The 57,671-nt window shown below is 34.5% G+C and carries 51 protein-coding genes (2 of these 51 cut by a window edge); 25 read left to right on the top strand and 26 right to left on the bottom strand.

What is annotated here, in order from left to right; all coding sequences use genetic code 11:
* Positions 1-634 carry the 3' portion of a methylmalonyl Co-A mutase-associated GTPase MeaB gene (gene meaB / locus ACM55I_RS03445; protein WP_416845371.1) on the top strand. 455 nt of this gene lie to the left of the window's left edge, so only the last 634 of its 1,089 coding nucleotides appear in the window; the start codon falls outside the window, past its left edge; its stop codon occupies positions 632-634.
* Positions 635-636: 2 nt separating this feature from the next.
* Here meaB and ACM55I_RS03440 read toward each other — a convergent pair whose 3' ends face one another.
* The 3 genes from ACM55I_RS03440 to ACM55I_RS03430 all read right to left on the bottom strand — a co-directional run bounded on the left by ACM55I_RS03440 (position 637) and on the right by ACM55I_RS03430 (position 3,305).
* Positions 637-867: a hypothetical protein gene (locus ACM55I_RS03440; RefSeq protein WP_416844104.1), complete on the bottom strand. Its 231-nt coding sequence runs from the start codon at positions 865-867 to the stop codon at positions 637-639.
* A gap of 68 nt (positions 868-935) precedes the next feature.
* Positions 936-1,844: a prohibitin family protein gene (locus ACM55I_RS03435; RefSeq protein WP_416845370.1), complete on the bottom strand. Its 909-nt coding sequence runs from the start codon at positions 1,842-1,844 to the stop codon at positions 936-938.
* 81 nt (positions 1,845-1,925) lie between these two features.
* On the bottom strand, positions 1,926-3,305 hold the full coding sequence (locus ACM55I_RS03430; protein WP_416845369.1) for an MATE family efflux transporter: 1,380 nt from the start codon (positions 3,303-3,305) through the stop codon (positions 1,926-1,928).
* Positions 3,306-3,541: 236 nt separating this feature from the next.
* Here ACM55I_RS03430 and ACM55I_RS03425 point away from each other — a divergent pair, with 236 nt between their 5' ends.
* The gene (locus ACM55I_RS03425) at positions 3,542-4,093 is read left to right on the top strand and encodes a hypothetical protein (protein WP_416845368.1); all 552 of its coding nucleotides are present in this window, start codon (positions 3,542-3,544) and stop codon (positions 4,091-4,093) included.
* Between the two features lie 47 nt (positions 4,094-4,140).
* Here the strand turns inward: ACM55I_RS03425 and ACM55I_RS03420 are convergent, their stop codons facing one another.
* From ACM55I_RS03420 to ACM55I_RS03410, 3 genes are all read right to left on the bottom strand, one after another.
* Positions 4,141-5,913: a cytochrome-c peroxidase gene (locus ACM55I_RS03420; RefSeq protein ID WP_416845367.1), complete on the bottom strand. Its 1,773-nt coding sequence runs from the start codon at positions 5,911-5,913 to the stop codon at positions 4,141-4,143.
* An 87-nt stretch (positions 5,914-6,000) separates the two neighbouring features.
* Entirely contained in the window at positions 6,001-7,449 is a 1,449-nt protein-coding gene (locus ACM55I_RS03415) for a PhoX family protein (protein ID WP_416845366.1), read from the bottom strand.
* A gap of 186 nt (positions 7,450-7,635) precedes the next feature.
* Positions 7,636-8,517 carry a PPK2 family polyphosphate kinase gene (locus ACM55I_RS03410; RefSeq protein ID WP_416845365.1) on the bottom strand — a complete coding sequence of 294 codons (882 nt, stop codon included), beginning with the start codon at positions 8,515-8,517 and terminating at the stop codon, positions 7,636-7,638.
* A gap of 196 nt (positions 8,518-8,713) precedes the next feature.
* Here ACM55I_RS03410 and ACM55I_RS03405 point away from each other — a divergent pair, with 196 nt between their 5' ends.
* Positions 8,714-9,535 carry a DUF6929 family protein gene (locus ACM55I_RS03405; protein WP_416845364.1) on the top strand — a complete coding sequence of 274 codons (822 nt, stop codon included), beginning with the start codon at positions 8,714-8,716 and terminating at the stop codon, positions 9,533-9,535.
* A gap of 150 nt (positions 9,536-9,685) precedes the next feature.
* Positions 9,686-10,402: a 3-ketoacyl-ACP reductase gene (locus ACM55I_RS03400; protein WP_416845363.1), complete on the top strand. Its 717-nt coding sequence runs from the start codon at positions 9,686-9,688 to the stop codon at positions 10,400-10,402.
* A gap of 223 nt (positions 10,403-10,625) precedes the next feature.
* Here the strand turns inward: ACM55I_RS03400 and mtaB are convergent, their stop codons facing one another.
* Positions 10,626-11,954: a tRNA (N(6)-L-threonylcarbamoyladenosine(37)-C(2))-methylthiotransferase MtaB gene (gene mtaB / locus ACM55I_RS03395; RefSeq protein ID WP_416845362.1), complete on the bottom strand. Its 1,329-nt coding sequence runs from the start codon at positions 11,952-11,954 to the stop codon at positions 10,626-10,628.
* Between the two features lie 122 nt (positions 11,955-12,076).
* Between mtaB and ACM55I_RS03390 the strand changes: the two genes are divergently transcribed.
* Positions 12,077-12,328 (top strand): hypothetical protein, encoded by a 252-nt coding sequence (locus ACM55I_RS03390; RefSeq protein WP_416845361.1) that lies wholly within the window; start codon positions 12,077-12,079, stop codon positions 12,326-12,328.
* A complete protein-coding gene (locus tag ACM55I_RS03385; RefSeq protein ID WP_416845360.1) occupies positions 12,312-12,602 on the top strand; it encodes a type II toxin-antitoxin system RelE/ParE family toxin in 291 nt (96 codons plus the stop codon). The genes ACM55I_RS03390 and ACM55I_RS03385 overlap by 17 nt, the downstream gene beginning before the upstream one ends.
* 179 nt (positions 12,603-12,781) lie before the next feature.
* On the opposite strand, the gene ACM55I_RS03380 is transcribed toward ACM55I_RS03385, so the two are convergent.
* From ACM55I_RS03380 to hisS, 11 genes are all read right to left on the bottom strand, one after another.
* Complete coding sequence (locus ACM55I_RS03380; RefSeq protein WP_416845359.1) at positions 12,782-13,579, bottom strand: Cof-type HAD-IIB family hydrolase; 798 nt, start codon at positions 13,577-13,579, stop codon at positions 12,782-12,784.
* 39 nt (positions 13,580-13,618) lie between these two features.
* Positions 13,619-13,924 carry a type II toxin-antitoxin system RelE/ParE family toxin gene (locus tag ACM55I_RS03375; RefSeq protein WP_416845358.1) on the bottom strand — a complete coding sequence of 102 codons (306 nt, stop codon included), beginning with the start codon at positions 13,922-13,924 and terminating at the stop codon, positions 13,619-13,621.
* A 1-nt stretch (position 13,925) separates the two neighbouring features.
* Positions 13,926-14,171: a hypothetical protein gene (locus tag ACM55I_RS03370; protein ID WP_416845357.1), complete on the bottom strand. Its 246-nt coding sequence runs from the start codon at positions 14,169-14,171 to the stop codon at positions 13,926-13,928.
* A gap of 34 nt (positions 14,172-14,205) precedes the next feature.
* Positions 14,206-14,424: a DUF2007 domain-containing protein gene (locus tag ACM55I_RS03365; RefSeq protein ID WP_416845356.1), complete on the bottom strand. Its 219-nt coding sequence runs from the start codon at positions 14,422-14,424 to the stop codon at positions 14,206-14,208.
* 16 nt (positions 14,425-14,440) lie between these two features.
* The gene (locus ACM55I_RS03360; protein WP_416845355.1) at positions 14,441-15,148 is read right to left on the bottom strand and encodes a DEAD/DEAH box helicase; all 708 of its coding nucleotides are present in this window, start codon (positions 15,146-15,148) and stop codon (positions 14,441-14,443) included.
* Positions 15,149-15,207: 59 nt separating this feature from the next.
* Positions 15,208-16,371 (bottom strand): sigma-54-dependent transcriptional regulator, encoded by a 1,164-nt coding sequence (locus ACM55I_RS03355; RefSeq protein WP_416845354.1) that lies wholly within the window; start codon positions 16,369-16,371, stop codon positions 15,208-15,210.
* A 137-nt stretch (positions 16,372-16,508) separates the two neighbouring features.
* A complete protein-coding gene (locus tag ACM55I_RS03350; protein ID WP_416845353.1) occupies positions 16,509-17,825 on the bottom strand; it encodes an ABC transporter permease in 1,317 nt (438 codons plus the stop codon).
* An 85-nt stretch (positions 17,826-17,910) separates the two neighbouring features.
* Complete coding sequence (locus ACM55I_RS03345; protein WP_416845352.1) at positions 17,911-18,831, bottom strand: ABC transporter ATP-binding protein; 921 nt, start codon at positions 18,829-18,831, stop codon at positions 17,911-17,913.
* A 189-nt stretch (positions 18,832-19,020) separates the two neighbouring features.
* Complete coding sequence (gene dnaJ, locus ACM55I_RS03340) at positions 19,021-20,136, bottom strand: molecular chaperone DnaJ (RefSeq protein ID WP_416845351.1); 1,116 nt, start codon at positions 20,134-20,136, stop codon at positions 19,021-19,023.
* Between the two features lie 44 nt (positions 20,137-20,180).
* Positions 20,181-20,759, bottom strand: a complete 579-nt coding sequence (locus tag ACM55I_RS03335) for a nucleotide exchange factor GrpE (RefSeq protein WP_416837017.1) — start codon at positions 20,757-20,759, stop codon at positions 20,181-20,183.
* A 300-nt stretch (positions 20,760-21,059) separates the two neighbouring features.
* The gene (hisS, locus tag ACM55I_RS03330; protein ID WP_416845350.1) at positions 21,060-22,430 is read right to left on the bottom strand and encodes a histidine--tRNA ligase; all 1,371 of its coding nucleotides are present in this window, start codon (positions 22,428-22,430) and stop codon (positions 21,060-21,062) included.
* 342 nt (positions 22,431-22,772) lie between these two features.
* On the opposite strand from hisS, the gene ACM55I_RS03325 reads away from it, so the two are divergent.
* Positions 22,773-24,017, top strand: a complete 1,245-nt coding sequence (locus tag ACM55I_RS03325) for an ABC transporter permease (protein ID WP_416845349.1) — start codon at positions 22,773-22,775, stop codon at positions 24,015-24,017.
* Positions 24,018-24,114: 97 nt separating this feature from the next.
* Here the strand turns inward: ACM55I_RS03325 and prmC are convergent, their stop codons facing one another.
* Together prmC and ACM55I_RS03315 are read right to left on the bottom strand one after the other, a co-directional pair.
* Positions 24,115-24,972, bottom strand: coding sequence for a peptide chain release factor N(5)-glutamine methyltransferase (gene prmC, locus ACM55I_RS03320; protein ID WP_416845348.1), 858 nt, complete (start codon positions 24,970-24,972; stop codon positions 24,115-24,117).
* A gap of 47 nt (positions 24,973-25,019) precedes the next feature.
* Positions 25,020-25,505, bottom strand: a complete 486-nt coding sequence (locus ACM55I_RS03315; RefSeq protein ID WP_416845347.1) for a GNAT family N-acetyltransferase — start codon at positions 25,503-25,505, stop codon at positions 25,020-25,022.
* 104 nt (positions 25,506-25,609) lie between these two features.
* Here ACM55I_RS03315 and ribD point away from each other — a divergent pair, with 104 nt between their 5' ends.
* The 3 genes from ribD to ACM55I_RS03300 are packed head-to-tail and all read left to right on the top strand — an operon-like array spanning position 25,610 to position 27,889.
* Complete coding sequence (gene ribD / locus ACM55I_RS03310) at positions 25,610-26,653, top strand: bifunctional diaminohydroxyphosphoribosylaminopyrimidine deaminase/5-amino-6-(5-phosphoribosylamino)uracil reductase RibD (protein WP_416845346.1); 1,044 nt, start codon at positions 25,610-25,612, stop codon at positions 26,651-26,653.
* Positions 26,646-27,248 (top strand): HAD family hydrolase, encoded by a 603-nt coding sequence (locus ACM55I_RS03305; RefSeq protein WP_416845345.1) that lies wholly within the window; start codon positions 26,646-26,648, stop codon positions 27,246-27,248. The genes ribD and ACM55I_RS03305 overlap by 8 nt, the downstream gene beginning before the upstream one ends.
* 11 nt (positions 27,249-27,259) lie before the next feature.
* Entirely contained in the window at positions 27,260-27,889 is a 630-nt protein-coding gene (locus tag ACM55I_RS03300) for an IMPACT family protein (protein ID WP_416845344.1), read from the top strand.
* Between the two features lie 29 nt (positions 27,890-27,918).
* On the opposite strand, the gene ACM55I_RS03295 is transcribed toward ACM55I_RS03300, so the two are convergent.
* A complete protein-coding gene (locus tag ACM55I_RS03295; protein WP_416837024.1) occupies positions 27,919-28,323 on the bottom strand; it encodes an acyl-CoA thioesterase in 405 nt (134 codons plus the stop codon).
* A 183-nt stretch (positions 28,324-28,506) separates the two neighbouring features.
* Here ACM55I_RS03295 and dnaA point away from each other — a divergent pair, with 183 nt between their 5' ends.
* The 6 genes from dnaA (at position 28,507) to ACM55I_RS03265 (ending at position 34,419) form a co-directional block, all read left to right on the top strand.
* Positions 28,507-29,934: a chromosomal replication initiator protein DnaA gene (gene dnaA, locus ACM55I_RS03290; protein ID WP_035674283.1), complete on the top strand. Its 1,428-nt coding sequence runs from the start codon at positions 28,507-28,509 to the stop codon at positions 29,932-29,934.
* Between the two features lie 7 nt (positions 29,935-29,941).
* Positions 29,942-30,406 carry a low molecular weight protein-tyrosine-phosphatase gene (locus ACM55I_RS03285; protein ID WP_416845343.1) on the top strand — a complete coding sequence of 155 codons (465 nt, stop codon included), beginning with the start codon at positions 29,942-29,944 and terminating at the stop codon, positions 30,404-30,406.
* 90 nt (positions 30,407-30,496) lie between these two features.
* Entirely contained in the window at positions 30,497-31,219 is a 723-nt protein-coding gene (locus ACM55I_RS03280) for an SAM-dependent methyltransferase (protein ID WP_416845342.1), read from the top strand.
* Between the two features lie 441 nt (positions 31,220-31,660).
* Positions 31,661-32,179 (top strand): hypothetical protein, encoded by a 519-nt coding sequence (locus ACM55I_RS03275; RefSeq protein WP_416845341.1) that lies wholly within the window; start codon positions 31,661-31,663, stop codon positions 32,177-32,179.
* A gap of 151 nt (positions 32,180-32,330) precedes the next feature.
* The gene (locus ACM55I_RS03270) at positions 32,331-33,458 is read left to right on the top strand and encodes a methionine aminotransferase (RefSeq protein ID WP_416845340.1); all 1,128 of its coding nucleotides are present in this window, start codon (positions 32,331-32,333) and stop codon (positions 33,456-33,458) included.
* Between the two features lie 79 nt (positions 33,459-33,537).
* A complete protein-coding gene (locus ACM55I_RS03265; protein ID WP_416845339.1) occupies positions 33,538-34,419 on the top strand; it encodes an SDR family oxidoreductase in 882 nt (293 codons plus the stop codon).
* Positions 34,420-34,519: 100 nt separating this feature from the next.
* Here the strand turns inward: ACM55I_RS03265 and ACM55I_RS03260 are convergent, their stop codons facing one another.
* From ACM55I_RS03260 to ACM55I_RS03245, 4 genes are all read right to left on the bottom strand, one after another.
* Entirely contained in the window at positions 34,520-34,825 is a 306-nt protein-coding gene (locus ACM55I_RS03260) for a response regulator (protein ID WP_416845338.1), read from the bottom strand.
* A gap of 72 nt (positions 34,826-34,897) precedes the next feature.
* A complete protein-coding gene (locus ACM55I_RS03255) occupies positions 34,898-35,428 on the bottom strand; it encodes a YceI family protein (protein ID WP_416845337.1) in 531 nt (176 codons plus the stop codon).
* A 45-nt stretch (positions 35,429-35,473) separates the two neighbouring features.
* Positions 35,474-36,226, bottom strand: coding sequence for a pirin family protein (locus ACM55I_RS03250; RefSeq protein ID WP_416845336.1), 753 nt, complete (start codon positions 36,224-36,226; stop codon positions 35,474-35,476).
* A gap of 90 nt (positions 36,227-36,316) precedes the next feature.
* On the bottom strand, positions 36,317-36,898 hold the full coding sequence (locus tag ACM55I_RS03245; protein ID WP_416845335.1) for a Crp/Fnr family transcriptional regulator: 582 nt from the start codon (positions 36,896-36,898) through the stop codon (positions 36,317-36,319).
* A 153-nt stretch (positions 36,899-37,051) separates the two neighbouring features.
* On the opposite strand from ACM55I_RS03245, the gene udk reads away from it, so the two are divergent.
* From udk to ACM55I_RS03215, 6 genes are all read left to right on the top strand, one after another.
* Complete coding sequence (gene udk / locus ACM55I_RS03240; RefSeq protein ID WP_416837033.1) at positions 37,052-37,660, top strand: uridine kinase; 609 nt, start codon at positions 37,052-37,054, stop codon at positions 37,658-37,660.
* Between the two features lie 123 nt (positions 37,661-37,783).
* Positions 37,784-38,104, top strand: a complete 321-nt coding sequence (locus tag ACM55I_RS03235; RefSeq protein WP_416845334.1) for an FtsB family cell division protein — start codon at positions 37,784-37,786, stop codon at positions 38,102-38,104.
* 57 nt (positions 38,105-38,161) lie between these two features.
* The gene (locus ACM55I_RS03230) at positions 38,162-39,529 is read left to right on the top strand and encodes a methylmalonyl-CoA mutase subunit beta (RefSeq protein ID WP_416845333.1); all 1,368 of its coding nucleotides are present in this window, start codon (positions 38,162-38,164) and stop codon (positions 39,527-39,529) included.
* A 54-nt stretch (positions 39,530-39,583) separates the two neighbouring features.
* On the top strand, positions 39,584-41,722 hold the full coding sequence (scpA, locus tag ACM55I_RS03225) for a methylmalonyl-CoA mutase (RefSeq protein WP_416845332.1): 2,139 nt from the start codon (positions 39,584-39,586) through the stop codon (positions 41,720-41,722).
* 339 nt (positions 41,723-42,061) lie between these two features.
* Complete coding sequence (locus ACM55I_RS03220) at positions 42,062-42,556, top strand: hypothetical protein (RefSeq protein ID WP_416845331.1); 495 nt, start codon at positions 42,062-42,064, stop codon at positions 42,554-42,556.
* Between the two features lie 47 nt (positions 42,557-42,603).
* Positions 42,604-43,164: a DUF6642 family protein gene (locus tag ACM55I_RS03215; RefSeq protein ID WP_416845330.1), complete on the top strand. Its 561-nt coding sequence runs from the start codon at positions 42,604-42,606 to the stop codon at positions 43,162-43,164.
* Positions 43,165-43,417: 253 nt separating this feature from the next.
* Here ACM55I_RS03215 and ACM55I_RS03210 read toward each other — a convergent pair whose 3' ends face one another.
* Positions 43,418-44,092 carry a TonB-dependent receptor plug domain-containing protein gene (locus tag ACM55I_RS03210; protein ID WP_416845329.1) on the bottom strand — a complete coding sequence of 225 codons (675 nt, stop codon included), beginning with the start codon at positions 44,090-44,092 and terminating at the stop codon, positions 43,418-43,420.
* Positions 44,093-44,448: 356 nt separating this feature from the next.
* Between ACM55I_RS03210 and ACM55I_RS03205 the strand changes: the two genes are divergently transcribed.
* The 3 genes from ACM55I_RS03205 to ACM55I_RS03195 form a co-directional block, all read left to right on the top strand.
* Positions 44,449-48,540, top strand: coding sequence for a M14 family zinc carboxypeptidase (locus ACM55I_RS03205; protein WP_416845328.1), 4,092 nt, complete (start codon positions 44,449-44,451; stop codon positions 48,538-48,540).
* Between the two features lie 346 nt (positions 48,541-48,886).
* Entirely contained in the window at positions 48,887-55,447 is a 6,561-nt protein-coding gene (locus tag ACM55I_RS03200) for a DUF8202 domain-containing protein (protein ID WP_416845327.1), read from the top strand.
* A gap of 330 nt (positions 55,448-55,777) precedes the next feature.
* Positions 55,778-57,671, top strand: partial view of a LamG-like jellyroll fold domain-containing protein gene (locus tag ACM55I_RS03195; RefSeq protein WP_416845326.1) — the start only. 3,821 nt of this gene lie beyond the right edge of the window; 1,894 of the gene's 5,715 nt are visible here — the first part of the coding sequence; its start codon is at positions 55,778-55,780; its stop codon lies beyond the right edge, outside the window.

Here is a 57,671-nt window from a genome sequence, read left to right as displayed (position 1 = left end):
TATTCGTCCTTCGGCATCAGGAGAAACATTGGGTGGTGTTGCCCGAAAAACCAGGGAAACCATTACGCTTTGTGAAGCTTGTGGGTTTGACACTATTATTATTGAGACCGTAGGAGTTGGTCAAAGTGAGACCGCTGTCCACAGTATGGTAGATTTCTTTTTACTGTTAAAAATTTCAGGTGCCGGTGATGAATTGCAGGGTATCAAACGTGGTATTATGGAAATGGCTGATGCAATTGTAATCAATAAAGCCGATGGCGATAATATTAGAAAAGCCAACTTAGCAAAACTAGAATTCAATAGAGCATTACATCTTTTTCCGGCTAAAAAATCAGGTTGGACTCCTACCACTTCAACATGTAGTGCAATTACTCATGAAGGAATTAGTGCAGTTTGGAAAACTATTAAGCAATTTCTGGAACTGACAAAAGTGAACCATTATTTCTTTGAAAAACGAAAAGAACAAAACCAATATTGGATGTTAGAGACCATCAACGAGCAGTTGAAATTGAATTTTTATAATCATCCCGAAATTCACCAATTATTGGATTCAACTAAAAAAGCGGTTTCAACTGATGAAATTTCACCCTTTGCAGCCGCTCAATTATTATTGGAAACTTATTTTAAAAAGTAAACTTACTCTTTTTCGTAAAGCTCCATTTCCCTATCGTAAAATTCATTCGCAAGAACAATCAATCCTTCCATTTCGGCATTCAATTCGCCTTCATCAAGATCTTCTGCTTCTTCCATGAACTCTACCTCATCATCTTTTAGGTTGATAATAAATCTAGGATAGTCAAGGTGAATGATGAAAATATCTTCCGGAAAATCTGTATTGTCGCCTAGTAAAAATTTTGGTAATTCCATTTTAGTATGTTTAATCGTTAATTTTGGTTATTCGATTAAACAAATAACCGAATAAACTTTTTTAAAATCTATTTATCAGAAAGAATAACTGGTGTATTTCCTCTACCATTCATAAAAATGATTTTAGTATTAGGAGAAGCAGCCAGTTCTTTTTGTGCTTTTATTTGTTCGTATTGCAGTTGCTTATCTGATAAACCTATTGAAATAATTCTTTGATAATCCGCGATACCCTGTGCTTCCACTCTTTTTCGTTCGGCTTCCTGTTTTTCTTTTTGAAGGACAAAAGTCATTTTTTGAGCATCTTGTTCGGCATTTATTTTACTTTCAATAGATGCTTTTACTGATGTAGGAAGGTTAATATTTCTAATTAGCAATTGCTCTAAAACCAATCCTCTGGTTTTAAAATCAGCCTCTATCGTTTTGAAAATTCGTTGTTGAAATTCATTTCTTTTGGTAGAATATAAAGCGACTGCATCATAATAAACAGCATTGTCCCGAATACGGGTTCTGGTTACGGGACGAACAATTTTATCGGAATAATTTACGCCAATTTGTTTAAAAATTTTTGGTGCTGACTCTGGTGAAACACGGAATAAAACGGTTAAATCAATTACCACTTCCAAACCGTCATTTGACAAAACACGAATCGCATCGTCACCGGATTGAGATCCTTCTCCATGAACTGCTGACATCGTGTAGTTTTGAGTTTGAATATCAAATTCGGTTACATCCAACAATGGATTTATCAAATGCAATCCACTTTCCAGAACATCAGGTTGCACACTTCCGTACAGCGATTGAACGCCCACTTTTCCTGCATCAATTTGTTTGAACATCGAAGAAAAAAGCCCTAAAGCAATTACTAAAACGCCAATAATTTTTAGAGTATTTGCGAATTTTGAAAACGGATTTACATTGCTTTTTAATGAAAAACTTGCAATTAATAAAATTATTCCAAGAATAATAAATAGTATCATTTTTTTATTTGGTTGGTTAGGTTTTGTTTGTATGCTTATTATACGAGGAAAGAAATTAGAAGTTACATTATAAGAACAGTATTATTTATGATTCTTTAAAACTAATTTTCTTGTTAATCTCGCAAAGCGAATATACAAAAATAAAGCAGCAGCTGTTAATCCTGCCAAAAGTCCAATCCAGATTCCTACTGCTTGCAAAGAAGTATATTTTCCTAGATAATACGAAATAGGAAAACCGATAACCCAATACGCAACAAACGTAATATACATAGGGATTTTTACATCTTGCAACCCTCTTAAAGCACCCAAAACCACTACTTGGATACCATCTGAAATTTGAAAAATTGCGGCAATCAGAAGTAGTTTCGCAGTTATTGTAATTATTTCTTGATTGTCCAAAACCTGAGTAGAATCGGTCATATTCAAAAATAAGTGTGGCAAAAAATTATGGAAAACAACAAAAATAATCCCGAAAAGTGTTTCCAGCATAATTGCCAGCAAAAAAATGGAGCGGGCAACAATTATCAAATTTTTATAATCGTTCATTCCTTTGGTATGACTCACCCTAATCATTGCAGTAACACTCAAACCCATGGCTACCATAAATGTTGATGACGCAAGAGTCAGGGCTATTTGATTAGCAGCCTGACTATTTTTTCCCAAAGAACCGGAAAGCCAAATAGCCGCAGTAAACAACGTTACTTCAAAGAGCATTTGCATCGCTGAAGGCAAACCCAGATTGATAATTTTTTTCAAAACCGATTTTCGTATTTCCTTGAAACTGAAATTTTTAAAATAACGTTTCAACGCTTCATTTCTTTTCATTAGATGATGCATAAAAACCACCATCATAATTCTCGAAATCACCGTTCCTAAGGCTGCGCCAAGAATTCCTAATTTTGGAAAAATCCAAAACCCGTAAATCAAAACATAATTAAAAAAAACATGCACCACATTTGCCATCAAAATAGCATACATCGAATATTTTGTTTTTGCTAAACCGTCGGCAAATTGTTTATATCCTTGATACATAATAACCGGGATTAAAGAAAAAGCTACCCAATCAATATAAGGAGCAGCCATATCTGCTACTGCTTTAGGTTGGTGCATCAAGTACATTATTTGTTTCGATAAAACCGTCAAAATGAATAACGCTACGCCTAAAACCGTACACAAAAGCAATCCATGGTGAAAAGTAGTTCGGATTTTTTTATCGTCTTTTTCGGCATCAGCCTCGGCAGTCAATGGGGTAATAGCTGTAGAAAAACCTATTCCTAAAGATAAAGCGATGAAGATAAAACTATTACCAAGAGAAACAGCCGCTAACTCAGTAGAACCAAGATTACCCACCATGAAATTATCTACAATTCCTATTAATGTATGCCCTAACATTCCTAAAATTACAGGATAAGCTAATCTGATATTATAAGAAAACTCTTTGGTATATTGAGATAAATTCACTTTTTATTTTTTTGTTGGCAAAGGTAATTAGAAGGTTTCAATTGTATCGATACAATTACAAATATAAAGCCTCTAGATTAGTTATTATTTACACATAACAAGGAATTGTATAACAAAACCCATTAATTCTATAACATACCAAGCAATTCGGGGTTCTACATTTGTAATGTTGTTTTGAATCAAATAAAAATCAAAGCAATGAAAATAAAAAAAATATTAATAAAAAAATTACAATTATGAAAAGCACAGGAAAAATCAAAATGTTATTTGTATTCGCAATAGCAATGATGTTTGCTAGCAATGTACAAGCACAAGAAACAAAAGAAGCTACAAATTATGACCAAGGATTCCGTTTAGGATTTGGTGTAAATGCAGGATACTCCGTTAGTGATCCATACAAATTGGCATTAGGAGCTGACGCAAGAGTTCAATACGATTTGTCAAAAAGATACTCTTTAACTTTGACAACTGGTTACAGTAATTTATTTGTAAGTAAAGCAGACGGTAATGATTTAGGATTTATCCCAGCTAAAGCAGGTTTTAAAGCTTTTGTATGGAATGATCAATTTTATGTAATGGGAGAAGCTGGTGCGGCTTTTGCAGTAACTAATAATTACAACAAAACGTCTTTATTATTATCTCCTAGTATTGGTTATGCTTCAAAATACATTGATGTATCATTACATTACGAGCACTATTCTGATTTTGAAAAATTGAACAATAATGGTTCTATAGGAAAAGGTGTTGGACAAGTAGGAGTTCGTGTAGCGTATGGTTTCAAACTATAAAACATATATAATCTTTAAAAAAAATGCCCTGAAATTCAGGGCATTTTCTATTTATAAAACTTTTTATCCGTTAGAGTCTTCATAAAGGCAATGAGTTGTTTTTTTTCCAAGTCTGTTAAATTCAGTTTATCCTCAGGCAACGTTTGATTTAGTAAATTAAATCCCAATCCGTTCCCGCCACCTTCATTGTAAAAATCAATCACTTCTTCCAAAGTTTTAAAAACGCCATTGTGCATGTAAGGAACTGTTAACGCAATATTCCTTAAAGTAGGCGTCTTGAAAGAATTCCTGTTAATTTCAGCTTTCGTTAATTCGAATTTTCCTAAATCAGCATCCATTTTTTTAGTTGCATCAGGAACACCTAGTACTTCACTTTCGGATTTCACAAAACTGGGAGGTACGGTTCCGTTAGTTAATGGAATAAAATGACAGGTTGCACATTTTGCTTTTCCTGCAAATAAATTAAATCCAGCAATTTCATCCAAATCAAAATTTTCATTTCCCCGCATGTATGCATCAAATTTCGAATCATAATTACTCAAAGAGCGTATATAAGAGGCTAATGCATTTTTTATTGCAAATTCGTCTATTGCTTTTTTTGGAAATGCTTTTTGGAATTTAGCGCCATAACGCGCATCCTTTTTTAAAGCCAAAACTGACTTTTCCAAAGAACCATGCATTTCATTTTCATTAGTAATTACAGCGACAGCTTGATCTTCCAGATAATTGACTCTGGAATCAGAAAAGAAAACACGTTGAAAAGCAATATTAGACAGCGTTGGCGTATTTCTTTTAACCAATGAGTGTCCATCTAACGAAACTGCTTTTTCTAGACCGTCGGTAAAAGCTTTGTCAGCATGATGACAGGAAGCACAAGAGCGTGAATTATTTCCGGACAAAATAGGATCGTTGAACAATAATTTCCCTAACCCGATTTTTTCTGGAGTAGTTTCATAATCTGGAAAAGCTGAAAAAGCTTCGGCATCAAATGCGTTCTTGTCAAAAAGCGTTTGAGCAGTTGTTTTTAATCCTCTCGTTTCTTTAATCAAAGGAATTTTAAAATCCATTTGCGTTTTATACAACCCTTTACTTAACGGATTTAAAAATTTTCGAATAAAAACAGCTCGGTCAAATTCATTAAACTTGCTATTCTTTTTCAAATATGCTGTCCCTTCTTCAATCGTTTTTAAAACTGCTTTTGAAGTCGCGTCATTTGAATTATCCACATAAATTTGATAATACTTTTCGATACTTTCTAATGATGATACTACTTCCGGAAGCGAGTTTTGGGCAATTGGAGAATCAAATCCGGTGATTCCCAAAGTTATGATTCTAAAAACCTCTAAACGCATCGCATCAAAAACATGGGAATCTGTCAATTCATTGGTTTGTGAAACTTTGTCTAATCGTTTTAAATTGGCAGAAAGAATCCCAATTTCTTTTAGAAGCTCCCCTTTTGATCGATAATCATATCTTGGAAAAAGCAATTCTTCAATTACTTGAAACCCTTCGGGAGGAACTGTTTTTCCTTCGTCTTCTTCAAATTCATCCAGTGCTGGTCCATTAATCGCTTTAGAAACAACAGGAAAATAATATTCACTTATCATTTCTACTTTTTTATCGCTTTGATGCGCTTTCAGAAATTGTTTTTGAACTTGTGCCGAAATCGAATCTGACTTCACCAAGAGTTCCAATCGAGCAACATCTTGAATCAAGACCTGAATATCCGATTGAAACAAATCATTTATTTTTTCGTGCTTGGGTTGATTTTTACAAGAGAACAGTGAAATCAACAGTAAAAGAAAAAAGAAATTTTTCATAAGAAATTTTAAAAATGGAGAAAAGCAAAATCCACGATTCCTAATAGGAAACCGTGGATTTTTGTACCTATTTAATTTAGAACTTAATTATCTGGCAAGTCCTTTGATGATTACAATTTGGCTGGCTTGATCTTCATTTGGACGATTTGTTCCTCCATCAACTCCTTTGTATTTTGTTCCTCTCCAAGTATGTGGTTGAACACTCAATAAAAAAGTATCGTCAATTCCTACTTGTTCCGATACATCAATTAATGCTCCATATTCCCAATCTCCAAATTTACTTGTTCCCCCTACATTATATTTTGCAGCATCAGTAGCATCACGACGATGATCTAATTCCACAACTACTTTTAATTGTTTAGTTGCAATATTGTACTGATAAATGTAACCGTCATGCGTTTCATCTCCGTAACCATTAGCATCTTCCTGAACATAGACATAATTTTTTGTTACACAAATGTTATCTGGATTTTGAAATTTTCCGGCAATTCCTGTACGATCATCACCATCAAGAATCACTTGTAAAGTTCCTGCCAACGGATTTGCAGCGTCTAAATTTAACTTGTAAACTCTACCGTATTTCGTTCTTGAAGCATCCGCATTAGTTCCCGTAGTATTTTGTCCTGTAGCATTAAAGTAAATTTCACGATCAGCTGCATCGCCTCCTTTTCTATAATCTAAGTCTTCTACTCTACCAAATTTTATCGCTTTTAGCGTATTTACCGATGCGTTAATTTGGGCTCCGGTCATTGTCGTATGATTTTCGATTTTTACAAACGAAACAGGATACGTTTGTCCCGTAACCATGTCTTTTTCTCTTTGATTATCATCTGTTCTTTTCATCATGTATAAAGAACCATTTGCTAAATCACCAACGGTATTGGAAACATACATAAATACCTGACCTCCATAAGTACCGGAATCATCATCACCTATTACAACCACCGTTTTTCCTGCAAAAGCAGTCTTTTTTAAAGGCAAAGCATTCTCCGCGCTCAATCTTCCTAAACCTGATAATTCTTTAGAAACAGAGGCTGACCCAACATCTCCATAAGGATTTAGTGCATGGGTACGGGATTCTTCTCCAGATTCTCCACACGTTAAATAAAGTGGTCCAAAACCGTGTTCAGCAACTGTTGCCATAGTAGCACCGCACAATCTCCAAGTTCCTCCATTAGAATTCAACAAATATTCTCCTTTTGTAGGTTTGAATGTTTTGTCTAAAGTAATTCTGGAAACCGAAAAATTATCTTCTTGATTTACTAAAAAAGTAAAAGTCCCATCTGAATTTTTCAACAATCCTGATCCGTCAGCTGAACCACCAAAAACATAATTTGGACTACCTGCCAAAACATCATCTGAGGTGATAAGTGAAAAAAGTTCCAAGCTTTCAAAACCCGCTTGCTTTTTTAATAATACTGGAGTTACAGATTGATTTGCTAAAACCACATCGGTAGTTTCTTTCGAAGATTTAGCATCATTCTCACAAGAGATTAATGAAGCTAAAAATAACATTGGTAAAATAATTCTTTTCATCTTGGTCGATAGTTTTAAATTCAAGACAAAGAAATGCACTGAATTTTAACTTCAAATGAACTGAACATTAACAAAAAGCCAAGAGTTCAATAGGGTATCAAACTCTAAAAAACAATAAATTTACATACTAACAATACCGTAATACAATGATAAACTTGAAATAACTTTTACGAGAAAATCATTAAACTATTTCTCTTTCTTCAACATTTCTTTATATATTTCAATATTCTCCCTTATTTTTTCATCCATTTCAGGTTCTTTAATATCAGTATGTTTTTGCATTTCTTCCCAAATAATTTTGGCTACAATATAACGGGCCATTTCTTTATCATCAGCAGGAATGACATACCAAGGCGCATATTCCGTAGATGTTTTATTAATTGCTTCTTCGTAATAATGCATATAATCGTCCCAACTTTCTCTTTCTTTTAAATCACCCGTTGAGAATTTCCAGTTGTGTTTTTGTTCTTCCAGTCGGCGCAACAAGCGTTGTCGCTGCTCTTCTTTACTCATGTGCAAAAAGAATTTCAGCATAATAGTTCCGTTTTGAGTAATGTGTTTCTCAAAATTATTGATTTGTTGCATTCTATTTTCCCAAAATTGCGGCGTAATATCATCTACCGTTTCAATACCCGGTAAATTTTCATTCATAACATATTCCGGGTGCACTCTGGTGACCAAAACATTTTCATAATGCGATCTGTTAAAAACCGTAAACTTCCCTTTTTCTGGTAAAACCAAATAATGTCTCCACAAATAATCATGTTCTAACTCGCTTGAATTCGGCGTTTTAAAACTATGCACCACAACACCGCGAGAGTTAAATTCCTTAAAAACTTCCCGAATCATACTATCCTTCCCCGAAGTATCCATGCCTTGCAAACAAACCAAAACGCCATAGCGATTGTGCGCATACATCACATCTTGTATTTCACTCAATTTCACTTGCACCTTATCCAGTTTCTCTTCCTTATCATTATCACTATTTCCATTAAATAGGTTCGTAGGAATACTGGACAAATCAATTTTGTCAATCACTTTAAAATCATCGGGATTTATAGACTTCATAAGAAATATTTTATCTTTACATCTCAAATATAAGAAATATTAAGGATTTATCCTGATGAATTTCAGGAGCTATTTCCAGCTATCCGTTGCAATCTTTCTAGTCCTGAACTTGTTTCAGAATCCTGAAACAAGTTCAGGACTAGAAAGGATTTACACTACTATCTGGGCTAGGGCATCCGTTTTCAAAATAAACTTCATGGAAAAAATTACACTCGAATTACTATTTCAAATCAACGGTATTGGTTCCGCTTCAGGACTCATTTACAGAGACGACTCCTTGTTTATAATCTCTGACAACAGCTCTTTTCTGTATGAGTACAACATCCAAGAAAAAGAACTCCACAAAATAAAGCTCTTCGAAAAGAGTCAGGAAAACATTCCTAAAAAAGACAAATTCGATTTTGAATCCATAACCCAAAAAGGAAATAAATTTTATCTTTTTGGTTCTGGTTCCACGCCCAACAGAAACAAACGCATCAGTTACGATCTTACTTCTGCAGCAATAGAAGACAAAGATTTGTCGGCAATTTATGGAAAACTAAAACAAACGGCTTCTATTTCGGACGCAGATTTAAACATAGAAGGCTCTTTATTTCACAACGAAAAATGGCATTTGTTTCAACGAGGAAATGGAGCACAATCTAAAAATGGTCTCTTTGTTTTAGACAAAAAAGAAAATGACATTCGCTTTTTCCCAATCCCATTGCCAAAAATCCAAAACATCGAAGCTACCTTTACCGATGCCATTCTCGTGGAAGATAAAATCTATTTCTTGGCAGCAGCCGAAAATACGACCTCAACCTATGACGATGGAGAAGTATTGGGAAGTTTCATAGGAGCTTTATCATTCGATACTTTCGAAGTTGCATTTACCCAAAAAATTTCAGCAACCCACAAATTCGAAGGATTATCTTTGTATACTTCTTCAAAAGAAAATATCGAATTCCTGCTCTGTGAAGACAAAGACACCGAAGCTTTGGAAACGGATATTTACAAATTGACATTAAATTTAAAATGAAAGTCAATTAAATAAAAAAAAGTTTATTTCAACCAAAATAAAATAACGTTAAATTTAGATTAAATAGAAATCAAAAATAGAATTTCAAATTTAAAACAAAGTACTTTTACAGTAAACTAAGCCTTTTATTGGCATAAAATAATTGATAAAATGACAGACTTAAAAAATAAAAATGCCCTGATTACGGGAGCAGGAAAAGGAATTGGAAAAGCGATCGCTTTGGCCTTAGCCAAAGAAGGTGTAAATGTTATTTTGGTTGCCAGAACACAGGAGGAAATAGACAGTGTAGCTGCAAAAGTACGTTCTTTAAGAGTAAAAGCATTGGCCATAACCGCTGATGTTACCGATATCAATTCGGTAAACGCTGCCGTTGCCAAAGCATTGGCTGAATTTGGAACTATTGATATTTTAATCAACAATGCCGGAATTGCTGCTTTTGGAAAATTCTTAGAATTAGAACCGACCGATTGGGAACGCATTATTCAGGTAAACTTAATGGGAACCTATTATGTGACACGTGCTGTGTTGCCAAATATGATTGAAAGACAAACCGGTGATATCATCAATATTTCTTCAACAGCCGGATTAAGTGGAAATGCGCTAACGAGCGCTTATAGTGCTTCTAAATTTGCTGTTTTAGGATTAACGGAATCGTTGATGCAAGAAGTGCGCAAGCATAATATTCGTGTGACGGCATTAACGCCAAGTACCGTGGCTACTGACATGGCCAAAGAACTAAAACTAACCGACGGCAATCCTGAAACCGTTATGCAAGCGGAAGACATGGCCGAATTAATCATCGCGCAACTCAAATTAAACCGACGCGTTTTTATAAAAAACAGCAGTATTTGGTCTACGAATCCTTAAAAGTAGTCGAAAGTCAAAAGTCTAAAAGTCGGATGACAAATATCTAATAAAAAAACCATTAAGAAATTAAGTTTCATTAAGTCTTACGCTTAATTTTCTTAATCTCTTAATGGTTAAAAAACTTTCGAGTTATTATTTTAATATCCTCATTAGTTTCTTAATTTCTTTGTTAATTAAAGTCCTGATTAGTCCTAAAAACTTACATGACTTATATGTTTAATAATTAAACCAAAGCGGATATAAAATCCATACGTACGCTTCCGTCTTCATCAATTTTTGTCAAATTAATTTCATGTAATGTATTTACTAATTCTGGATTCCAAGGCGTTTTCACTTTTACATAGTTTTCGGTAAAACCGTGAATGTACCCTTCTTTATTTTCACTTTCAAACAAAACGGTTCTGTTTGTTCCCAATTGACTTTCATAAAAAGCACGGCGTTTTTTAACGGATAATCCACGCATCATTTTGCTGCGTTTTGCCCGAACATTTCCAGGAACAACCCCTTCCATTGCTGCCGCTTCGGTATTATCACGCTCTGAATACGTAAAAACATGTAAATACGAAATATCCATATCATTCAAGAAATGGTAGGTTTCTAAGAAATGTTCATCGGTTTCGCCAGGAAAACCAACAATCACGTCCACACCAATACAAGCATGTGGCATAACTTCCCGGATTTTGTTTACTCTTTCGGTATACACTTCGCGTTGGTAGCGACGTTTCATCAACTTTAGAATATCATTGCTTCCAGATTGTAACGGAATATGAAAATGCGGCACAAAAGTCCTGCTTTTTGATACAAATTCTATCGTTTCATTTTTCAATAAATTCGGCTCAATAGACGAAATTCGCAATCTTTCGATTCCTTCCACTTTATCTAACTCCTGAACTAATTCTAAGAAAGTATGTTCATGTTTTTTATTTCCAAATTCCCCTTTTCCGTAATCCCCAATATTTACTCCGGTAAGAACAATTTCCTTAATATTTTGTTTCGAAATTTCAGAAGCGTTTTTCAACACATTTTCCAGTTCATCACTTCTCGAAATTCCTCTCGCCAATGGAATCGTACAATACGTACATTTATAATCACAACCATCCTGAACCTTCAAGAAAGCGCGCGTTCTGTCGCCTATCGAATAACTTCCAACGTAAAAATCAGCTTCGGCAATTTCGCAGGAATGTACTTCTCCAAAATCATTTTTGGACAAATCATTAATATAATCGGCCAATTTAAATTTTTCAGTTGCACCAAGAACTAAATCCACGCCGTCTACACTGGCTAATTCTTCCGGTTTCAATTGGGCATAACAACCTACCGCCGCAACAAATGCTTTATCATTCAATTTCATTGCTTTTCGCACCACTTGCTTGAACTGCTTATCTGCATTTTCCGTCACTGAACACGTATTAATCACATACATATCAGCCACTTCTTCAAAATCTACCCGATCAAAACCTTCGTCTTGAAGATTACGGGCAATCGTAGAAGTTTCCGAAAAATTCAGTTTGCAACCCAGCGTATAAAAAGCAACTTTTTTTCTGTTTTCCATAAGATAACTCAATTAATGAAATCGTTGTCAAAAAATTGAGTGCGCAAATTTACGAACAAAAATTTATACTTTAAAGCTCATAATTATTTATATTTGTAGTACAAATAATTTATACTAATATCATGCAATCAATTAATTTACAAAAAGATAAACTAGAGTTAATTGAAAAAATTATTCATTTAGAAGACAAAAACACATTGGACTACATAAAAAGTATCTTGAATGACGAAACTTCTGAATATGAATTAACTAATGAACAGAAATTAGTTTTAGAAGAAGCGACCGAAAAATACTATTCTGGAGAAGAGCCTTCCTTCACTTGGGAAGAGATAAAAATCAATGCCAGAAAAAGCTATAATGAAAAGAAATCTTAAATTTACTTTTCGAGCTAATATTGATACAATCGTTACTTATGAATTTTATGAATCCAGACGCAAAAATCTAGGAGAACGATTTCTTGACGAATTAGAAAACTGCTACAAATCAATCATTTTAAATTACACAACATACAAAGTTGTTCATAAAATATATAGGCAAGCAGTCGTAAAAAAATTCCCTTTTGTTGTTTTATACAGTGTTGATGAGAAAGACATTATCATAACAGCCGTTTTCAGCACTAGCAAAAATCCAAGTAAAAAATTCAAATAGTTCCCTTTTTACTATACTATTTAGATTTCAGAAAACGAACTTTTTCTTTCTTCGTACCATACAACAAGCCAAGAACTGTTATTAAAATATCCGATAATTTACATAGCGCACCATGTAAATTATCGGATATTTTAATAATAGACAAATCGAATATTTGTCTTATGCTGCACTTAAAAAAATCAATTCAAAATAAACCTTCTCACCACTTCGGCAACTCCATGATTATTATTTGAAGCTACAATAACATCTCCTTTGTCTCTCAATTCTGGATCTACATTATCGACCCAAACCCCTAATCCGGCATATTGGATCATCGTTAAATCATTTCCTGCGTTTCCAACGGCTATGATTTCACTTTGATGAATATTCAATTTTTCAGCTAAAAATTTGATGCTGGCACCTTTATCAATTCCGTTTTGTGCTACTTCCAGAAAGAACGGTTTTGACATGCATACACTAAGATGTGGCATGGCTGCTCTCAAGTCTTTTTCAACTTCTTTTAGATAGGCTGGCTCTTCTAATAAAATACATTTTATGGCTGCCGATTTAACTTCATCTTTAAAACTAACGACTTTATTGTGTTCTAAACCGGTGATGTTTTTTTCAATTTCAATGTATTCAGAATCCGTTTCACTCACAATTTTCCCATCAAGGTATGTAATAATATGAGTCTTACTTTTTAAACTGTAATCATACAATTCATGGATTTGCTCTTGCGTTAACGTTTGCTCAAAAATGATTTTATCCTCTTTTAAATCTGTAATGACAGCGCCATTATACGATATCATATAGGAATTATCCATTTTCAATTCTTTGGCGTAAGCAATCATCGCTGGAGTTGGTCTGCCAGATGCCAAAATAACATAAACACCCAGTTCCTGTGCCTTAGCCAACATTTCTGCATTCTCGTTTGAAATGGTATGGTCATCGGTTAACAAAGTGTCATCCATGTCCAAAACTAACATTTTATATTTCATTTTTATTTTTTAAAAAGCAATATTTCAAATATCTAAAATTCACAAATTAGTTTTTAATTTACTTTGATTTTGTCTTGTGTCAAAAATTTGAAGAATACGAATTTCCGTTTTGGAATGAATTTTATAAATGATTTTATAATCTCGACTAATCATTCTTCTATAAGGTTCTCCTAAAAATTCATCCAGTTGATATTGCTCCACAAAATGAATATTTTTACTTTGAAACACAATATCTCGAATAACGGTTTTTGCTCCTTGAAGCAATTTTAATTTGATAAATTCAAAGATTAGCCTTAAATCTGCTTTGGCTTGATTATCCCAAACTATACTAATTGGTTTTTGCATATTACCAATTCTCTATTTCTCTTTCTAAATCTTCAATTGTTGTATAGTTGCCTGACGATATTCGTTCATCAGATTCTTTAACCATATTGATGTATTCTTCTTTATCCACTGAATATCCACTAATAGTATGAGCCACAGCTTCTTTCTCTAAGACTAATTTCAGCGCAATTATTTTTTTTAGTTTACTTTCATCAGTAATATGAAGCAACCAATCCATCAATTCTACTTTTTTTGCAGCTATATCCATGTTACAGAGTCATTTGAATAACAAATATACAAATTTAAATACTCATCCTAAATTCTTCGATAACTGGATTCACTTTCGAAAACTCGGTTTCCTGAACGAACAATTCCACTGCCAAATCTGAATTTCCAAAACCGCCTAACCGAGCTGATTGTATGTTATTTTTTAAAACGGTATCTACTCCTATTGCTTCGATTCTCTCTTGTAACGCTAAAGCTAAAATTTCACTTCCCGAAAACACCTTCATTAATCCCATCTTGTTCTTTATTTAATTATTTATTACCATTTTCTTCATCACCTTCTTGCTCTTCGAAGTCATCTCCAACTTCAGGTTCAAAATCTTCATCTCCTTCTTCGTCTTCATCCTCTCCATCAAAATCGAATTCAAAAGGCTCCACCAGCATTTTTTCAGCAAGGACTTCTATTCGTTCTGTGAATTGTTCCGAAAAAATAATACGTTGGGTTCTGACAATGCTATTTGAAATACGCATGATTTTAGTTTCATGACGCAATTTCAAAATTGGGTCTGCATCATCAAGGATAAACATTTTCAATCGGTTTACATTAAAACCAGCAGTGGTAAACATTTCACTTAACTTATTTGGGGTCCCAATCAACACATCAATTCCGCTAGAAATATAATTTTTATCGTATTCCATATCCCCTTTATCATGAACACCATAGACTTCTAAATTAGAATTCTTTCCGTATTTTTCAAAAAGCGATTCCATTTCCAATACTTTGGCTTTGTCTTCGACAATAATCAAAGCCCTTGGTGATTCTTCGGTTGCGCCTGCCAATCTCTGAATCACATTTAGCACAATTGTTGTTGATTTTCCGCTTCCTTTTGGTGCAATAATAATACAATCCGAACCACTTTTCATTGTCGAAAATGTTTCTTTTTGCATTGTATTGGCCTCTGTCAAACCGTTTTCAATTAAGGCTTGCTGTAACTCTTCATTTATTTTTTTTAGTTTCATTTCTTATGATTGAAAGATTGAAAGATTAAAACAGTTGCTAAATCTTTAAATCATTAATTTTATTTACTTGCGAATAACTTCACATCATTCTCGGAAATTTCGCTTCCGCCAAGGATAATCAAGCGCTCCACTACATTTCGCAATTCGCGGATATTTCCTGTCCAATCGTATTCTTGCAACAAATGAATCGCCGCCGCAGAGAACTTTTTTATAGCATTTCCTTGCTCTGAAGCAATTTTATCTGCAAAATGCGAAATCAACATCGGGATGTCCTCTCGTCTGTCATTCAACGATGGTACTTTTATCAAGATAACTGCCAAACGATGGTATAAATCCTCCCGGAAACGTCCTTCGGCAATTTCTTTTTTCAAATCTTTATTGGTTGCCGCAACAACACGAACATCGACTTTAATGTCCTTATCCGCTCCCACTCTGGTAATCATACTTTCTTGTAAAGCACGTAATACTTTGGCTTGCGCCGAAAGACTCATATCACCAATTTCATCCAAGAAAATGGTTCCTTTATCAGCAGCTTCAAATTTTCCTGCGCGGTCTTTCACAGCTGATGTAAACGCTCCTTTTACGTGACCGAATAATTCGCTTTCTATCAATTCAGATGGAATAGCAGCACAGTTTACTTCGATTAAAGGAAAATTAGCTCTTTCGCTTCTTTCATGTAATTGATGTGCAACCAATTCCTTTCCGGTTCCATTTGGTCCTGTAATTAAAACTCTGGCTTCGGTTTGAGCAACCTTCTCAATCATCACTTTAATGTGATTGATGGCATCGCTTTCGCCAATCATTTCGTAATTTTTACTGACTTTTTTCTTCAGGATTTTATTTTCTACTACGAGTTGTTTTTTGTCTAAAGCGTTGCGAACCGTATTCAATAATCGATTTAAATCTGGTGGTTTTGAGATGTAATCAAACGCACCCAAACGCATCGTATTGATTGCCGTTTCCATATCGCCATGACCGGAAATCATAACCATAGGAATTTCGGGTTTGATTTTTTTCACCGCTTCCAAAACCTCAACACCGTCCATTTTTGGCATTTTGATATCGCACAAAACCAAATCGTAATCGTTGTTTTTTATTTTTTCAAAACCTGCAGCACCATCTTCCGCTTCTTCTACCTGATAAGTATCGTTTTCTTCGGAGAGTATTTTTGTGAGCACTCTTCGAATAGCGGCCTCGTCTTCTATGATTAGTATTTTTGACATATTTTTATTTTTTTAGCCCCGATTGAAGTGGAAATCCTTTTTATTTTTTCTTTAAAAATAAAAAGATTGCAACGGAAAACGGGAAATAGCTCCATAAATTAATTAAATTTTAACGGAAGCGGAAACAAACCAAGTTATTAATATTTCAACCATCGGTATAATTCGTTCCATGTTGGTTTTTTGCCGTACATGAGTATTCCTACCCGGTATATTTTGGCAGCAAACCAAACTACCGAAAAGAAGGTTCCGAATAATAATGTTATTGATATTACGATTTGCCACCAAGGTACGCCAAACGGAATTCGCATGAGCATAACGATTGGAGAAGTAAGTGGAATCATTGAAAAAATAACTGCAATTGTTCCGTGCGGATCGTTTATAACCGTAAAAAATCCTATGTAAACGCTCAACATTAATGGCATAATAATAGGCAAAAGAAACTGTTGAGAGTCGGTTTGATTATCTACAGCGGCCCCAATTGCTGCGTAAAATGAACTGTACAGAAAATAGCCCCCAATGAAATAAATCACAAATCCAATCAGGATACTTGCAATGGGTAAATTCCATAATTCCTTGATATACATTTGGGCGGTTCCAGCAAATTCTTGCTGGGCAGTATGCATTAATTCGGGTGAAATTCTAGCGGTTGGTCCAACATTTACCCCAAAAAATAGTGAAGCAGCAAACATTAAAGATAGTCCAATAACGGCCCAAATAATGAATTGCAGTAATCCAGCTAATGCCGTTCCTACAATTTTCCCCATCATGAGTTGAAATGGTTTTACGGAGGAAATGATGATTTCAACAATTCGATTCGTTTTTTCTTCAATAACGCTTCGCATTACCATGTTACCGTAGATGATAATGAACATCATAATAAGATATCCAAAGGCACCACCAATACCGATTTTTATTTCGTTAAGTCCTTTTACACTCTCTTCTCCCGATGCTTTTGTCAAGCTAATACTGACTTTAGATTCTGCATTTTTTATTGCTAATGTATCGAGATGTGCTTTTTCCAAATTAGTTTTGGTTAACTTCTTTGCAATAACATCCTGAACACTTTCAATGAATGAAATACTCGGACTTTCGTTCGAAATAAATTGAATTTTATTTTCGAAATCTTTCGAATTGCTTTCGTTTGGGATGTATAACAATCCTTCGTAGTTTTCGTTTGTGATGCTGTCTTTCAGGAATTTTAAATCTATTTGAGACAAATCGAGGTATTTGTATTCCCCTTTCTTAACGTTTTGAGAAGTAAATTCCTTAGCAAACAAACCTGATTCATCATGAATGGCGATTCGTTTGGTATCGGCTTTCATGGAACTTAAATAACCCACAAACGCTGCTATTCCCACAAATAGTAACGGACTTAGAAAAGTCATAACAATAAAAGATTTATTACGCACTTTGGCAATAAATTCTCTTTTTATGATTAAGGATATTATAGACATTTTAGATTGTTAGATTGTTAGCATTTTAGATTACTCGAATTATAAACCTTTTGATTTTCTAAAAATCTAAAAAGTCTAAGGAGGTCTATTGTGTCACTGTTTGTATAAAAATATCATTTACACTTGGTATTTTTTCTACAAAGTGTGTTACTTGACCGCGTTGTGTGAGGATATTCAATAATTCGTTTGGCGTGGCGTTTCCGAGTTGAATCTCCAGTTTTAATTCGTTGTTCAGCGATTTAAAATTAGCCGGTCCCACGGTGAATTTTTGTGTAATAGCATACATCAAACCTTCTACATTATCTGATAAAATACCTACTTCAAAACTATTGGTTTTAAATTGTCTCTTGACATCATCCAGTTTTCCTTCAATCAGTTTATTGGATTTATGAATCAGGGCAATATGATCACATAATTCTTCTACACTTTCCATGCGGTGTGTCGAGAAAATTATGGTAGCTCCCTCTTCTCGCAACGCCAGAATTTCATCTTTGATAATATTGGCATTTACGGGATCAAAACCAGAAAACGGCTCGTCAAAAATCAACAGTTTTGGTTTGTGCAACACACACACCACAAACTGAATTTTCTGTGCCATTCCTTTAGAGAGTTCCTGAATTTTCTTGTTCCACCACCCTTGAATTTCTAATCTGTCAAACCAGTATTCGAGTTGTTTTTTGGCTTCAGCTTTAGAAAGTCCTTTCATTTGAGCCAAATACAAGCATTGTTCCCCCACTTTCATCGTGTTGTACAATCCTCTTTCTTCGGGCAAATACCCTATATATTGAACATGTTTGGGTTGTAATTTTTCACCGTCCAAAATAATTTCACCGCTATCTGGTAATGTAATTTGGTTTATTATTCGGATCAGAGACGTTTTTCCTGCGCCGTTTGGGCCTAAAAGTCCGTAGATACTTCCTTTTGGAACAGTTAATGAAACCTCGTTAAGCGCCACATAATCACCATATTGCTTGACGACTTTATTAACTTCAAGTATGTTACTCATGCTGAATTTTTAATTGTGGTAAAAGTAAATAATTAGTACCGAAATACTTAGAATTGTTTCATAAAAAACCCATCCTTATTTTAACAAGGATGGGGAATGTATTTTTCAGATGAGACGCGATAAGCGACATCTAAACACGTTTTATTATAAAAGCTTAGACGCGATAAATCGCGTCTCTACCGTTTTTTATTATGAAAACATATCTTTTACTTTTTCGAAAAATGATTTATCTGATTTTTCCGGATTTGGAATAAAATTTTCATCCGTGAGATTTTTTTCAAAAAATTGTTTTTGGTCTTTGTTCAGTGTCTTTGGCGTCCAAACATTTACATGTACCAGTAAATCTCCGTTACCATATCCGTTTAAACTCGGAATTCCTTTTCCTTTCAATCTCAAAATTTTCCCGGATTGAATTCCTTCTTCCAGTTTAATTCTCACTTTTCCGTTTATGGCTTCGATATCTTTAGAAATTCCTAATACTGCTTCAGCAAAACTGATGTATAAGTCATAATGTAGATTCTCTCCTTCGCGTTTCAAAAGTTCATGCTCGATTTCTTCGATAGCAACAATTAAATCCCCAGGAATACTATTCCCCGGAGCATCATTTCCTTTATTAGAAACTTTTAACTGCATTCCGTCTACTACACCTGCAGGTATTTTTATTGAAACCGTTTCATCTTCAAGAATCATTCCTTGAGAATCCGCATCTGCTGGTTTTCTATCTAAAATTTGACCCGAACCATTACAAGTAGGACACGTAGAAGCAGATTGCATTCTACCCAAAATTGTATTGGTAACTCGCATTACCTGTCCTTGACCGTTGCAGGTAGAACATGTTTTATAGCTAACGCCTGGTGCTTGAACCTTTCGTTTTACTTTTACTTTTTTCTCCACACCATTGGCAATTTCTTCCAATGTCAATTTTACTTTGATACGAAGGTTGCTTCCTTTTGCACGACGAACTCCGCCGCCTCCACCGCCTCCGAAACCACCAAAACCGCCTCCGAAAATATCACCAAACTGGCTAAAAATGTCATCCATATTCATTCCGCCATGACCACCTCCGCTAAAACCGCCTGAACCATCAAAAGCTTGATGACCGTATTGATCGTATTTGGCTTTTTTCTGAGGATCACTTAGTATTTCGTAAGCCTCGGCTGCTAATTTAAATTTTTCTTCTGCCGATTTGTCTCCAGGATTTTTGTCAGGATGATGTGCTATTGCTTGTTTTCTGTAGCCTTTTTTAATTTCGGCTGCATCAGCATTTTTTGAAATGCCTAATATTTCGTAAAAGTCTTTTTTCATTTTTGATTTTTTATGTCGTACAGATACGATTTATCGCGTCTCTACTACTGCCCTATAACAACTTTTGGAAAACGAATGATCTTATCTCCCAATTTATATCCTTTTTCAAGAACATCGACAATTTTACCTTTCATTTTGTCAGATGGTGCAGGAATTTGAGTTATTGCTTCAGCAAAATCTGCATCAAAAGCATCTCCAGCTTTAACCTCAACTTGTTCTAATCCTTTAGAAACTAATGTGTTTTTTAATTTTTCATGAATAAGCTCTACTCCTTTTAATAGCAGTTCATCTTCAGATTTACTTATTTCCACAATAGCTCTGTCAAAATCATCTAAAACAGGTAACATAGCAAGTAAAACTTCTTGGTTTGCTGTTTTAAACAACTCGATACGCTCTTTAGTAGTTCTTCGTTTGTAATTTTCAAATTCAGCAAATAATCGCAAATACTTATCTTTCTCTTTGGCTAAGTCTTGCGTTAATTGTTCTTCAACACCTAATTCCTCAACAATAAGCTGCTCACCATTCGCATTCTGTTCTAATGTTAGGTCATCTATTTCTTGATCGATTTCTGTATTTTCAGTAGTCATATTACTTGTGTTTTTAAAAAAATTCTTAAACTTCATTTTTTATTCTTTTCTTTGGATTGCAAAAGTACTGCCAAATCTTATAAAATGTCAAATTGTCACCTTACTATTGAAGTACTCTTTGTTTTTAATTAGTTTTAGCACAATATTTTTAATAGATTGTACTGAAATTTTAATATAATTTTAAGACTATATCGATAAAGATTACATAAATTTGTTAATGTTTTTTTGAAGAAAACACAAAAGGTTGCCCACTAAAAAATTATTAATTCATATTACCCTATATTAAAAAAAGCTTCGTTTAATAAAACGAAGCTTTTTTTATACTTTAAATATCACTTATAAAAGCGCCTTTTTTAGACCTTCAAAATCTAGTAAAACCTGCTCTCCTGTCACTAAATTTTTAAGCGAAAAAGAATTAGATTCCATTTCTTGCGCTCCTACAATTACTGCAAAAGAAATACCTCGTTTATCCGCATGTTGAAACTGTTTGGCCACCTTGGCATTATCAGGATACAATTCTACTTTTATTCCGGAAGCCCGTAATTTTTGTATGGCTTGTAATCCATAAAACGCTTCTGTATCACCATAATTAATAAACAACGCTTTAGAAGTTGCCGTTACAGTTTCAGGAAATAAATTTAATTCTTCGATAACCAAATAAATTCGGTCCAATCCAAAAGAAATTCCAACGCCGCTCATGTTTTTGAGTCCGAAAATCCCAGTCAAATCATCGTATCTTCCGCCGCCGCCGATGGATCCCATCGCAACTGATTTTGGCGGAGCCACTTCAAAAATTGCTCCTGTATAATAATTCAAACCTCTTGCCAGCGTCACATCTAAATCTAAAATAGAAGTGTTCAACCCCAATTTCATCACGTTGTCACAAATAAAACGCAACTCCTCAACACCTTTCATTCCTTCACTGGATTCAGCAAGCAAAACTGAAAGCTGGTTTATTTTCTCTGAAATGGTCCCTGTGAAATTAAATAACGGTTGTACCTTTTCAATAGCTTCTTCCGAAATGCCTTTCTCCATCATTTCCTTTTTCACGCCGTCCTCCCCTATTTTATCGAGTTTGTCTAACGCAACTGTGAAATCTATTAATTTATCTGATGCGCCAATTACTTCAGCAATCCCTGATAAAATTTTCCTGTTATTAATTTTTATAGTTACTCCTTCTAAACCCAAAGTCGTAAAAACAGTATCATATAATTGAACTAATTCTACTTCTTGCCACAAGGATTTAGAACCTACCACATCAGCATCACATTGAAAAAATTCTCTAAAACGTCCTTTTTGTGGACGGTCAGCTCTCCATACGGGTTGGATTTGGTATCTTTTGAATGGAAATTCAATTTCGTTTTGATGTTGTACTACATAACGAGCAAACGGAACCGTTAAATCATACCGAAGTGCTTTCTCAGAAATACTTGCTGTTAATTTAGTACTATCTTTATTTTCTAAATGAGTGGCATTGGCTTTCGCTAAATAATCTCCGGAATTTAATATTTTGAAAATCAAACGATCGCCTTCTTCTCCGTATTTTCCCATTAGGGTTTCGGAGTTTTCGAATGAAGGTGTTTCTATAGGTTGGAAACCGAATTTCTCGAAATTACTTTTTATAATCTGAATGATATATTGACGTTTTGCCACCTCAGTTGGTGAGAAATCTCTAGTTCCTTTTGGAATGCTCGGTTTTGATGCCATTTTTTGATTATTGGATTTTTAGATTTTCAGATTTAGGAATTGTTGAAAAACTCCAAATTCTAATTCTTTGCAAATATCTTATTTTTAAAATAAATCTGTTTACAAATTTTCGCATTTTATTACCCGATGCCTAGCCCAGATTACAGCGGAAATAGGGAAGTGAAAAATAATATTGTTTTCTTGCCTGAAAGAGCGACCAAAGGAAGCTCCTTTTAGGCAATTGAAAACAAATTATTTTCAGTGACAGATTCTAGCGGAAAGCTGGAAATAGCTCCTTAAAATAAATTAGAATTTTTGAAAAGAAAATTTGTAACAAAAATTGTATTTTCGTGTCAAACTCGTATGATGCTAAAATTATTCAAAGAAAATATCCGAATTGCCTTTGGTTCTATCAGAACACAATTGTTGCGAACTATACTTACTGTACTGATTATTGCGATTGGAATAACTGCTTTGGTTGGGATTCTGACAGTAGTTTCTGCTCTAGAAAACACAATTTCGACTGATTTTGCTTCGATGGGAGCAAATACTTTTAATATTAACCAATATGAAAACGAAGTCCGAAACCGCGGCGGACAGGAGCGAGAAATTATAAATCCGATTATTTCTTATCCGGAAGCTGTCGCTTTCAAAAACAAATATAAATATCCTTTCACTGAAACTTCACTTTCCTTTACAGCTACATCAGCGGCGGAAGTTAAATTCGGAGCTATTAAAACGGATCCCGAAAATTCAATTGTTGGCGTTGATGAACATTTTATTACCAATTCCGGTTTAGAAACCAGTGCTGGACGAAATTTTACCGGTTTTGACATCGATAACAATGCGTATGTATGCATTGTAGGTTCTGATTTTGAGAAAGGGCTACTGAAAGACGTGAATCCAATTGATAAAGTAATTTCGATTCGTGGTGCCCGATTTAGAGTCATAGGAGTGTTGAAAGAAAAAGGATCAACGTTTGGAAATAGCCAAGATTTACGGGTTTTAATCCCAATTCAAGTCGCTCGTTCACTTTTTACCGCTCCAAATATCAATTATACGATGAGCATCATGGTTTCTAAAAAAGAATTATTGGACCAAGCCATTGATAATGCCACCAGCACGATGCGCAGGGTACGCAAATTAAGTCCTATAAAAGACAATAATTTTGGTGTCGTTCGTAGTGATGATCTTATCAATAGAATCCTTGGAATTACTAAATATCTGGGGCTGGCTTCCTGGCTTATTGGAATAATCACCGTTCTTGGTTCTTCCATCGCTTTGATGAATATCATGATTGTTTCAGTAACCGAACGTACTAGGGAAATTGGGGTTCGAAAAGCATTAGGCGCTAAAAAAACCACGATTGCTTTTCAGTTTTTCATAGAAACCTTACTTATTGGGCAATTAGGCGGATTGGTAGGAATTATTTTTGGAATCCTGATTGGTTTTGGAATTGCTACCGCAATGAGTTTTGTGTTTGTAATTCCGTGGGGCGCTATCATAGCTGCATTTATAACCAGTTTTATTGTAGCTATCGTTTCCGGTTTATATCCCGCTGTAAAAGCAGCCAGACTTGATCCGATTGAAGCATTGCGATATGAGTAAGTGAGTAGTTGGCAGTATTCAGTGGTCAGTCTCTACAACCTAAAAAAAGCAATCTGTGATTCGTTTCAATTTATAAATAATAAATACTAAGAACTGATCACTGAACACTTCCTCTCGTCATTCTGTCATTTCCATAAATATCCTTGCGTAATTCAATAGTTGCAAAGTTCATTTTTTCGAGTAACTCCACCATTTCTTTTCCTAAATATTGATTGATTTCAAAATATAATTGTCCGTTTGGCACAAGATTTTTTTGAGCCAATTCCGCTATTTTTTTATAAAAAATCAAGGCATTATTATCTTCGACAAAAAGAGCCAAATGCGGTTCATTGTCCAAAACATTTTTCTTGATTTCCTCTTTTTCCAGATTCCGAACGTAAGGAGGATTGGAAACGATAATATCAAATTGCTGTTGTAAATCTTCGGTTTCAAGAATATTTTGATTTATAAAAGTAACGTTTACGGCATTGATTTGGGCATTTTTTTTGGCTGTGGCCAACGCTTTTTCAGAAACATCAATGGCAAAAACTTGAGCATTAGAAATATTTTTCGCTAATGAAATAGCAATACAACCGCTTCCTGTTCCAATATCCAGAATTTTTAAACCTTGATTATTACGAGGAGTAGCTGTATCTTTAATAATCCAATCCACCAATTCTTCGGTTTCCGGTCTTGGAATCAAAACGTTTTCATTGACTTCAAAATCCAAACCATAAAAACTGGTTTTACCTAACAGGTATTGTATTGGAATCTCCTGTTGCAATTGTTCCAAAATAGAATTCCAAACCGCAATTTCCTCTTCCGAAAAAGCCAAATCAGGATGCAATGCCAAGTCAATTCTTTTCAACTGCTTTTTTTCTTCTAAAATCAAATAGAAAAAACTCTCGGCTTCACCGGCATCGTAAATTGGAGTAAGCGCGTTAATAAATTGAGTTCTGTATTCTTTTATTTTCATTTTATTAGGGAATCGGTTCTAATGAATTAATGCTGTCAATTCAAAACTTATAATTCTTTCAACATCCAAACTGGACAACTGGTATGACCGGTGCTTCCCATTGGGGAACAAATGTATTCGAAACCTACTTTTTTGTATAACTTTTGGGCATCATGCATAAATGGCATCGTTTCCAAGTAACATTTTTCGAAACCAAAATCCTTCGCACTTTGCAAACAGATAGCCATCATTTTGCTGCCAATTCCAAGACCTCGCGTTTCTGGAAGGAAATACATTTTTTGCAATTCACAAATAGTTTCCGCTTCATTTTCCAAAGGCGCTACTCCGGCAGAACCAATGATTTTCCCATCTTTTTCAACAACATAATAAACAGATTTAGGCTTACAGTATTCCTCAAACATTAAATCCAGATAAGGATCTTCATAAGCGGTTCCTACCTTTGGAATGTTCAATTCATCAAAAACCGTTCGTATCAATTGTGCAACCGCTTGATTGTCTTCTTTTTTTATTTTTCTAATGCTGTAGTCTTCCATTTTTATTCCATTCTAATTTTACCTACAAAAGTAGAAATTGTTTATTGTTATTTTCGAAAGTTTCAAAACTAAATCGCAAACTCAAAAATTACTACTTTTGTAATGTGAAAATACATGAAAAATATATAAAGCGATGCATCGAGTTAGCCAAAAATGGTTTAGGAACAACCTATCCCAATCCTATGGTAGGCAGTGTGATTGTCTATGAAGATAAAATCATTGGCGAAGGCTGGCATAAAAAAGCTGGAGAACCGCACGCCGAAGTAAATGCCGTGAATTCAGTAAAAGATAAATCGCTATTAAAAAAAGCAACTATCTACGTAAGTTTAGAGCCGTGTAGTCATTTTGGAAAAACGCCACCTTGCTGCGATTTAATTATCAAAAATAAAATTCCAAATGTGGTTATTGGTACTATTGATCCAAATATAAAAGTGGCTGGAAACGGAATCAAAAAACTTATTGAAGCCGGAATACAAGTTACCGTTGGTATTCTCGAAGCAGAATGTCACGAACTGAACAAACGTTTTTTTACCTTCCACGAAAAGAAAAGACCGTATATCATTTTGAAATGGGCCGAAACTCTGGATGGTTTTATTGCACCATTAGAAAAAGAGGAAAAAAAACCAGTTTGGATTACCAATGTTTATTCCCGACAATTAGTACACAAATGGCGAACTGAAGAACAAGCAATTTTAGTAGGAACGCAAACCGTTATTGATGACAATCCAAAACTAAACGCGCGGGATTGGTATGGAAACAACCCAATCCGATTGATTATAGATCAAAACAATCGCATTCCAGAGGACAGCCATATCTTTGACAATGAGACTAAGACTATCGTATTTTCTAAATTGAAAACAACAATTAAAAAAGAAAACACTATCTTTGAAGTAATCGATTTTAATCAAAATATAGCAGTCCAAATAATAGAAGTGCTTTACAAGCATCAAATTCAGTCGGTTATTATTGAAGGAGGCAAACAAACCTTACAGACTTTTATTGATGAAAATCTTTGGGATGAAGCAAGAATATTTGTTGGAAACATTCCATTTACTACAGGAACAAAAGCCCCAATACTAGATAAAAAAGCGTTCGAAAAATATTCGATTGGCAATGATGAACTTAAAATTTCTAGAAACCATGATTAATACCATTATATTTGATTTTGGGGATATATTTATCAATTTAGATAAACAAGCCACAATGGATGCCTTAGAAAAATTAGGCTTGTCAGAATGGAATGAAGATTTAGACCTTTTAAACACTCAGTTTGAAACAGGTCAAATTTCACGTGAAAATTTTCTTCTTGGTATTCAGAAACAGGTACCAAATGCTTCAATAAATGAAATCCTAGAGGCTTGGAATGCCATTCTTCTTGATTTTCCATTATATAGACTGGAATTCCTTCAAATGCTTTCCAAAAAATACCGCTTGTTTCTATTGTCCAATACTGATTCTATTCACATAGAAACTTTCGAACAAAAAAACGGGATTTCATTTTACAGTGATTTCTATCAATGTTTTGAAAAAGTTTATTTTTCATTTGAAGTAGAAATGAGAAAACCCAATCCTGAAATTTTTAATTACCTAGCAAACAAGCACGATTTAGCTCCTAAGCGCACTTTATTCATTGACGATAAAAAAGAAAATACTGATGCAGCTCTTGCATTAGGATTCCAAGTTTGGAATTTACAAGTCGGAAAAGAAGATATCGTTGATTTATTTGACAAAAAAATAATTTAGAAAAGTACCTTTTGGAATTTAAAGACACTTACAACACTATTGAATTTCCCTCTTCAGAAGTATTATTCAAAGAAAAAAATAGCAAATTCTTTGGTTACGCCTACCCCATCCAATCAGAAGATGAAGTAAAACTACTAATCGAAATTTTACGAAAACAACATCCTAACGCAGGCCATTTTTGTTATGCTTACCAAATAGGTGCTGATACCATAACTTACAGAGCTAATGACGATGGGGAACCCAGCAACACTGCAGGTACACCTATTTACGGACAAATTCAGTCGTTTTCTGTAACCAATATACTAATTGTGGTGGTTCGAATTTTTGGTGGCGTAAAACTAGGTGTTGGTGGATTAATCTCGGCTTACAAAGCTACTGCCCAAATGGTTCTTGAAACTTGTGAAATAGTCGAAAAAACTATAAATATTCATTATTCAATCACATTCGATTACAAAAACATGAATAAAGTGATGCGGGTAATTAAGGAGAAAAGATTAGAAATTGTGACTCAAGAAATGGAAATAAACGAAGATTCAGGACTTCCGATAGGGAAAATCGAAATAAAAACACGAAAAAAAAATGCCGAAATGGTATTCGACATTTTTAATCTGATGTTTGAAATCGATATAAAACGACTCTGATTTCTATTCGAAATTGCTGTTTTTATAATTTATTCTATCGTTTTTAACAATTCTAAAATATAATCTGGAGGAGCTGTTGGACGACCCGTTTTTAAGGACAGAAAAACCAAAATAAATTGGGCAGTTGTTAATAACTCATCAGACTCATTATAAATAGCGCAATCAAATTCAATCTTAACAGAACTCTGACTTTTGAAAGTGGTATGAACGGTAAGCAACTCATCATAGCGAGCTGATTTTTTATAATTTATATTCATGGAAACAATTGGCAACGCGATACCACTTTCTTCCATACTTTTATACGAAATCCCTTTGTTTCTAAGCCATTCCACTCTTCCTATCTCAAAATAGGGAACATAATTCCCATGATAAACCACTCCCATTTGGTCAGTTTCTGAGTAGCGTACACGAACTTGAATTTGATGATCTTTCATTAATTATGTATTAAAAATTTAAAATTTAAAAAGCTCCTTACGACAATAATTTGTAAAATTATTACCCAATATATTTTTTTTTACAGAAATTTGTTCACATATTTGTTACCCCGAAAAATAATAAAATTTCACACTTTTTTTAGTAAGATAATAATTACCAATAAAAATAATTTAACAGAATATATGAACAAAACTGCTCAATCAGTATGGGAAAACTGTCTGTCTTTCATAAAAGACAACATTCAGGATCAAGCTTACAAAACTTGGTTCGAACCAATCAAATCAGTTGAACTTACCGATAACGCATTATATATTCAAGTTCCAAGTAAATTTTTCTACGAATGGTTAGAAGAACACTATGTGAAATTATTAAAAGTGGCACTTACCAAAGAACTTGGAAAAAACGCAAAGTTACTATATAAAATCAGAATGGAAAACACTTATGGCAACAAACAACCGTTTACGGAACAATTGCCAAGTGCCAATAGAGTACCCATGAAACCGCAAGAAGTCGATGCTCCATTTAAAAACTTAAACCCGGAATTAAAAAATCCTTTTGTGATTCCTGGAATTCGGAATTTAAAAATTGAATCTCAACTTAACGCAAATTATAGTTTTGATAATTTTCTTGAAGGAGATTCTAATAGATTAGCTCGTTCTGCTGGGATGGCTGTTGCCAATAAACCTGGAGGAACTTCATTCAATCCATTGTTAATTTTTGGGGGAGTCGGTCTTGGAAAAACACACTTAGCCCATGCAATTGGTGTGGAAATAAAAGACAAATATCCTGAAAAAACAGTTTTATACATCTCTGCTGAAATTTTCACACAACAATATATAGACTCGGTAAAGAAAAATAACCGAAATGACTTCATACACTTCTATCAATTAATTGATGTTTTAATTATTGATGATGTACAATTCCTTTCTGGAAAATCAGGAACTCAGGATGTATTTTTCCATATTTTCAATTATTTGCACCAAAATGGAAAACAGGTAATCTTAACATCAGATAAGGCACCGGTTGACATGCAAGATATTGAACAACGTTTATTATCTCGTTTCAAATGGGGATTGTCTGCTGAATTGCATCAACCGGATTATGAAACGAGAATTTCTATCCTTAAAAATATATTATATAGAGATGGTGTTGAAATACCTGAAGAAATAATAGAATACGTAGCAAGAAACATCAAATCAAATGTAAGAGAATTGGAAGGAGCTATTATCTCCTTAATTGCACAATCTTCTTTTAATAAAAAAGAAGTTACTTTAGAACTTGCAAAAAGTGTTGTTGAAAAATTTGTAAAAAATGTAAAACGGGAAATTTCCATCGATTACATCCAAAAAATTGTTTCCGATTATTTCCAATTGGATTTAGAAACACTACAATCAAAAACTCGAAAGAGGCATGTTGTACAAGCGAGGCAATTGGCAATGTTTTTTGCTAAAAAATTCACAAAAGCTTCTTTGGCGAACATTGGTTCACAAATTGGAGATAGAGATCACGCTACAGTATTACACGCTTGCAAAACCGTTGACAATTTAGTTGCTACTGACAAACAATTCAAAAAATTTGTTGAAGATATCAATAAAAAATTAACGCTATAAAAGCATCATGTCCATAAAAATTTTAATGGTTTGTTTAGGAAATATTTGTCGGTCTCCCTTGGCCGAGGGTATATTAGCATCAAAACTCCCAAAAAATAAATTTACAGTTGATTCAGCAGGAACAGGTTCATGGCACATTGGTCATTCACCTGATGATCGTTCTATTGCTGTTGCAAAAAAAAATAAAATCACCATTTCAAATCAAAAAGGACGTCAATTCAGCACGAATGATTTTGATGCTTTTGATTACATTTATGTGATGGACAACTCTAATTATAGAGATGTGATTGCGCTTGCCAAAAATCAAGATCATAAAGAGAAAGTACATCTTATTTTGAATGAGTTATTTCCAAATGAAAATGTAGATGTCCCAGATCCTTATTTTGGTTTACCAAATGGATTTGAAATCGTTTACAATATGCTAGATGAAGTTTGTGATGTAATTTCAAAAAAATTAATAGAAAAACATTAATAACCTTTTAGTTTTATCCTAATTAAAAAACCTAATATTTTATCAAAATACACAATATAAAATTTACTTTTGAACCCCAAAACAATCCCAATGCAGCCAAACACCAGTCTAGGAAAACTCTATTTAATACCAACGACAATGGGAGATTGCAACCCTATGGATGTTTTACCTCAAACCATAAAAAGAAGTATTGATTTTATTGATTATTATATCGTTGAAAACGAAAAAACTGCCCGAAAATCCATCAAAGGAGTTAGTCCAGAAAAGAAACAATCAGAGCTGAAACTTTTTGTTTTAAACAAACATACTGAAACCAAAGAACATTTAGATTTTATCAAACCTTTACTAGAAGGGAAAAATGTAGGATTAATGAGTGAGGCAGGCTGTCCCGGTGTAGCTGATCCTGGCGCAGTAATTGTAAAACTGGCACATGAAAAAGGAATACAAGTTATTCCACTCGTGGGGCCTTCCTCTATTCTTTTGGCGATGATGGCTTCTGGAATGAATGGACAAAGTTTTACATTTAATGGGTATTTGCCCATTGAAAAAGGAGAAAAAAAAACGGCTCTAAAAAACTTGGAAAAACTATCTCAAGATAAAAACCAATCCCAACTTTTTATAGAAACACCTTATAGAAATAATAAAATGTTGGAAGATATTTTACAAGCCTTAAATCCTGCAACCTATCTTTGTATCGCAACAGATATAACTTTACCAACAGAATATATCAAAACTATGCGCGCTTCTGACTGGAAAAAAACACAGGTAGATTTACACAATCGTCCTACTATTTTCATCATTCATAAAATGTAACAGTTAATTCTGAATTTAAAACACTTCCGCTTACAATAATTCTTCTAAGATTGTCTCATTCCTTTGTGATGACTGATTAAATAATAAATGAATCTATGAAATGTTACTTGTTGGACGATTACTTTTCATTAGACAAAAAATAACAATTTCCCGCTTTTTATTTATAGCTACAAGTGGATTTTCTTCCTAAAAATAAACACAAAATTTCCACTTATATTAACTTTATTTATAGAAAAAGTTAACTGCATAATTTTCAAAAAAATACTAACTTTACTGGTCCCTAATATAATTTTTTGATTTAATATTCAAAAAATATAGCCACTAATGTTTTGAATTATAATGATTTAAATAAATTAAAAACAAAAAGGGGAAGAAAATGATAAGCCTTAGTAAATTTATTTTAATCATAGTTATTGAATATAATTTTAAAAACTAAATATCATGAAATCATTTATTATTGTTGTGCTTTTTTTAAGCATGACCATTATGTCATATTCGCAAGATATGGATGGAAATATAAGGATGGAAGAATTACCAGGAGTTGTAATTAAAAGTGCTGGAAAAGACTTCTCGATTTATTTACCAGATAAAAATCCGGATAAAAATGTAAGAGCTTTAGAAGAAAAATTTATAGCTTACGATTTGGGGAAAGATTATGAAGGATATGAAAACTATTTAGTAATTATGGAAACCAAAAATGGATCATTGAATGCAACTTATAATGAAAATGGGAAATTGACTCGGGTTGTTGAAAACTATAAAAATGTAAGACTCCCAAATAGTGTAATTTATTCTGTTTATAAAGCTTTTCCTGGGTGGCAAATTGTAAATGACAAATATTTATATACCCAGAAAGAAGGTGATGTCGTTAAAAAAGAATATAATCTCCGAATAAAAAAAGATAACGACGTTCGTAAATTAGTTGTTAATGCAAATGGGGATATTGTGAAAGGAATGTAATTAAAACCACTAAATAAATTAAAGGCTATCATTTGGATAGCTTTTTTATTTTTTAGAGAACTATTTATTTTTTTAAAATTTTAATCTTCAAAAAAACTAAAAATCATTCATAAACCAGTTATATTTATAGAGTAAAAAATGAAATTATTTTATGAGTAAACTTCCACATATCAGCACCAGTATGTTTACAGTAATGTCTAAAATGGCCGCTGAACATAACGCAATTAATCTATCGCAAGGTTTTCCAAACTTTCCTGTTGATGAAAGATTAATAAACATTGTTGCCAAACTTGCCAAAGAAAATGTACACCAATACACCCCAATGTCAGGCTATCCTCCGTTATTATCAAAAATAGTAACACTAGTCAAAAAATCATACGGTAGAACCCTTCAAGCTGATACTGAACTATTAATAACAGCAGGTGCAACCCAAGCTATTTTCACCACAATACTGGCTTTAGTAAAAACTAATGATGAAGTTCTTATTTTAGATCCAAGTTATGATTGTTATGAAGCACCAGTTTTACTTTGCAATGCAAATCCGGTTAGAGTGGCTTTAAATGATGACTATACTCCAAATTGGGAAATTATAGAAAAAGCTTGTACACCAAAAACGAAAATGATTATCATTAACAATCCACATAATCCAACAGGTAAAATTTTAAAGCAATCAGATTTTGAGTCATTGGAAATTCTACTGGGAAAATATCCTGACATTTTAGTTCTTTCTGATGAAGTCTATGAATACATCACTTTCGAACAAAAACATATCTCTGCTCATACTCGAAAAAAACTACTCAATCGTTGCGTGATGATTTCCTCTTTTGGAAAATCGTTCCATGTTACCGGATGGAAAGTAGGCTATTTAGTAGCACCAGAATACCTAATGAAGGAAATCAAAAAAGTGCATCAGTTTTTAGTTTTCAGTGTAAATAGTATATGTCAAGTAGCTATTAGTGACTATTTAAACTTAGTTTCTGTGGATGAAATTGGGAAATTCTATCAAGAAAAACGAGATTATTTTAGACGATTATTAAAAGACAGTCGTTTCAAACTCATGCCTTGTGAAGGAACTTATTTTCAAGTTGCTTCCTATGCTGCTATATCAAATGAAAATGATGTTAATTTTTGCAAAAACCTAATCGTTGAGCATGGTGTGGCTGCTATTCCTATTTCTACTTTTTATGCCGATGGCAAAGACCTGAAATTAATTCGATTTTGTTTTGCCAAAGACAATGCAACGCTCGAAGAAGCCGCTAAAAGATTATGTGCCATTTAAAAGCATTGATTTTTATTTTTTTATTATGCACGCATACTATTTTAATTTTGTTATATTTACAATAAAAAAATATCAAAACATGAGTTATACAGATAAAATGTTACGGGACGATGCCCTAAAAGGCAAAGTGATTGTCGTAACCGGTGGCGGAAGCGGTTTAGGAAAAGCTATGACTAAATATTTCTTAGAATTGGGTGCGCAAGTTGCTATTACCTCCAGAGATTTAGAAAAGCTGAAAAATACAGCTGCAGAATTGGAAATGGAAACAGGCGGAACCTGCCTTCCTATTCAATGCGATGTACGTCATTACGAAGAAGTTGAAAACATGCTGCAAGAAGTTTTGAAAGCCTTTGGTAAAGTTGATGTTTTACTTAATAATGCAGCTGGAAATTTCATTTCACCAACCGAAAGATTATCTGCAAATGCTTTTGATACTGTAATTGATATTGTTTTAAAAGGAACAAAAAACTGTACTCTTGCTTTTGGAAAACATTGGATTGACACCAAACAAAAATCATCTACCATCTTAAATATCGTAACGACTTACGCTTGGACTGGTTCCGCTTATGTGGTGCCAAGTGCTACTGCAAAAGCAGGAGTTTTGGCCATGACACGAAGTCTTGCTGTAGAATGGGCTAAGTACGGGATTCGTTCTAATGCGATTGCTCCAGGACCATTCCCAACTAAAGGCGCTTGGGACCGATTATTGCCCGGTGATTTAGCCGAAAAATTTGATATGGCCAAAAAAGTACCGTTAAAACGTGTGGGAGATCATCAGGAATTAGCCAATTTAGCGGCTTATTTAGTTTCTGATTTTTCAGCCTATGTAAATGGTGAAGTCGTAGTTATTGATGGAGGCGAATGGCTGAAAGGTGCTGGACAATTCAACATTCTCGAAGCTATTCCCGAAGAACTTTGGGATCAGTTGGAAATGATGATTAAAGCAAAGAAGAACAAATAATAGTTTTTTTGAAATAAACCATTAAGAGATTAAGAAAAATTAAGAACTGGAACTTAATTTTTCTTAATCTCTTAATGGTAAAAAAAAAGATTTTTTTTTTTTAATTACTCTCCAAAGCTACTAAAATTTCACTTTTCAGCAATCCACTTCCGCCGCCATAATGCTGTACCACAATTATATTTGGATTTTGTTTTTTGAAAAAAGCACACAAATTAGTTTCACTTTCTTTCTGAATTCCGGAACCCAATAATACCAGTGAAAACTCTTTTTGGCAAAAAATTTCCTTTGCCTCCTCATCATTCATAACACCTACTCCTTTCCAATTTTCATTAGAATTAATGAGTCGGACAACAATTGCTAGAATTTCGATATGCCTTCCTATGTATAGAATATTGGTAGTTTCCATCATTCAACTTTTATAAAATAGCAACCTCAAAGATTCTAATTCTTTGAGATTACCATTCTAATTCTTGTAAAATTATACTTTTATAAATTGCAATTCAATATTCAATCGAACTTCTTCACCTACTAAAACTCCTCCAGTTTCAAGTGCTGAATTCCAATTCAGTCCCCAATCTTTTCTATTGATTTTCCCTTCTAATGAAAAAGCTAATTTTGTATTTCCCCATGGATCTTTCATTAATCCACTAAATTCTGCTGGCAGTTTCACAGATTTTGTCACACCATGCATGGTTAAATATCCAACCAATTCATATTCTCCCTCATTCACTTTAGTAAATGAAGTCGCTGAAAATTTAATTTCGGGAAACTGCGCTGCATCAAAAAAATCAGGACTTAATAAATGCGTATCTCTATCTGTATTTCCGGTAGATATGGAATCGATTGCTCCGGTAAATTCAATTTTTGCATTTTCAAAATCCGTGTCTTCTGATTCAATTGAAGCCTCAAATTTTGAAAATTTCCCTGAAATAGTAGTAAACATCATGTGTTTTACTTTAAAACCAATTTCTGAATGTGTTGGGTCTATTGCCCATTTTGTTGTTGACATAGTAGTATTATTTATTAGTTATTTCTATTGTTTTTTTTTATCCGATTACAATTTCATTGGTACTTCCATCAAAAGGATTTCAGCATCAGCTGAATTTGCAGTGATTGAAATGGTATCAGTATCCCAAATTCCTAAACCGTCACGTTCATTTAGAACAATGTTTCCTATCGTGAAATCACCTTTCAAAACGAAAGCATAAATTCCATTTCCTGGTTTTTTTAATTGATACGAAGTAGAAAAGTCTTTATCAAATTTCCCGATATGAAACCAAGCATCCTGATGCACCCAAACGCCTTCGTCTTCTGGATTTGGGGATAAAATTTGTTGTAATTTATTGTGACGATCCTTCAAGTCCAAAGTAACTTGATCATAACGCGGGGTTACATTTTTTTGATTCGGATAAATCCAAATCTGTAAAAATTTAACCAACTGGTCTTTATTCTTATTGTATTCGCTGTGAAAAATACCAGTACCGGCACTCATAACCTGAATATCTCCCTCTTTGATTACGGTAGTATTTCCCATACTGTCTTGATGTTCTAAATCGCCTTCGATCGGAATAGAAATAATTTCCATATTATCATGTGGATGTTTCCCAAAACCCATTCCTTGACTAACTCTGTCGTCATTCAAAACTCGTAAGACACCAAAATTCGTACGTTCTGGATTGTGATAATTAGCAAAGCTAAAAGTGTGATAGGATTCTAACCAACCGTGATTTGCGTGACCACGAGTATTGGCTTTGTGCAAAACTGAATGAGTAATTACTCCATCTTTTATTTGATCTATATTTTCCATTGTTCTTTTCTTTAGTATTATGGTACAAAGTTGCGTCAAAAAAAAAGCGTATGCATTGAACTAGGACAAGAAATGAAAAATAACCAAAATTTAGAGTTTGGCAATTTTGGTTCTTACTTTGCTTAAAAACTCGGCAGAAATGCCAAGATAGGAAGCAATGTAATGCTGGGCAACACGTTGTGAAAGTGTAGGATAATGTTCGAGAAACTCTAAATACTTCTCGGTAGCTGTTTTAGAAATGGTATTGAATAAGCGATCTTGGGTAACTGCCAGATTGCGTTGCATCAATATTCGGAACGCTCTTTCAAACTTGGGTGCTTTGGCAAATAAAGTCTCTTTTGTTTCAGGACTGAACATAAAAAACTCACAATCTTCCAATGTTTCGATAAACACACGACTCGGTTTATCTTCATAAATACTAAACGAAATATCGCTTATCCAAGCATTTTCAATGGCAAATTGAAGAATAACTTCAAAACCATTGGCATCAATATAGTATTTCCTGACACAACCCTTGATTACAAATGCTTCAAAGTTGCACATTTCACCTTCATGAAGCAGAATCGTTTTTTTAGGAACGGTTTTATATTCCAATAAAGAATTGAAAATTTCAATTTCTTCCGGTTCAAAAGCCACATAACGACTGATATTTCTATTGATCTGTGAGTACAAAATGCTACGATTTTTAGAAAACTAAAGGTATAAAAAAATGCTAATTAATAATGCCAAATAAATATATTAAATTAGCAACATTTCCTCAAAAAACAAAAACCACTCGCAATTAAATTCCTATTTTTGCTTTGATAAATAAATAATACATCTTTTATGCTCATTATAGGAATTGCAGGTGGAACAGGAAGCGGGAAAACAACCGTAGTTCATCAGATTATGAATGAATTACCGGAAACTGAAGTAGGTATTATTTCACAAGACTCATATTACAAAGAAAATCACGGGCTTTCATTTGATGAAAGAGCACTCATCAATTTTGATCATCCTCGGGCTATTGATTTCGAATTATTGGTTACTCACCTTAAAGAACTAAAAGAGGGAAACAACATCAATCAACCCGTTTATTCATTTGTAACGCACAACAGGACTGATGATACCGTTTTTACACATCCCAGAAAAGTGATGATTGTAGAAGGTATTTTAATTTTGGCAAATCCAGAATTAAGAGATTTATTTGATGTAAAAATATATGTTCACGCTGATTCTGACGAACGATTAATACGTCGTATGAGACGCGATATTGCAGAACGTGGTCGCGATATGCACGAAGTCATCAACAGATACCAAACGACATTAAAGCCTATGCATGAGCAATTTATAGAGCCAACAAAAGCATTTGCGGACATTATTATACCAAATGACAAATACAATACCGTAGCCATAGATGTAGTTCGGGCGGTAATAAATCAGAAAATACTATAATTTAGTTGTAATTTTAATCTAATTAATTATTAGGAGCTATTTCCCGCTTTCCGTTACAATCTTTTTATTTTTAAAGAAAAAATAAAAAGGATTTTCACTGTAATCGGGGCTAAAATAATAAAAATGACAAATCCATATAAAGACAAATCTTGGTTTAAATTTTTGAGTAACAAATATGTTTGGGTTTTGTTATTTTTTGCTACTTGGATGATTTTTCTGGACAATTATTCCTATTTCGACCACCGTTTTCTGGACAAACAAATTGACGAATTAGAAGATAATAAAAAATATTACCAAGAGGAAATCAAAAAAGATCAGGAGAACATCAAAGAATTAAAAAATTCCGAACAAATAGAAAAATACGCTCGGGAAAAATACTATATGAAAAAAGATAGCGAAGATATTTATATCATTGAATTCGAAGGTGACACGATTAAAAAATAAAACACCAAGTTCTGGCTCTCTCCCACGAGGGCTGGGGTTAGGAAAACAATAAACAAAATGACTACAAACCTTTTCGATGATTTCAATCCCATTTCTTCCAAACAATGGAAACAAAAAATCCAATTTGAACTCGATGGAGCTGATTATAATGAAACCTTAGTTTGGAACTCCCCCGAAGACATTCAGGTAAAACCATTTTACCATAAAGATGAATTCAAGAACCCTTTTGCGGTTACTACAAAAGCAACTCAATTCAAAATTTGTCAAAACATTTTTGTTTATGATTTTGAAAAATCAATCGAAAGAGCGTTGGATTCGTTAAAACGTGGTGCGGACAGCCTTCGGTTTACCATAGAAAACGAATCGATAGATGTCACAAAACTATTGGAGAAATTACCTTTAGAAAAAGTCACCGTTTACTTCCATTTGAGTTTTATCTCAATCGATTTCGTAAAAAAAATTGATGCGTTTGAAAAGAAAAATAATACGCAAATTTTCTGTAATCTGGATCCAATTGGGCAATTAGCCAAAGATGGAAACTGGTTTGTAACCAAAGAAAAAAGTAATTTTGAAACGCTGAATTTACTTTCGGCAGCAACAACAGCTGTATCCTTAATAAGTATAAACGCCGCTTTGTATCAAAATGCAGGTGCTAACATGGTCCAGCAAATTGCCTATAGTTTAGGCCATGCCAATGAATATTTCAACCGAATTGAATCTATAAACCAACCAATCGTTTTTGAAGTTGCTGTTGGGACAAATTACTTTTTTGAAATTGCAAAACTGCGTGCTTTACGAGTACTTTTTAATCTCATAGCCAAAGAATACAACCATAATCTGGATTGTAATATTATCGTTTCTCCAACAAAACGCAACAAAACATTATACGATTATAACGTAAATATGTTGCGCACTACTACTGAATGTATGTCGGCAATTATTGGCGGGGCTGATGCTATTGCTAATTTACCTTACGATGCGTTGTACCACAAAGACAATGAATTTGGAGACCGAATCGCGAGAAATCAATTATTGATTCTCAAAAATGAAAGTTATTTTGACAAAGTCAACAATCCAGCTGACGGAAGTTATTATATAGAAAGCCTTACCAATCAATTAGCCGAAAAATCGTTGGCTTTATTCAAGGACATAGAGTCTAATGGTGGTTTCCTGAAACAACTTAATGATGGAATCATCAAAAGAAAAATTCAGGAAAGTGCTGATGCAGCTCAAGAATTATTTGACAATGGTAAAGAAATTTTATTGGGAACAAACAAACACCCCAACAAAGCCGATAAAATGAAACACGATTTAGAACTGTTTCCTTTTGTAAAAGTCAAACCCAGAAAAACATTAATTACGCCAATAATCGAAAAACGTTTGGCTGAAAAAATAGAGCAAGAAAGATTGGAGAAAGAAAGCTAAGCGTTTAGTATTCCGTTAAAACATTTACAAAATAGTATAATTCATTCTTAAAAAATGAAAAGAAAAGAGCTACAACATATTCAATTAGAGAGTCAAAAGTCAAAAGTAGGAAGTGACAATTTACTAGCTAATGCATTTCTCACAGCCGAAGGAATAGAACTAAAACCAACCTATTCAGAACAAGATATTGAAAATCTCAAGCATCTTGATTTCGGGGCTGGTTTTGCACCAAATTTACGCGGACCATATGCGACCATGTACGTTCGCAGACCTTGGACCGTGCGTCAATATGCCGGATTTTCTACTGCTGAAGAAAGCAATGCATTTTACAGAAGAAACCTGGCTGCGGGTCAAAAAGGACTTTCGATCGCTTTTGATTTACCGACGCATCGCGGGTATGATTCAGATCACGAACGCGTTGTCGGTGATGTGGGAAAAGCGGGAGTTGCGATTGATTCTGTGGAAGATATGAAAATATTATTCGACCAAATTCCACTGGATGAAATGTCAGTTTCCATGACCATGAATGGTGCCGTTTTACCTATTATGGCCTTCTATATTGTTGCTGCCGAAGAACAAGGTGTAAAACCCGAATTACTTTCGGGAACGATACAAAATGACATTCTGAAAGAGTTCATGGTCCGTAATACCTATATTTATCCGCCAACGCCTTCGATGAAAATCATTGCTGATATTTTTGAATTCACCAGCAAAAAAATGCCAAAATTTAACTCGATTTCTATTTCAGGATATCATATGCAAGAAGCGGGAGCCACTGCAGATATTGAATTAGCTTACACGCTGGCCGATGGATTGGAATACATAAGAACTGGATTAGCAACCGGAATGAAAATTGATGAATTCGCTCCACGATTATCCTTTTTTTGGGCGATAGGAATGAACCATTTTATGGAAATTGCCAAAATGCGAGCCGGAAGAATGATCTGGGCAAAACTGGTAAAACAATTCGAACCAAAAGACGATAAATCATTAGCGTTAAGAACCCATTGTCAAACTTCGGGTTGGAGTTTAACAGAACAAGATCCTTTCAACAATGTGGCTCGAACCTGTATTGAAGCAGCAGCAGCCGCTTTTGGAGGAACACAATCTTTACATACCAATGCTTTGGATGAAGCAATTGCATTGCCAACAGACTTCTCAGCGAGAATAGCCAGAAACACGCAAATTTTTTTACAAGAAGAAACTAAAATCACCAAAACTGTCGATCCTTGGGCAGGAAGTTATTACGTAGAAAGTTTAACGAATGAAATTGCCGAAAATGCTTGGAAACTTATTGAAGAAGTGGAAGAATTGGGCGGAATGACCAAAGCCATTGAATCCGGGATTCCAAAACTTCGAATCGAAGAGGCAGCAGCCAGAAAACAAGCAAGAATAGACAGTGGCCAGGATATTATTGTAGGCGTTAATCAATACCGATTAGAAAAAGAAGATCCTTTACAAATTTTGGATGTGGATAACCAAATGGTTCGCAAACAACAACTGGAACAACTAGACCGAATAAAAGCAACCCGAGATACTGAAAAAGTACAAAACTCTCTAAAAAAATTAATCCTTTGTGCTCAAACTGGGGAAGGTAATTTATTAGAAATTGCCGTTGATGCTGCCAGAAACAGAACAACATTAGGAGAGATTAGCGATGCGCTGGAAACGGTCTTCGGAAGATACAAAGCACAAATTAAATCTTTTAGCGGTGTGTATAGTAAAGAAATAAAAGACGACAAAAGTTTTGAAAAAGCAAAACAAATGGCTGACGCCTTCTCTAAAATAGAAGGACGTCGCCCTCGAATTATGATTGCCAAAATGGGGCAAGACGGGCATGATCGTGGAGCAAAAGTTGTTGCAACAGGTTACGCCGATGTAGGTTTTGATGTTGACATTGGCCCACTCTTTCAGACACCAGCAGAAGCTGCCAAACAAGCAGTAGAAAACGACGTACATATTTTGGGCGTTTCTTCTCTTGCTGCGGGACACAAAACCCTTGTCCCTCAAGTAATTGATGAGCTTAAAAAATACGGTCGAGAAGATATAATGGTGGTGGTTGGCGGAGTAATTCCTGCACAAGATTACCAGTTTTTATTTGATGCTGGTGCAGTTGCCATTTTTGGACCTGGAACAAAAATTAGCGAAGCAGCCATCAAGATATTGGAAATTCTAATGGAAAGTTTCGAATAGAAAAGTTCCTTTTACCTCCAATTCCAAAAAAAACATCAATCGAAAGGTTGGTGTTTTTTTGTTTAAAATCTGACCAATTCCTCAGACTCTAAAAGTGGAAGTCGTGTTTATGTTCAAAAAAAAATGGAATTCTCAACGCCCCATCTTCGATTGAGAGTTATTCTTATTAAAAAAAAGGCAATAGAGCCAGCTCTGAGTTTTTTCACCAAAAGGTTAATAACTATTTATTGCAAAATGCTAACAACGAATTTTATTCTTCAGTAATTTTGATATCAATTACAGAATCCAAACACACAAAGAAGAACTAATAAGAGTATCAAAGCCTTAAAAAAGAAATAAATGTACCGCTTAGACAAAACCTGCAATCTTCCACTCTTCCAAAAAGCAGAATTGATTTATCAATTAGTAGAATGCTTAGTAGCTTCGCTTCCTGATGAGGATACCTATATACAAGACACTAAACACTTAATGCAAGAAGATGCCATGATTATTGCTGCCAAAATTGCTGGTGCAGAAGCTGGTGAGTTGTACAGCATTCGCATGCAAAATGCGGCAATAATTAGAGAACATGCTATGCATTTGTATGTCCAGGTAGGTAGTTTGCGGTTGCATAAAAACTATAAAGAATTAGAATATGTGGCGCTCATTCGCAAAGAGTTAAACAATTTCAGGCTATTGTTCATGGAATGGGTAGGCCGTTTTGACACCAATAACCATATCTGGGACGAATGGGGGCTATTCAATCCTCAAGGAGCCATTCCACCAAGCGAGCAAGATAAAACTAGTGACAATCATTTTGACTTCAATGCTTTTTTTGAAGACGATGAAGACTAATATATTATCTATAAAACCCCTAATGATCATCTAGATAAACTAAATTCATGGATTCTGATACATTTATTTTCTGCCTCGAAGCCGTTGCCGATGTAGAAACTCATACCACTACTGAAGTAGTTAAAAACTTAGAGCAATTAGCCTTCGAACAAGGCATTACAAGTATTTATAAAACATGCGACACTATTGAAGGATTAGAAGAAAGTTTAAATACCTTGTTATATGAGGATCATAATTTTACCGATTATGAGATCATCTACTTAGTCATGCCAGGTGAAGGAAACAACATTTGTCTCAATGACTATTATTATAGCTTAGAAGAAATAGCCGAACTCTTTGAAGGAAAAATGACAGGTAAAATTTTGCATTTCGCAAATGCAAAGGTATTAGACTTAGACGAAGAAGAAGCACAATACTTTTTAGATATTACTGGAGCAAGAGCTGTTTCTGGTTATGGAATGGGATTTAATAAATTAACCAGTAGTTCCCTTGACAAAGTTTTTTTCAGCTTATTTGAAGAACAAGATAATATTGTTGAAATTGTAGAAGAATTATATGAGAAACACTACGCCCTTTGTAAACTGCTCGATTTTAGATTGTATTATTAAAAATTGAATCCCCTCATCGCAAAAGCTAAAATTAATTCAGATAATTAAAAATCTGCTAATTATTCAAATAAATAATAACCCGTTAAGTATAATTATTTTTGACAAGTATACTTAACGGGTTAAATAATAGTATTTACTATTTGTTTTTACATTCTTTTCTTCATAAAACAATCATCATCAAATATTAAAGATTCAGCTACTGTTAAGACAAACAGATTTATTATACAATTATAGAGTAATTTCTTTCTCAAAACTATTTAGTCTTAATGACAATAACTCCTGCAGAAGCTTGTGATCCATAAATAGAAGCATCTGCTCCCTTTAACACACTTATATTTTTCACATTATTAGGTGATATATAATCGATATTCGATACAATCATTCCATCAACAACAAATAATGGTTCCGAAATATTACGAATAGAGCTAACCCCTCTAATAGTTATTTTATTGTCCCTTGAAACTGTAACTCCAGATAAACGACCTCTAATCATATCGTAAATTGTGTTATAAATAATCGCATTTTTATCATTTGGCAAACTAATGCCTTCTGAATTATTAACCTTATACTTTTTATCTACTTCAGAATAACCAATTGAAATTTTATCTCCTTTTTTTGTACGCTCTTTTATGGACTTTTCTGATTCCAGAAACATAAAATTCATGATACTCTCATTGCTATATTTAGAAGATAGCAAACCATATTCATGAGAATAAACATTAATCACGTTAACCTTTTCTCGAAGTTGAACCTCAAAATCTCCATTTTTATTCGTTTCTACATTTGAATAAATGGAATCCAAATATATTTTAGCATTTGCAACGGGTTTATTATTACTATTCATCACTTTTCCTGTTAGCTTATTTTGCGCATAGCCAAAACCAACAAATAGTAACAAAACAAACAATAATGTTTTAGAAATTTTCATAATTTTTTGATTTATAATTTTTTATTAAATATATAAAAAAAGTAAGACTTTCTAATAATTATGATTAACTCCACTAAAAATTCAATTAATTAACAAATAACTTCCTTTTTTTAATAACTGACCAATAGTTACAATCTATACTAAGCATAACAATCACAATTAAGAAATTAAAAAAAAATAAGATTATCCTTTCTTTTTAAAGTTATTTTATGTTTATAATTTAACTAAAACCCAAACTATTTAACCTATTTAACAAGCTAATACTGCTTTTAATCGGTTAAATAATACATTTTATCGATTGTTTTTTTTTAAAACAAAAAAAATATTTTATGTTTGAAAACCCAAATCTAACAAACATGAAAAAAACTACCCTACTCATTCTTTTATTTTCTTTTAGTTTCAACTCTTTATTGTACTCTCAATCTGGGAATAAATCTATAACGAAAGAAAAAGAACCAAACGAAATTTACAAAAAAATTAAAATAAAAAAACCTACTTCTGATTTAATGAATAAATTAGGAGCTGGTGGATTAGATTTAGAATGTGGGTCTCAATTCGATACTAATGGCGATTTACTCATTGAAGTTTCATCACATGAAGAAGCCAAACTAAAAAAAATAACTCCTTTTCAAGTTGTAATTCCCGATTTAGAAGACTACTACTCTAAAAGGGCTGTTAAGAACCTACCTCAAGCTAAATCAAGCTTAAAAATTCTAAAATCTCAAAAATCAACAAATAAAAGTAGTAGTCTAAAAAGCACTACTTATGGAAATATAACACATCGTTTTGAAAATGATGAAATTGATTGGGCAGTTCCAACTAATTATCAATTAGGTAGTTCTTTTGGAGGATGTTTAACTGTCGATGAAACCTATGCACAATTAGACAAAATGCATGCTTTATATCCAAACTTAATTACAATTAAAGCCGATGCATCTCCTTCAAATCAAAAGACGATAGAAAACAGAACCATATACGTGGTGAAAATTTCAAATTCAAATATTACGGGGACAAAACCAGAAACACTTTACACAGGAATGACCCATTCTAGAGAAGTGGTTAGTTTAATGAATCTTACCTACTATATGTGGTATCTTTTAGAAAATTATACAACTGATCCAGATGTAAAAAATCTAGTAGACAATCACGATTTATATTTTATTCCTATAGTAAACCCAGACGGATTAGCTTATAATGAAGCACAATCGCCTTCTGGCGGAGGAATGCAACGTAAAAATCGTAGAGAAACTGGTGCTTGTACTACCTATCTTGACGGTGTAGATTTAAATAGAAATTGGGGAACTTATTGGGGATATGACAATACCGGTTCTTCAAATATTGGATGCGATGACACTTACAGAGGTACTGCAGGATTTTCTGAAGCAGAAACTTCAATTGTAAAAGACTTTTTTTTACTTCATGATTTTAAAACTTCAGTAAATCATCATAGTTATAAAAATGCTGCGCTTCATGGTAGAGCAGCTTACTATTACACAAATAACAATCCCGCTAGTGCAGAAAACAAAACAGGACGAGAAGATGAGTACTACCAATATTCACATGATATGACCCAATACAGTAGATATGCCTATGGTTCTAGCCCAAACATTAGCTATTGGAATAACGGTAACTCAAATGACTGGATGTTGACAGGCTCAGGAAAAAACACTTTAGGTTGGACTCCTGAAAACGGAGCAGCTAATGAATCGACAATTCTAAACAACGGTTTTTGGCCAGACCCTATAAACATAACTGCTATTTCTAAAAGAGCTATGAGAATGAATTTTATAGCAGGTTTTTATAGTGGTGTTTATGCTAAATTTCATGACTTAACTAAATCTGATGTTACGACTACAAATGGTACTTTAAATTTTGGTTTAGAAAGAGTAGGTCAAACTCCTGGTGATTTTACTTTAACAGTAACTCCAATTTCTTCTAACATACTTTCAGTTACAAATCCAACTGTACAAACTGGAATGACAATTTTAGAACAAAGAAATCTTAATGTGAACTATACCTTAAACTCTGGTATAACGAATAAAGAAAAAATTGAATTTGAAGTAACTTTATCAAATGGAAAGTATATAATTTACAAGACAAGATTGGTAAAATACTATACTCCAACCGTTTTATTTTCTTCAACTCCAGACACTAGTAACCTAACTGGCTGGACTGCAAGTCCTACAACTGGAGCATGGGCTGTTACCGCAACTGGAGGGTTTGGAGGAACAAAAGGAATTACAGCAAGTGTAGCTATTCCTTATGTAAATAATATTAATAGTACACTAACACAGACTACAGGAATATCTTTATTAGGAAAGCAGCAAGTTGTAGTACAATTTAATGCTAAATGGGATATAGAAAGAAGTTTTGATTATGTGGAACTTCAAGGTTCTATAGATGGAACAACTTGGATTCCTTTGAAAGGGAAATATACAAAACCTGGAGCTACTGCTGTCACAAATGACTATTCTTCCACCCTAACTACTGCATCAAAAACTACTGCTGATAAAGCATTTCAACCTGATGCAGAGCCATTATTTGACGGAAATAAGATGAATAAATGGGTTCTTGAAGAATTCTTTATTAGCGCATCGGAAAACTCTGGACTATTTAATAAAGCAACTTTAGTTAAATTCCGATTTATATTCAAAACCGATTCTAGCAATCGTAAACATGGATATAATGATACCTTTGATGGCTTTACCTTTGATGATTTTAAGGTAATTGAAATAAAATCATCTTCACCTATTGCTATTTGTAAAGACGTAACTTTATCATTAAACAGTAGTGGTACATTAACCGTTTTACCTGCTGATGTGAATAATGGATCTACTGATGATGTTGCAATTACATCTATTTCGGTTTCACCAAATACATTCAATTGTTCACATCTAAACACGCCACAAGCCGTAACTCTTACCGTAACGGATGCTGATGGTCAAACTGCTACATGCACGTCGAATGTAACAATAAAAGACACAACTCCTCCAGTAGTTCCTACTTTAGCCACTGTAATCAGCCAAAATGATGTAACGTTAACTGCTCCTACAACTACTGATGTATGTGCAGGAACTATTACAGGAACAACAGATACTGTATTTCCTATAACTATGCAAGGTACAACTGTTGTAATTTGGACTTTTAATGATGGAAATGGACAAATTGTAACTGCTAATCAAAATGTTGTTATAGACAATACGGCTCCAACAGCTCCATCTTCATTAGTTGCTGCTGGAACAACTCAAACTGCTACCAATTTATCTTGGACAGCAGCAACTGACGACACTGCGGTAACTGCTTATGATGTGTATCAGGGAACTACTTTGAAAGCTACTGTAACAACTACTTCCTATGCCGTAACTGGATTAACAGCCTCTACCGCCTATACTTTTTCTGTGAAAGCTAAAGATGCTACAGGGAATATCTCAACTGATAGCAATATTTTAAATCTAACAACTTTAGATCCCGTTTTGGACACCACTAGTCCAACAGCCCCTGCAACATTAGTGGCTACCGGAACAACTCAAACCACAACCAATTTATCTTGGACTGCTTCTACAGACGATACAGCTGTAACAGCTTATGATGTGTATCAGGGCGCTACTTTGAAAGCTACAATAACAACTACATCCTATGCCGTAACCGGATTAACAGCTTCAACTGCCTATACTTTTTCTATAAAAGCCAAAGATGCTGCAGGAAACATTTCGACTTCCAGCAACGTTGCAAGCATAACAACATTAGCGCCTATTGCAACTTATTGTACTTCTAAAGGAAATAGTGTTGCCAGTGAAAAAATTGGTAAAGTAGTTTTTGGGACTATCAGCAATACTTCAACAGGTGGAACGGGTTATGAAAACTATACTGCTCTTTCAACAAATGCGACTAAAGGAACAGCATACACTATAACAATAACACCATCTTGGACCTCAACAAAATACAAAGAAGGATATGGTGTTTGGATCGATTATAATGGTGATGGTGATTTTGCAGATACCGGAGAACAAGTATGGACAAAAGCTGCTTCAACAACAACTCCTGTTAGTACAACAATTACTATTCCTACAACAGCGACAATTGGAGCTACCAGAATGAGAGTTTCTATGAAGTACAATGCAATCCCAACTTCTTGCGAAACATTTGCTTCAGGACAAGTGGAAGATTACACCATTAATATTGTTGGTTCTGCAGCTAAAATGATTGAAAGCAATAAAACCATTACAAATGAGATTGTGCTTTACCCTAATCCAACAAAATCAATATTAAATGTAACTTCAATTTCTGAAAATGCCACATTCCAAATTTATAACTTAATAGGTCAAACTATTATGAAAGGTAAATTCTCTGCTAGTTTCATTGATATTTCTGCTCTAAATGAAGGAAATTATATTCTGGAAATTACAGATAAAGAAACAACTACAATAAAGCGATTTATTAAAAAATAATGCCTTACTAATCAAAACTAAAAAGCTATCCTAATCCGATAGCTTTTTTTGTTATTTAAAGAAGTTTCCTACTCTAAAAATAACCCCTATTTTGGATCACATTTTGATAAAAAAAATGATTAAAAATGATTAAAAATCATAAAACATTGAACTTAAACGCCATTATTTGCTTTTTGTCGTTAAAAAGGCATTGCAATTAGAAATAAATATTTTACTTTTGGCCTAATAAATTACTTTTTTTTGATAGTAATTAACTGATAATTAAAAGTAAAGACGTATAATGTTGTACTTGCTCCATTTTCAAAAATTAATACGGTACTAAATATAAATACCACATCAAGATTATATGAATAGAACTATACTTTTCACAAAAAAAATATTTCTGGCTTTAGCTTTTTTATTTATTACTTCCGTTGGCTTTTCTCAATCACCACAAATTTTTAGCTCTACAGGCTCATTTAATACCCCTGCTGGCGTAACATCCGTTCAAGTGGAAGCTTGGGGAGGTGGTGGTGGTGGTGGTGGTACATCATCAAAAAACACTAGTGCTGGTGGCGGGTCTGGTGGAGCATATACTATGAATTCATCGATAATAGTAGTGGGTGGTGCCACTTATACCGTAACAGTAGGAAATGGTGGAGCTGGTGGTACTAGTGGAGGCGGTGGTACAGCTGGAGCTGCATCATGGTTTAAATCAACTTCAACTTTATTAGCAGGTGGTGGACTTCCTGGAGCAGCAGCAAAATCAGGCGGGTCATTAGGTGGAGTAGTATCTAACAATAATATAGGTGGTACAACTAATTTTTTTGGTGGTGCGGGTAGCAATGCAACAAGCTTAGCAAGCGGTGCTGGTGGTGGTGGTGCAGGAACAACTGCCAAGGGTAGTAATGCATCAGGCACTACAGGAGGGACTGGTGGAGCAGCAGGTGGTGGAGCTGGAGCAAATGGGAACTCAACAAATATTGCTGGTACTAGTGGAGCTATTATTGCTGGTGGTGGATCTGGGGCAAGAAGAACAAATATTGGTGGTGGCAATGGTGGTGCCGGAGCAAGAGGTCAAGTAATTGTTACTTGGATATGTCCTACTTATAGCTTAACAACGACAAGTGTAGCAACACCTATTTGTAAAAATTCGACGGCAACAGTTTCAGTTACTTCAACAACAGGCTTACCAACAGGGACTTATACTGTTACTTATAACTTATCTGGAAACAACACTGCTACAAACAACACTGCAACGATGACCGTGACGAGTGCTGGCTCTGGCAGTTTTAGTACTAGTGCTTTAGCAAATTCGGGAACAACAACAATAACTATAAGCAAATTATCCAGTGGCGGAATTTCACCTAATAATTGTAGTACAACTTTAAGCTTGAACAATATAGCTACAGTAACAACTCTTAATGGTGTACCTTCTCAACCTAGCACAATAACAGGTAATACATCCGTTTGTCCTAATACAAGTCAAACCTATAGTGTAACGGCAGTTACTGATGTTGCCTATACTTGGGCTTTACCTTCGGGATGGGTCCAAACAGCTGGTGGAACGACAAATAGCATCACAGTAACCACAGGTAATACAACAGGCAACGTAACCGTTACACCCTTCAATGCTTGTGGAAATGGAACTGCAAGATCATTAAGTGTAACAGTAACTGCTCCATTAGCAAGTGCAGGTACACCGCTCAATGCATTTTGTGTGGGAGGTACATCCGCTGCTCTGGGAGGATCAATTAGTGGTACAGCTACATTAGGAATTTGGTCTGACGGAGGAATTGGAGGAACTTTTACTAACAATTTGGGATCAACACCCGGTACAGCAATTTGGACACCACCAACTTTATATTCTGGAACCGCTACCTTGACACTTACTGCCAGTGGTGGAGTTTGTGGCACTACATCAACAGCTTCAAAAACGCAGTTAGTAGACACTCCTACCGCCATAGCAGGTAATGACCAAACCGTTTACGCATCATTAACTTCCGGATCACTGGAGGGTAATGTTGTAACCTCCGGAACAGGCACTTGGACTAAAATAGCGGGGCCGGGTACGGCGACTTTTAGCAGTGTAAACTCCGAAACATCGAATGCCACTGTGAGCATAATAGGCTTATATACATTTCGATGGACCGTAAGTAATGGTCAATGTACCGCAAGTTTTGATGATATGGATGTAACTTATTCTAGCACCAGCAAACCCGATTACACCTTATTTTATGAGGATTTTGATACTACAAATGGAGGTTGGAGTAATTCAACAACTACCAATGGGTCTTGGTTATGGACTTCTACATTTCCAGCAACTGTAAATGAAATAGGAGAAAACTCTTTTTGGAGAATTGATAATTTTGATGATTATGCAAATAATGCCATAATTGAAATAGAAAGTCCAACTTATAATTTTACTGGATATGAAAATTTATTTTTCAATTTAGATGTTAGATATAATACAGAAGCAAATAGTGATGGAATGCGTATTTTATATTCAGTTAATGGCAGTGCTTATACACAATTAGGTGCTGTGGGATCTGGTACTAACTGGTATAACTCCTCCACAGTAAGCGCTTTAGGGACAAATGGTTGGAGTAATGATAATGCATCCGCAGCATTAGCCTTTACTCCCACTGCTGGAGGCGCAAATCGTTTCCAAAAAGCTACAATACAATTAGCTGATGCTACATTTAAGAATCAATCTAATGTTAAATTCAAAGTACAGTTCAAATCAAATGCTTCGGTTCAGGACAATGGTGTGGCTTTTGATAATTTATCAATAGAAGGAAATGCTACTGTTGCAGTAGTGTCCTCACCTATTGCACCCGCAAAAATAAATCAAAACTTAAGCCTTTGGTTCAAAACCAATGCAGGAATATCAGTTACGGACGGAACTGCACTTACTGCTTGGGATGACCAAGCATACGACACGACAAGAGCGGATCTTATTAATAAAGAAAGTGTTAAAGCAATTGCTTCTAATGCCCCAACTTTCCGTGATAATGCTAGTAGAAACATCAACTTTAATCCAGTAATAGATTTCAATAGTGCAAACAATGATTATATGAACGGTAAAGGAGGATTTTATTCTCAGGATTATTTTGTAGTAGTCTATAGTAATGATATAATCAATACTTCTGTAGGGGCTAGTGGAAGAGAAATCCCTATTGGCGGAAAAAGTGCTACTAGTGGGTTTCATGAAGATCCTACTGGATTAGCTTTCGGAAATGCTACAGGTCGCTATAATGACGAAATTATTGCACACAACATAGGTTCCTATAATCCAAGTGATACTTCACCAGCTCCAGGTGTAGATTCTTATGGTAGAGCTTATGTAGCTACAACAAATACTTATTATGAGCCATTGATTATTAATGTTAAAACAAATGCTACAGGAACAGCAACCGAAATTTATAAAAACGGAATAAAAATAGATAATAAAACGGGAACAACTGGCAGTACTGAAACTGGGACACCATTAAATTTTTATGAATTTAAAAACTTACCTTTTTATTTAGGTACAGGGCGCAGTGGTATCAGTGGCCGAGCAAGTTCTGCTTTGAACGGGAGGTTATCAGAAATTGTTTCCTATAAGGCTCCAAAAACAGTACTAGAGCAACAAAAAATCCAAAGCTATTTAGGCTTAAAATACGGCATAACTTTACATGCAACATCAAGCAGTGTTACGGGTGACACAAGACTAAATGATACAAATTATATTGATTCCGCAGGAACAACTATATGGGATAACTCAACAAATACAGGTTACAATTATGATATTACAGGAATTGGTAGAGATGATGACTCACAATTAAACCAAAAACAATCAAAAAGTGTAAACTCCCATACGAGTACCACTTTTGACGACGATATTACAATAGGGTTGACTGATATTTTATTTACCAATAACCTAAACGCAAATACATTTGGAACCAATAAGACTTTCATGGTTTGGGGGAACAACAATGGAACATTAGCAGCACAAACTCCAGTAACAGTAAATATAAGCTCTGGGATAACGCTACCTGATCCTATAAATACTGATGTAAATTTTGTATCTATAGGGAGAACATGGAAAGTCGTTGAAACAACTGGTAATCCAATTTCTTCTGTGAAAGTATCTATCCCAACAACCATGCTAACCAATACCATTACGCCTCCAGGGGATTATTTAATGTTTATATCAAGTAGTGCAGCATTTGACCCTACAGCTGAATATCGTATCATGACTGTAAATGGAGCCAATTTAGAAACCACCTATGATTTTGTTGGAACGAAATACATCACATTCGGCTATGCACCAGAGCAAACTTTTGAACGTTGCATCAAATTTAACGGTACAACGGATTACTTAGACTCCGGTAAAAATTTAAACCTGAATAGTTCGTTCACTGTTTCTGCTTGGATAAATTATACCACAGCAGGCAGAACTATACTTTCTAAAAGAAATAGTGGATTTACCGAAGGTTATGATTTAAGTATTAATGCTTCCGGAAAAGCAGAAATGAGTTGGTATGTTGGAGCAAGTAAAAAAACAATTACTTCCAGTGTAGTTATTCCAACTGGAAAATGGCATCATGTAGGTGTTAGTTTTGATGGTACTACTGCTAAAATATATATAGATGGCATAAATAAAATAAGCTCAAATCTAGCAGGAATTCCTACAGCAACTTCGCAATACTTTCTTGTTGCAGCAGCAGACGGAGTGAGTACAACCTCTTATTTTAGTGGCTCTATAGATGAAGTTCGAGTTTGGAATGTAGCACTAACTGAAGCTCAGTTTCGTTATGTTATGAATCAAGAAATTTTAAGCAATAGCCTTTTTACTAACGGAACTATTGTTCCTAATACAATAACATTGAATGACATAAGCAGTGTTCCATGGACTAACTTGAGTGTTTATTACCCTATGTCTACCTATACCTATACCAATGCAAAAGATATTTCGAGTAACAACATCACAGCTGCATTAAAAAACTTAAGAACTGTAGATTTACAAACCGCACCATTACCATATGAATCTGAAGTCAGTGGAAATTGGGAAACTATAGGAACTTGGACAAACAGTGGCATACAGGATCTACCAAACAGCACTTCCATTGAAGACCCTACAAAAACTATAGACTGGAATATTGTTAGTGTAAAATTGCCTCATACCATAACCTCTATTGGAAATAAAAAAGTCTTAGGTTTGTTTCTTGAGCCTACAACTAATTTAATAGCCACAACCAGCGGTGGACTACAAACTGATGGAACAAAAATTGAAGTTTCTCATTATTTAAAATTAGATGGAAAAATTGATTTAGTGGGAAGATCACAATTGGTACAAACTGAAGGCAGTGACTTAGATGTAACTAGCGCTGGCTCTATTGAAAAAGACCAACAAGGACAATCAAACAAATTCAATTATAATTATTGGAGTGCTCCTGTAAGTCCTATAAACACAACTGCTAATAATACTAATTACACTGCAGGAGGTGTATTAAAAGATGGAACAAATCCAACTGCTCCAGTAAGCATCAATTGGGTTACCGGTTATGATGGTTCTACAACAACTCCTATCAGTTTAGCAAAATTTTGGATTTATAAATTCGATAATGCCGCAAACCTTTATGCCAATTGGAATCAAATTTTTGAAACTGGAACTATTCCCGTAGGACAAGGATTTACATTAAAAGGAAGTGGAGCTGCTACTGCAACTCAAAACCTAACTTTTACAGGAAAACCAAATAATGGTACTATTACCCGATCAGTAGGAGCCACACAATTATTACTGGTAGGAAATCCATATTCATCTGCATTAGATGCTAATTCTTTTATAACAGATAATAGTGGTTCTATAGATACTACAACACCAACTTCTACTGATGGTGCTTTGTATTTTTGGGAGCATTATACGGGAAACGCCACCCATATTTTAAGTGGATATCAAGGTGGATATGCTGTTCGAAATGCAGCCGCTGGTGTTCCACCAAGTTCAGTAGGAATAGATTTTATTAACACTTCAGGTATTTCCCTTCGGGCAGCCCCAAATCAATATATTCCTGTTGGACAAGCATTCTTCGTTATTGGGAATGCAACGGGAGGTGCAGTCACTTTCAAAAATAGCCAAAGAGCGTTTTTTAAAGAAGATAATGCCGCTTCCCAAACTATGTATCGTATTCCAACAAAACTAAAAGGATTGGACCATTGGACAGATAATAGTGATGATCAAATAGGAAAAGACACCTACAAAAGAGTTCGTTTAGGATTTAACAATTACAATGAAGTTTTTCATAGACAAGCAGTCATTGCCTTTATGGATGACAAGGCAAATAGTGAGATAAACGAAGGATATGATGCCGAGAATATAGACGATGTTGATAACGATATGTATCTAATAAATTCAGATAAAGAGTTAATCATTGAAGGAGAAGGGTATTTTGATGAAGATGCCTCCTACCCTATTGGTGTGCGATCAAATGCTGAAGGAAAAGTTTCTTTCGTTTTAGATGGTTTAGAAAACTTTGATGTAAATCAATCTATTTTTATTTATGATAAATCAGATGACACCTACCATAATCTAAAAGACGCTTTGTATGAAGTAGAACTTCCTGAAGGAAGTATTGATGATCGCTTCTATCTGCGCTTCACTGACAAAACCCTAAGTGTAAAAGATCAAGTCTATGAAAATTCTATCCAACTAGACTATATTCGCTCTACTTCTATTTTGGCTATTATAAATAATTCTAAAGACAATACTGTTAACACCGTATCCCTTTTTAATATACAAGGAAAATCTATTTCTAAATGGGATGTAAAAGATAAAGACCAAACGAATATTAAACTACTTATCCAAAGTATTGCTTCAGGAGTTTATATCGTAAAATTAAAAACTTTGAAAGGAATAATTAGCAAAAAGATTATTATCAAATAATAAATAAAATATCGCTTTATATAAAGACTTCTCAAATTGAGAAGTCTTTTTTTTTTGTTTTTTAATGCTCTAAAATTTAAACGACAAATAGTATTTATTTATAAATCCTTCGAAAAATTAGCTATCAAAATTCCTTTATTGTTTTACAATATTATATAGCTTTTTACCTATTAATTAAATAAAAACATTCCCTTAATCGATTATATTAGCTTTTAGTCTAAAAAATAAAACAAATTATTTAAATTTAGTATCGCAATTTCAATTGTTATTATGAACTGATTTTATTTGAAATAAAAAACATATATCATAATTAATTAAATCGAAGAAATTATGAATAAAATTACTATAAAAAATAAATACATATATTTTACAATCTGTCTGCTTTTTATTACTTTTTGTGGAAATTCACAAACAAGTCAAACCTTTACAACTGTTGGAACTAATACGTTCACAGTACCTCCAGGTATAACAAGTGTTCAGGTAGAAGCTTGGGGCGGAGGCGGAGGCGGAGGCGGAGTTATTGGAAATGGTGGAAAAACAGGAGTCGGAGGAGGTGGAGCTGGAGGTTCATACACTAAAACAACCGGCGTAACTGTAACTTCTGGTGCTTCAATAACAATCACCGTTGGCGCTAGAGGTATCGGGGTGAATAAAGCAAATGGGACAACTGGTGGAACTTCAAGTTTTGGTGCTACAGTAACAGCCTTTGGAGGTTCTGGCGGTAATCTTGGCAATAACTCTTTAGGCGCCGGTGGCGCAGTAACTACTGGAATAACAAGAAATGGTGGAGCTGGAGCAAGTGCTATAGCAGGTGCTAGCGGCGGCGGCGGCGGCGGTGCAGGTAGCACTGGAAATGGCGGAAATGCAAGTGGTAGCACTGCAGGAGTCGGCGGTACAATTGAAGGAGGTAATGGGGCTTCAGGAACAACAAGCACAGTAGATGGAAATCCTGCAACTGCTCTAAGTGGTGCTGGAAGTGGTGGTCGAAGTACTGGAAACCAAGATAGAATCGGTGGGAATGGATTTCGAGGTCAAGTCATTGTCACCTGGACTTGCCCTACTGCATACAACTTAAGTACCACATCTGTTACGACTCCAATATGCGCAAACATTGGCACAAATGTAGCTGTCACTTCATCCGCAGCGGGATTACCTATTGGAACTTACACCGTTACTTATAACTTATCAGGAGGAAATACAGCAACAGGAAATACAGCAAGCATGACGGTTTCAACGGTAGGTTCAGGAAGTTTCACAACCAGTGCATTGCCTAATTCGGGCTCAACTACCATAACAATCACAAATCTGACTAGTGGCGGATCTTCTCCTAATTATTGCAATTCAACTATTACCACAAATAATACGGCAAATGTAACCGTAACAGCTATTCCCACAATTACAGGCACTATGTCTGGATTTACAATAGGCACAGGAACAGTAACTTTAGAAGCAGTGGCATCTGCAGGAACAATTTCTTGGTTTGCTACTAGTCTCGACGGAACTGCTTTAGGGACTGGAACCAGTTTTACTACACCAACTATTACTGCTACAACAACTTATTATGTAGAAACAAATAATGGCTCATGCACTTCTTCATCAAGAACCGCTGTAGTAGCAACTGTGATTACACCACAAGAAATAAATATTCTAGGAAATGCTACTTCAATTGTTGATGGTGACGCAACGCCAAGTGCCACGGATTGGACAAATTTTGGATCAATGGAAACCAGTACTGGAATCATCACAAAAATATATACCATTCAAAATACGGGAAACGCAACCTTAACTATAGGATCTATTACTATTTCTGGAACTAACGCAGCTGATTTCATAGTTGCCACTAGTCCAAGCGCATCAATTGCCGCGGGAGGTAGTTCTACATTTTCTGTTAGCTTCAACCCTGCTACATTGGGTATAAAAACTGCTGCAATATCAATTGTAAACGATGACACTAATGAGAATCCTTATGATTTTTCAATTCAAGGCACCGGAATCCAAACCTTTTTTGACAGTGACGGGGACGGTGTTTATGACAACTTTGACATTGATGATGATAACGACGGTATCTTAGATGCCACTGAGGAGATAAATTGTAACAGCTCAAATGGTCATAAAGTAGATTACAAATTCTTAAATGAAACCTTCGGTTCTGGAGGAAGAACTCCAAACTTTACCGCTGCCTATAATGCAACAACAACATATTGTTATGAAGACGGAATTGTAG

The organism is Flavobacterium algoris (genome assembly GCF_048158525.1).
GTDB lineage: Bacteria > Bacteroidota > Bacteroidia > Flavobacteriales > Flavobacteriaceae > Flavobacterium > Flavobacterium algoris.
Note: the sequence above shows the minus strand (reverse complement) of the source record. Positions and strands in the feature narration are given on the sequence as shown.

Excerpts from the sequence above, each read along its gene's own strand:
- ACM55I_RS03440 (WP_416844104.1), bottom strand. The coding sequence starts at position 867 with ATGGAATTACCAAAATTTTTACTAGGCGACAATACAGATTTTCCGGAA.
- ACM55I_RS03435 (WP_416845370.1), bottom strand. The coding sequence starts at position 1,844 with ATGATACTATTTATTATTCTTGGAATAATTTTATTAATTGCAAGTTTT.
- ACM55I_RS03425 (WP_416845368.1), top strand. The coding sequence starts at position 3,542 with ATGAAAAGCACAGGAAAAATCAAAATGTTATTTGTATTCGCAATAGCA.
- ACM55I_RS03420 (WP_416845367.1), bottom strand. The coding sequence starts at position 5,913 with ATGAAAAATTTCTTTTTTCTTTTACTGTTGATTTCACTGTTCTCTTGT.
- ACM55I_RS03415 (WP_416845366.1), bottom strand. The coding sequence starts at position 7,449 with ATGAAAAGAATTATTTTACCAATGTTATTTTTAGCTTCATTAATCTCT.
- ACM55I_RS03410 (WP_416845365.1), bottom strand. The coding sequence starts at position 8,517 with ATGAAGTCTATAAATCCCGATGATTTTAAAGTGATTGACAAAATTGAT.
- ACM55I_RS03405 (WP_416845364.1), top strand. The coding sequence starts at position 8,714 with ATGGAAAAAATTACACTCGAATTACTATTTCAAATCAACGGTATTGGT.
- ACM55I_RS03400 (WP_416845363.1), top strand. The coding sequence starts at position 9,686 with ATGACAGACTTAAAAAATAAAAATGCCCTGATTACGGGAGCAGGAAAA.
- mtaB (WP_416845362.1), bottom strand. The coding sequence starts at position 11,954 with ATGGAAAACAGAAAAAAAGTTGCTTTTTATACGCTGGGTTGCAAACTG.
- ACM55I_RS03390 (WP_416845361.1), top strand. The coding sequence starts at position 12,077 with ATGCAATCAATTAATTTACAAAAAGATAAACTAGAGTTAATTGAAAAA.
- ACM55I_RS03385 (WP_416845360.1), top strand. The coding sequence starts at position 12,312 with ATGAAAAGAAATCTTAAATTTACTTTTCGAGCTAATATTGATACAATC.
- ACM55I_RS03380 (WP_416845359.1), bottom strand. The coding sequence starts at position 13,579 with ATGAAATATAAAATGTTAGTTTTGGACATGGATGACACTTTGTTAACC.
- ACM55I_RS03375 (WP_416845358.1), bottom strand. The coding sequence starts at position 13,924 with ATGCAAAAACCAATTAGTATAGTTTGGGATAATCAAGCCAAAGCAGAT.
- ACM55I_RS03370 (WP_416845357.1), bottom strand. The coding sequence starts at position 14,171 with ATGGATATAGCTGCAAAAAAAGTAGAATTGATGGATTGGTTGCTTCAT.
- ACM55I_RS03365 (WP_416845356.1), bottom strand. The coding sequence starts at position 14,424 with ATGGGATTAATGAAGGTGTTTTCGGGAAGTGAAATTTTAGCTTTAGCG.
- ACM55I_RS03360 (WP_416845355.1), bottom strand. The coding sequence starts at position 15,148 with ATGAAACTAAAAAAAATAAATGAAGAGTTACAGCAAGCCTTAATTGAA.
- ACM55I_RS03355 (WP_416845354.1), bottom strand. The coding sequence starts at position 16,371 with ATGTCAAAAATACTAATCATAGAAGACGAGGCCGCTATTCGAAGAGTG.
- ACM55I_RS03350 (WP_416845353.1), bottom strand. The coding sequence starts at position 17,825 with ATGTCTATAATATCCTTAATCATAAAAAGAGAATTTATTGCCAAAGTG.
- ACM55I_RS03345 (WP_416845352.1), bottom strand. The coding sequence starts at position 18,831 with ATGAGTAACATACTTGAAGTTAATAAAGTCGTCAAGCAATATGGTGAT.
- dnaJ (WP_416845351.1), bottom strand. The coding sequence starts at position 20,136 with ATGAAAAAAGACTTTTACGAAATATTAGGCATTTCAAAAAATGCTGAT.
- ACM55I_RS03335 (WP_416837017.1), bottom strand. The coding sequence starts at position 20,759 with ATGAAGTTTAAGAATTTTTTTAAAAACACAAGTAATATGACTACTGAA.
- hisS (WP_416845350.1), bottom strand. The coding sequence starts at position 22,430 with ATGGCATCAAAACCGAGCATTCCAAAAGGAACTAGAGATTTCTCACCA.
- ACM55I_RS03325 (WP_416845349.1), top strand. The coding sequence starts at position 22,773 with ATGATGCTAAAATTATTCAAAGAAAATATCCGAATTGCCTTTGGTTCT.
- prmC (WP_416845348.1), bottom strand. The coding sequence starts at position 24,972 with ATGAAAATAAAAGAATACAGAACTCAATTTATTAACGCGCTTACTCCA.
- ACM55I_RS03315 (WP_416845347.1), bottom strand. The coding sequence starts at position 25,505 with ATGGAAGACTACAGCATTAGAAAAATAAAAAAAGAAGACAATCAAGCG.
- ACM55I_RS03305 (WP_416845345.1), top strand. The coding sequence starts at position 26,646 with ATGATTAATACCATTATATTTGATTTTGGGGATATATTTATCAATTTA.
- ACM55I_RS03295 (WP_416837024.1), bottom strand. The coding sequence starts at position 28,323 with ATGAAAGATCATCAAATTCAAGTTCGTGTACGCTACTCAGAAACTGAC.
- dnaA (WP_035674283.1), top strand. The coding sequence starts at position 28,507 with ATGAACAAAACTGCTCAATCAGTATGGGAAAACTGTCTGTCTTTCATA.
- ACM55I_RS03285 (WP_416845343.1), top strand. The coding sequence starts at position 29,942 with ATGTCCATAAAAATTTTAATGGTTTGTTTAGGAAATATTTGTCGGTCT.
- ACM55I_RS03280 (WP_416845342.1), top strand. The coding sequence starts at position 30,497 with ATGCAGCCAAACACCAGTCTAGGAAAACTCTATTTAATACCAACGACA.
- ACM55I_RS03275 (WP_416845341.1), top strand. The coding sequence starts at position 31,661 with ATGAAATCATTTATTATTGTTGTGCTTTTTTTAAGCATGACCATTATG.
- ACM55I_RS03270 (WP_416845340.1), top strand. The coding sequence starts at position 32,331 with ATGAGTAAACTTCCACATATCAGCACCAGTATGTTTACAGTAATGTCT.
- ACM55I_RS03265 (WP_416845339.1), top strand. The coding sequence starts at position 33,538 with ATGAGTTATACAGATAAAATGTTACGGGACGATGCCCTAAAAGGCAAA.
- ACM55I_RS03260 (WP_416845338.1), bottom strand. The coding sequence starts at position 34,825 with ATGGAAACTACCAATATTCTATACATAGGAAGGCATATCGAAATTCTA.
- ACM55I_RS03255 (WP_416845337.1), bottom strand. The coding sequence starts at position 35,428 with ATGTCAACAACAAAATGGGCAATAGACCCAACACATTCAGAAATTGGT.
- ACM55I_RS03250 (WP_416845336.1), bottom strand. The coding sequence starts at position 36,226 with ATGGAAAATATAGATCAAATAAAAGATGGAGTAATTACTCATTCAGTT.
- udk (WP_416837033.1), top strand. The coding sequence starts at position 37,052 with ATGCTCATTATAGGAATTGCAGGTGGAACAGGAAGCGGGAAAACAACC.
- ACM55I_RS03235 (WP_416845334.1), top strand. The coding sequence starts at position 37,784 with ATGACAAATCCATATAAAGACAAATCTTGGTTTAAATTTTTGAGTAAC.
- ACM55I_RS03230 (WP_416845333.1), top strand. The coding sequence starts at position 38,162 with ATGACTACAAACCTTTTCGATGATTTCAATCCCATTTCTTCCAAACAA.
- scpA (WP_416845332.1), top strand. The coding sequence starts at position 39,584 with ATGAAAAGAAAAGAGCTACAACATATTCAATTAGAGAGTCAAAAGTCA.
- ACM55I_RS03220 (WP_416845331.1), top strand. The coding sequence starts at position 42,062 with ATGTACCGCTTAGACAAAACCTGCAATCTTCCACTCTTCCAAAAAGCA.
- ACM55I_RS03215 (WP_416845330.1), top strand. The coding sequence starts at position 42,604 with ATGGATTCTGATACATTTATTTTCTGCCTCGAAGCCGTTGCCGATGTA.
- ACM55I_RS03210 (WP_416845329.1), bottom strand. The coding sequence starts at position 44,092 with ATGAAAATTTCTAAAACATTATTGTTTGTTTTGTTACTATTTGTTGGT.
- ACM55I_RS03205 (WP_416845328.1), top strand. The coding sequence starts at position 44,449 with ATGAAAAAAACTACCCTACTCATTCTTTTATTTTCTTTTAGTTTCAAC.
- ACM55I_RS03200 (WP_416845327.1), top strand. The coding sequence starts at position 48,887 with ATGAATAGAACTATACTTTTCACAAAAAAAATATTTCTGGCTTTAGCT.